We start from the raw sequence: 57,671 nt of genomic DNA, 5'->3' as shown, positions 1-57,671 counted from the left end.
GCATGATGGCTGGCAGTATCCACTATTATCTGTGCCTTACTTTGTTGGGTACTTATGACTAATAAAATTACTAAGCTGATCAGGGGAATAATTTTCACTATAATTTTTGTATTGGTATTTGTTTAATGATACTAATGTACGGCAATAAAATTACCTTCATATTATGTACCATACTCCTTATTTTAAAGCGGCCGATAATGAAGATGTATTGGCTTTTATGCAGGCACATCCCTTTATATTATTATGTGGCACAGATACATTGGGCAAACCTGTTGCCACTCATGTGCCCGTGTTAATTGAAGAACGGGATGGTGTGCTATACCTACAGGCACATATTATGCGCAAGCAACAGCATACCAGGGCGTTTGAAAATAACCCCAATGTATTGGCAGTGTTTCAGGGGGCGCATACCTATGTAAGCGCCAGTTGGTATCAGCATCCGCAAACTGCCAGCACCTGGAATTATCAGGCCGTGCATGCCAGTGGCCAGCTGCGCTTTTTAAACGAAGAGGGATTACTTACCCTATTGGCAAAACTTACCCGCCATTTTGAAAATGAAGCCAATTCCCCCGCATTGGTAGAAAAAATGGAAGATACCTACCTGCAACAAATGATGAAAGCGATTGTGGGTTTTGAAATTGAAATTACTGCCCTGGAACATGTGTTTAAACTAAGCCAGAACCGTGATGAAAAAACCTATGATAATATTATTAACCAACTGGAAACACAGGGTACCGATGCCAAAGAAATTGCTGCTAACATGCAGCAACAAAAACACCAAATATTTCCCAAATGAAAAACTTAGTTGCCTTTTGTGCCATCATAACCATTATGAGCTGCCATTCACATATTAACCCATCTTATACAGCTTTATCGGGCAGCTTTGATAAAGAAGGTCACCGGGGCTGCCGGGGATTGATGCCTGAGAATACCATAGCTGCCTACCTGCATGCTATAGACCTTGGCGTAACTACCATTGAAATGGATGCCATTATTAGTGCAGATGGGGCCGTAGTAATGAGCCATGAACCTTTTTTTAACCACGAGATTACTACAAAACCGGATGGCAGTTTTGTATCACAGGCCGAAGAGAAAAGCCTGAACCTGTACAAAATGAATTATGCGGAAATAAAAACATTTGATGTGGGTTTAAAGCCGCACCCACGATTTCCGCAACAACAAAAACTAGCAGCCATTAAGCCTTTACTTACCGCTGTAATTGATAGCGTAGAAGCTTATACTACCTCAACAGGAAAGTCGCCGGTTCAATACAATATAGAAACCAAATGCCTGCCCGAAACAGATGATATTTTTCACCCAAAACCTGCCGTATTTGTAGAAAAAATTATGACAATTGTGCTGGAGAAGCATATTGAAAGCAGGGTTATTATTCAATCTTTTGATATTCGCTCCCTGCAATACCTGCATCAGCATTATCCCACTATTAAAACAACCTTATTAATTGAGGATACTGATACAAAATCATTTGCACTTCAGCTAAAAGACCTTGGTTTTATACCCACTATTTATAGTCCGGCATACCAACTGGTAACGCCATTGCTGGTAAAGCAATGCCATGATACCGGTATACAAATAATTCCATGGACGGTGAATGATGCCACCGAAATAGCCCGTTTGCGTAATATTGGTGTAGATGGTATTATCAGCGATTATCCCAATCTATTTAATCAACCGCTTAAATAAGCAGTCATATGAATATTTCCTTATCAGGTAAAACCGCATTAATCTGTGGCAGCACACAAGGTATCGGTTTAGCTACCGCCATAGAACTGGCGGGTATGGGCGCCAACTGTATTTTAATGGCACGTAATACAGCTGCCTTGGAACAGGCCATAACATTACTGCCTGCAAGCGAAGGCCAGCAGCATGGCTACCTGGTGGCCGATTTTAGCAAGCCTGCCGAGGTAAATACTGTAATACAAGCCCTGGTGCAGCATACTACAGTGCATATCCTCATTAACAATACTGGCGGTCCTGCAGCAGGCCCAATTATAGAAGCCAGTGAAGAAGCATTTCTGCATGCCTTTAATCAGCACCTTATCTGTAATCACTTATTGGTAAAAGCTGTAACGCCCGGTATGAAACAGGATGCTTATGGCCGGGTTATCAATATCATTTCCACTTCGGTAAAAATTCCTTTAAATAACCTGGGTGTGTCAAATACCATTCGCGGTGCGGTTGCCTCCTGGGCCAAAACAATGGCCAACGAGTTGGGGCAGTACAATATCACCGTAAACAATGTATTACCCGGTTTTACCAGTACCAAAAGGTTAGATAGCCTGGTGTTAACTATTGCCGCAGCCAAACATGCTACCAAAGAAGAAGTAACCGCAGCAATGGTTGCCGAAGTGCCCATGAAACGTTTTGGTGATGCCGCAGAAATTGCTGCTGTTGCTGCATTTCTGGCTTCACCTGCCGCATCGTACGTAAATGGTGCCAGTATACCTGTAGATGGCGGCAGAACAGGAAGCATATAGCTATTTATTAGCCCGGCAAATGAATAACTATAATACATCCTTGCGTCGCACTCTTGTACTGCATAACATCATGCAGCTGTTAAATACAAATCTATTAATGTGCTGATTTAATTCTAACATATGCAATTTCAAAACAGCTTGTCTTTTGCACAATCACTCGATGCGGCAGATGCTTTGGCACCCTACCGTGGGCAGTTTTATTTTCCGCAACATAATGACCGTGATGTGATTTATTTCTGCGGTAACTCCCTGGGTTTGCAGCCAAAAAACGTAGCTGCAGCAATAGAAATTGAATTGGCCACCTGGCGTAATCTGGCTATAGAGGGTTATTTTAAAGGTCCCCATCCATGGCTGCATTACCACGAATTTTTGCGTGGCTCACTAGCACAAATTGTTGGCGCTAAACCCGAGGAAATTACGGTTATGAATGCGCTAACCGTAAACCTGCATTTGATGATGTTGAGTTTTTACCAACCAACCGCACAACGCTATAAAATCATCATGGAAGCAGGCGCCTTCCCTTCTGATCAATATGCAATAGAAACCCAGGTAAAACACCATGGATTTAGGCCTGATGACGCCATTATAGAAATTGCCCCCCGACCCGGCGAAAAACTAATAAGTCAGGAAGATATTTTAACGGCAATTGAAGCCAATAGTACCAGTCTGGCAATGGTGGTTTTTGGGGGTATTAATTATTATACCGGCCAATTATTTAATATAGAAGCCATTACCGCCGCTGCCCATAAAGCCGGCGCCATTGCTGGCTGGGATTTGGCACATGTTACCGGTAATGTACCCACCCAATTACATCAATGGAATGTTGATTTTGCGGTTTGGTGCAGCTACAAATATTTAAATGCAGGTCCGGGTGCAGCCGCAGGGGTTTTTGTACATGAGCATTATGCCCAACAAACCCAATTGCCCCGCCTGGCCGGTTGGTGGGGCAACGATGAAAGCACCCGTTTTAAAATGGAAAAGGGCTTTTTTGCCAAACCCAATGCCAGTGGCTGGAACCTGAGCACAACACCCGTTTTTAATATGGTAGCGCTAAAAGCCTCCCTTCAATTATTTGATGCGGCTGGCATGCAAAATTTGCGTAACAAAAGTATGCTGCTCACCAACTTTCTTGCTTACTTATTAGAACCTTTGCAGAAAAATATATTCAGCATTATTACCCCTGATAATGAGGCAGAAAGGGGTGCACAGCTTTGCCTGTTTTTTACTAAAAAGGGTCGAGCAGTGTATGAGGCTTTATTGGCAAATGGCATTGTAGTAGATTACCGTGAACCTGGTGTAATTCGTATTGCACCTACGCCACTCTATTGTTCTTTTACTGATGTGTATGAGTGTGTACAGATTATGCAGCAGGTTTTGCAAAATACGGGGGAGGAATAGTTGCCAGGCAGTAGCAAGCACATTTGGCTTTACTTGCGTCGCACACTTGTGCTGTAGAATGCCAATTCAACCAAATATGGACTACCTACCAGCAAATGCGGATATTTATGCCGGTAATCAGGTGGGTATTAATTTTCTAATACCTGTTTTAAGGTAGCCAACCCCTTTTCTAAATCTTTACCCAGCATTTTTTCGAATACACTTTTAAAAATAGTCATGGGGAATTTAGTTGGCCCATAAAAACGCCATTGTACGGTGGTTGATTGGCTATTGGTTGCAGTAATAAGAAAACCTGAATAAGCGGTATTTTTCATTGGTCTCAAAAACTGCAATTTATAATCAATGCTTTTACCTTCCTCCATTTTAATAATTTCCTGTTCGCCAGCGCCAACATTTTTATTGGTGGCACTATCCCATCTGTAAATAAAACCCACTTGCCCGTCAGAGCCTTCGTATTCTTTTTTCATGGAAGGGTCCAACATATTCCAGGTGCTGAAATAATCCTGGTTTTTTGTGAGCTTAAGATAGGCATATACCTGATCTGCAGGTTTTTGTATGGTAATCTCCTTTACAATATTCATTTCTTTTTTGGCAAGCAGGTGTGCTATAAACACAACTAGTATGATGGCTGCAAGTATAATTAGTATGGTCGTCATAATATGCTAATGTACAGTTTTTCAATAAAAAGCAGGTAGCGAATTCCATGGAATTGCCTTCCGGAGAACGGTTCCTCATTTTAGTATTCCAGGATGCTTTATGCTTTAATAACAATCCTTTTCCTGGCAAACACAGCATACTTAAGCTTACTTTATTAAAGCTGAAAAGCATTATGCCGTACAAGAGTGCGACGCAAGTAAAGCTTAATAGATTTAAAATGACGGGTTCATAAACAATTTTAATATAAGGCAGGTAGCAGGATTTTTTTTAGGTACTGGTTACATTCTGCATTTTGGTGGCAACAGAGTTAAGAGCCGGTTTATTTAGCGTAAATGGCTTATTAACAAACCAAAAAATGATACAAAACATGAAAAAACAATCCCTGCTGATGGCAGCCGTAGTAATGGTAGCATTACTATCCTGCAACAAAGAAGTACAAACCTTACCGGTTACTGCACCGTTACAATCTACCACTACTGCTAATGCACTGCAAGAAGTAAATGATAACGATTATGACAATGATGGCCTTGAGAACGAGGTAGCTGATGCCGATGATGATAATGATGGCATTGATGATGTAGCCGATATTGATGATGATAACGATGGCGTACAGGATTTTAGAGATGGTGATGATGACAATGATGGTTTGGATGATAACATGGATATTGACCATGACAATTCTAAAGGTGGTATTGGCGATAACGATAGTGACGACGATGGCATATTGAACAGCAAAGACAAGGATGACGACAATGATGGCGTTGGTGATGCAAATGACCTTGATGATGATAACGATGGCATTAATGACGATGTGGATAGCGATGATGATAACGACGGCATTAACGATGGCTTTGACAGCAATAACGATAATGATGAAGATAACGATGGTGTATCTAACAAAGAAGATAAGGATGATGACAATGACGGTTTATCTGACGACGTAGATACGGATGATGACAATGACGGAGTTACCGATGATTTGGATAAAGATGATGATAACGATGGTATTGGTGATAGACTTGATACTGAGAACGACAGCGATTTTGATAACGATGGTATGGAAAATGAATTAGGTGATAGCGATGATGATAATGATGGCCTAAATGATGCCAACGATATTGATGATGATAACGATGGTATTTTAGATACTGATGATGCAGATGATGACAATGATGGCATGAACGATAATTTTGACAGCGACCATAACTCTATTAATGGCGGTGATGGGGATAACGATTTGGATGATGATGGTATAAACAATAATCTGGATAAGGATGATGATGGCGATAGAATTGCTGATAAATCTGATCTGGATGATGATAATGATGGTATTAATGATGATGTAGATACCGATGATGATAATGATGGTATTTCTGATACATTAGACGACAATAGTGATAATGATTTTGATAATGACGATATGGGTAATGATGTGGATACCGATGATGATAACGATGGTGTTAGCGATGATCTTGATGCTGACGATGACAATGATGGTGTACTTGATGTTGATGATAAAGACGATGATAATGATGGTGTAGGTGATACAGCCGATGATAGTGGCCATCATGGTGGCGGTGGAAATGGTGGCGGTGGAAACGGCGGCGGCGGTAACGGTGGCGGTGGCAACGGCGGCGGTGAAATTGGTGGCTAGTCTTTTGTTTGGTTCTTATACAATGTAAGGGTTGCCCTTTCCAGGGCAACCCTATTTTACCCAAAACAATAAAATACTTGTTCAGCCATCAATTTTTCCTTTTCAGGGTATCTTAAGCAGCTTAAAAGAATTAAGGAATTACTTTTACACACCTTAAATTCAATTTTAGCACTTAAAACCTTAAAAATTATCCATAAAATTATTTGTATGAGATTATCTAATTGTTTTGCCATAATTGCATTTGCACTGGTATTTGGTGCATCCTGCAGTAAAGAAACTACCAGTCAGGAATTAAACGCTTTGGCTGCACAGGCCGCACAGCAATCTACCGGTTTGGCATTAAGTGTATGCGACCAGTTTGCTTATCCCGATTCAGTATTTTACCCCAATGATGCATTAGAAACCTATATTATCAACCCTGTAAATCCACTAACTGGTACTTTTGGTGTTTTCCCTAGCGAAATGCGTATAAATAAACGTACCGGCGCCTTTGATATCAACGAAAGTGAAACCGGACTTAGATATATGATATGGTTTGTAGCAGCAGGCACCACAGATACCTGTAAAAAATATATTACCATTTCTGGTGTAAATTATCTGGATAGCATTTACGAAACAAAGAAAACAGGCACAGCAGCACCTGTTTATAATGCCAATACTTCACTTGCCGTTGGCGATAACAATGGCACCACCGAATTTGATGATGGTCCGGATGATGATGATGGCGACGGCCTTGCTGATGAACCATTGCCAGGTTTAGAACTTGCTTCTCAAGGCGTGGCAATAGATAAAGCCACCGGTAATATAGATCTTAAGCAAACCCTTGCCAATGGTGCACTGGGTGTAAATCCTTTATCCGGCACTTTTAAAGATTTTGTTTTAAACTACCGCGTGTCTGATAAAAGCTCAAAATCCCTAAATAAAATGGCTTTGCGCTTATATTACTACCACACCAGGGCAGAAATACCAGCCAGTCTTAAAAGGCAAATGAAAATAAAGCAATCCGAAGTATTAATTAACCAGGAACTTGCCCCAACACCGGCCCCTATAATTGGAGCCGTAAATACCAGTATTACCCCTGCTACCAATAAAGCCAACGAGGTAAAATGCAGGCCTCCTTATATTATTATAGTACAATAAATAATTAATCTATTATATTTTAAAAGCAGCTCTATAGCTGCTTTTTTTATTTTGTTACCAGGCAATAGTACTGCTATTTTTCATCCGTTGCGTCGCACACTTGTGCTTTCAGGTTGGTATATCAGCAGTTAAAAAGCAATGATTACATTAATAATATTGTCAAATTTTTTATTGAGCGTGGCTTATACAATACCCAAATCAGTATCATCTGTGCTTGCTAATTCTGTGTTGCGAAGTTGTTTTAAAAGCTTTAATTTATCGCTTTTTTAGAAAGTTGCAGTTTTCTTTTCGCCACTAATTGGTTTTAACTTTATCTGCTAACTGTTTAGGTGCCACTGTGCAATAGGCTGTGGTTAGTGCATCAATAAATAGGTCATTGTGTACCTTACTTAGTTCAATAAGGGTCCAGCCTTGTTTACCCCATTTATTGTTTACCGCATAAATAATGGTGTTATCTGCCGCCGAAAAAACATTCTGGTCAATTTCGTTTAGTTTTATACAGGCTCTGTTTAATTTCTCATCATAGGTAGCAAAGATTTTCTGCTTTACCCTAAATGAAATTTTTTCAAAATGAGGTTCCTCTGTTGCTTCGGGAAAAGAAAGTGCTAATTTTCTAAATGCATTTATTGAAACCATATGCAGTAATGTTTTTTATAATTTCAAAGGTATAGAAAATGAAAATTAGCTAATTTATATGCAATTACTCCTCCTATAATTTTTGTTATATTAAGGAGTTTTATAGAAATGAACTGGCATGTTTTAGCTGCCTATAGATTTGCAGCACAAGTGTGCGACGCAAGTAAAGCTGCTATAATTGTTGTTGTCGGGCTAAAAAACTATGTAGCCAAATTGCGCTTATATTTTAAATAACCTTTTAATGGCAGGTACTATGTTACCGTGAGCGTTGATAGAAAATTATTGGCTTGCTGGTGAATTGATTTTCTTTTATTGTCATCCCATTTATCAAAGGTTTTTACCAACATACCCAGCCTTGGATTTTGAAGAAAAAAATGGCGATGTTTATCTAAGAAGCGCCAAAATAATGCATCCCAGATTGCCTGCCAGTCTCCTTTGGGGTAGTCGCTCATTTTCATTAGATAATTACTTCCGCTTATATATGGCTTGGTGGCCATAAGCCCACCATCGGCAAACTGACTCATGCCGTACACATTTGGTACCATTACCCAATCGTAGGCATCAATAAATAACTCCATAAACCAACGGTAAACTTCGTTGGGATCAAACTCGCATAATAGCATAAAGTTGCCCAACACCATTAGTCGTTCAATATGATGACAATAACCAGTTGCCAATACCTTACTAATGGTTTCGTCTATGGGTAAAATACCTGTTGTTCCTTTATAAAAGCTGGCTGGTATTTTTCGGGTAAAGCCCCAAAAATTACTGGCTCTTTCTGCGGTGCCTTTGGTAATATATACGCCTCTAATAAACTCCCGCCATCCAATAATTTGCCGTATAAAGCCTTCTAATGAATTGATGGGAATGCAATTGGTATTTGCTGTTTGCAATATAATAGTGGTTACTTGTTGCGGAGTAAGCATACCTATATTTAACAGCGGACTAAGTAAGCTATGGTGTATCAATATCTCTTTTTGCAAAATGGCATCCTCATAATCTCCAAATGCTGCCAAACGGGTTTGTACAAATGTGTACAGCCATTGTTTGCTCTCCTCAAATCCAATGGGGTATTGTATGGCATCTCCAATTATTCCAACATTATTTGGAAAGTATTGATTGGTATAGGCTATAGCTTCTAAATAATAGTTATTCGTTGCGGGCAGGTTAAATTTAATTACAGCCTTACCCTTAGGATACTTTTTTCGGTTCTCTTCATCAAAACTCCATTGCCCGCCAACCGGTTTTCCAACTGCATCAATTAATATTTTTCTGTTTATTCTTTCCTGCTTATAAAATTCAGTTTGAAAAAACTTCTTTTTATGGGGTTTAAAAAATGCCGACAATGTTTCGCGGGTATTTAAAAACATAGGAGATTCCAATATCCTTAACTGTATGTTTAATTTTTGGCAGCTTTTACTTATTCTTTTTAATAGCCAATCATCTACCGGATCAATAATAGTAATAGCACTTATACCTGTTTGTTGCAAATTTGCCAATAATAATCTTATATCAGCTAGTGCCTCGTGAGCCTGTATATATTGTACTGAGCATCCTTTGCTGCATAAATAGTTTTCATAGTATTTCATACTGGCCCGCTGAAAAGCTATTTTTTGCTTGTGAAAATTATACTGCCTGAAAAATAAAAATTCCTCCACCAGGCAGAAGTTTCCGGTCTCAGAAAAAAGCGGACTATCCTCAAATAGCTGGTGTGGGAAAATGATATTCACTTTTTGCATTTTTATTACACCCTATTTTTTTGATGATTGAATTGTTTTTGGATGGTACCTATTGGAACCTTAATACAACTCCTTTTTGCATTTTTTCCAATATGCAAAAAACGATGGATATGCACCTTTTACGTTTGTGAGCCAGGCACGGGCATCTTCATGCCCGGCGTACTTGTTTAGCGGGTGTTCCTTAAAATAAATTGCTCCTGGTACTATCGCCTTTAAATCGGCAAATTCGGCTACCCAAATTTGTATATCAGGGATATTCTCTTTTGCCAATGCCATACAAAATGCAATACTCTTTTCTGAAACGGGATATTTTTTAAAAACAGAAGGTTCGAGCAATAATATTCTGTTTGCATTATCCTCATTTCGCCAGGTTGGGTCAAGGTTATAAAAATTATAAATCAAAGTTGGCAATTCAGGTTTAATAACTGGCGCAACTGTTTGCGGCAATGGCGTAGTAAAAATGGGCGAAATGGTATTATTTAATAATTCAGGAATAGCTAACTGACCAAACTGCTCATAATCTACATCCAGTATTGTTTGGCGCTGATTGGTATAGCAGTACTTATTTATATTTTCCTGATTGGCATAGTATAATTTATTGCTGTTGGCACCGCAAACCCATTGCCAGCTAAGGGCGTTACTAGCCCAGTCGGCGTCCAGCAAATGATAGTACATCCAATGCGCCGGTATTTTCCAGTGGCACCTGGCAACATTGCAGGCCATAGAGGCAATATACATTCTAATATGGTTGTGTATATAACCGTTTGAATACAGGGCTTCAATACCATTGTCAATAGCCGTAATGCCTGTGCTGGCTTGTACAATATTCGCAGGTATACCCCATCTTTCAGATTTTGGTTGTGTATGTTTCAGATCCTCATCAATACGGTTGCCATAGCTAATCCAAAGTTGTTGCCAATAATCTCTCCATGCCAGTTCCTGTATAAATTTTTCTATAGTATTTGGTGCAAAACCAGCGCTTACAACAGTTTCCAATACCTGCCGGGTGCTAATAACACCCCTTGAAATATAAGGCGATAAATAAGTAACAGCGCCATCAATATAATTTCTGCTGCCGGCATATCGAATCACATCCGCCGCCTCAATTTTTTCTAATATCTTTTTATAGCTCGTTTCAACAATCATCTCTTGGCTATTTTATTCATGCTAATGGTTCTTTGTCTGTTGCATTTAAACCGTAACATTCCGGCAACAGCTTTATTGGCATGTTTAACGCCCACCCCCGATGAAACCCTTTTGCGCCAGCGTTTAAAACCGCTACTGGTAAGTTGTTTGCGCATAAGTTTTTCCACTTCACCCTGCGAAATGCCAAACTGTGCTTTTATGGCATCAAAAGTGGTTCTGTCTTCCCATGCCATTTCTACAATCCTATCTTTTTCTATATCACTAAATGCATTCAGGTCTACTTTTTTCATCTCATTGTTATTTTCTTATAGCGCTGTTAATCGGGTAGCAGGTGTTGCCTTACAAGAACAGTAATTGCAGTAATTTGTTTAACCGGCTGGGGGTATACAATGCAGACTTTATGTAAGTATTCAATACGAAATAAATTTTTTGGGACCCGGCAATGGAAACTATTTGGGGCTTTACTTGCGTCGCACTCTTGTACGGTTGGATACTTTGGGCGGCCGGACCAAACAGGTAATAAGGAAAGCCTGTAAAGTGGCTTGTACGGTTCTACCATCATTGCCAATTAATACTATTTTGTTTACATTAGCTATATGTGCATTTTATCTTATGGCAATTATAAAAGCATGGAACATGAAACAGTTTAATTCCAAAGTGGGGCTTGAGTTGTTGCTGCCCATATCAGTATTTTTTGGTTTTTTACTCTATGAAGCTATTGTAGATTTTAGCTGGAGTGCATTAATCATAACAACTGCAGTTATTGCTTTTTTTGGATATTTAATTCTTTCAACTAAATATATCATCAGCAAAGATGTATTGGAAATTAAATGCGGCTTTTTAGTCAACCAATTTATTAATATTCACCAGATTCAAAGTGTAAAGGAGGTAAAGGATATTTTCTCAGCACCTGCCACATCTATTTACAGACTGGAAATAAAATACAACCAAACAGATAGTATTACCATTTCTCCAAAAAATAAGCTTGCTTTTATCCAGGAATTGCTAAAGATTAATCCGGCTATTGAAATTCTAACCCAATAAAATAACTGCCAGTAAATGCTTTTCTGGTATAATAGAATTGGCAGTGCCTGATATTAATTTCACCTCACCTGCACTTTATTAAAAGCTGCATAGCATTACCCACTGTACAAGAGTGCGACGCAAGTAAAGCCGCCATTAATTGTGTTGCCGGTAACAACAGTTTTAACATAAAACAACAATGCCGGCAAATATTTAAAATGCCGGCATTGTATTAAATAAATGCGTTACTATTTTATTACAATCATTTGTTTACTGCCAATTATTTTACCATCGGCAAAGATAGAATAACTGTAAGTGCCTGATGCTAATGCAGACGCATCAATTTGTACAGATCCTTTTGCAGCACCGCTAATATTTATTTGTTTTAAAGTACTACCGTTTTTATCTGTAATAACCATTTTGGCAATTTGATATTTAGCAGGAAGTGTATAATTAATGCGGGTAACATTGGTAAATGGGTTAGGTACATTTTGGTCAATTGTTGCGTTGGTTACTGCTACCAGTGCATTTGCATTTTCAGAAATGGTGTTTACGGGTGTAGCGGCAGTAAGTTTATTGATAAGCTGTTCCAGTGCACCAATTTTTGCCTGCTGTTGTTGAATAGTCTTATCCTGTTCCTGCATTGCTTTTATAATAACAGGTATCAGTTCTGTATAATTTACTGATTTAAAATCTATTGTTTCATTGTTTACTGGCTCATTTTTGTTAATAGCTGCATTATTTGGTGCAACTGCATCACGTGTGTTAAACTGATTGTCTTTAACAAGATCAGGCAACACCTGTTCAAGCTCTTGTGCAATCAAACCATAATGTTTGCCCTGTGGCAAATTCATCTTTGCAAAATTTCCATCATTTCTAAATTCATAATGTTTGGGTTGCAGGCGGTTAATAATATCCATTGCGTTGGTAACATCTTCAATATTTTTTTTCAATTTGGCATCAGAACTTGAGTAAACACCTGTGGTATAAACATCTCCAGCAAAATATCCTGCAAACCAACCAGTGCCAGATGATACATAAATACCCCTGTAATTAGTGGAAGTAAATTTGCCGGCATAACCACCAGTTAAACTGGTGCCATTGCTAACGCCAAACACGCCCACACCCGAGGTGCTGCGCCCATACACGCCAATGGCCTGGTTATTATCATTGCCATATACACCAGCAAAACCATCTCCGGTAGTACCGGTAACACCATAACCTGTATTGCTATAGCCAGTTACGCCGTTGCCCGATGAAGCATCGTAACCGTAAACACCAGCACCATTTATCGCAGAGCCATATACTCCGGTACCTGCTTCACTGCTTGCACCTTCTACTGCCCTGGTGTTAGACTTTGACACTGCTTTTAATACAGAACCTGTTGATAGGCTATTACTGTTCTCTACATAGATGGCCGGGTTATTGCCAGTTTTTACACTGTAAAAAGCATAATTGTTAATTGGGTCTGTAACATTAATGCCATTATAGGTAGAAGAAGCATTTACATTTAATGCAAAAGTGCTGTTTATACCGCCCCTAACACCAACATTACCATTTATGGCATCGATGTTAAAAAGGCCAACCCCGGCTGTATTGCGAAACTCGAAGCGCACATTTGTTTTATTAAAAAACAAACCGGCATTCGCAGAGGAAGCTGATCGAAAAGCATATTGGTTATCTGCCACTTTGTAGCCAGCAGTGCCTGTAAAGAGAAGATTGCCCGATGCATCAAAGCTGCCATAATTAACAGTTGTTCCAAAACGCGATGCGCCTATTACCTGTAATGGGGCAGCGGGTAATAATGTACCAATACCTACATTACCTGCTGCAGGAAATGTATTTTGGGCATTTGAGTGTAATGTGCATAATGCATAAATGGCTGTGGTAAGCAAAAGTTTTGTTTTCATGGTGATTTTTTTTGAAGAAACGGTGAGTTGATTTGTTTTGTAAATGTCTAAGACATATCAGCGAGTATGATTGGTAGTTTAACAGATGCCATGTATTAATTAACGGAATGGGGTTTCTATCGGGATTTCTTTTTTTGGGCCAGATTGCAGTACTGCAATTAAGCGGTGTTGCGTCGCACACTTGTACGTTCATCAAAAAATGGGCAATGTAAGGCAGCATTTATTTTATTTAGACCTGATAATATTCATTTCCCTTTTTATGTTGCCGATAAGATTGCTACAGCATAAGTGTGCGACGCAACGGATGCCAAATTGTTACCCCCCCCTGCCGGGCCAATAAATGTATTTGAAAAATAAATTTTGCGATTTTAGAATGCTTTTTATCTTTGCATTAACCAAATGGTTAAACTAAACGGATATTAGGTTGAAAGATTTAACAGCAGAACAAAGAATTTTAGCAGCAGCCAAGAAAGTGTTTATGGAAAAAGGCCTTTCTGGTGCCCGCATGCAGGATATTGCCAATGAAGCAGGCATTAATAAAGCCCTGGTACATTATTATTTTCGCTGTAAGGAAAAGTTGTTTGAAGTTATTTTTAAAGAGGCCGCTTCAAAACTGTTCCCACGAATTGTGGCCATTGTAAACGAGGAGATACCGCTATTTGATAAGATCCGGAATTTTACCAGACAATACCTGGAAGTAGTGATTGAAAACCCCTACCTGCCTATGTTTGTGCTAAATGAGATGCATAAACAGCCCCATGCTTTTCACGCAAAAATGTTTGGTAATAACCCGCCGGATTTTAGTAAACTGGCCCGGCAAATTGACGAGGAATACCAGCAGGGTATTATCAAAGCCGTTAACCCGGCACACCTGATTATGAATATGATGTCTATGTGTGTATTTCCTTTTATTGGTAAACCCATGATACAGGAAGTAATGAAAATTGATGACCTGCAGTTTCGTTATTTAATGGAGCAACGGAAAACAGAAATTGCCAACTTTATTATTGATTCAATAAAAAAATAAATTTTTTTATGGCTGAATTAACTAAACGGTTAAATAAAATGGTTAAGCTTATTGCTCTGATTTTACTTTTTACAGGCAGCAAGGCTTTTACACAACCACTTAAGGAATTAACCCTGCAACAGGCTTATGATTTTGCCCGTGCCAATTATCCCTTACTACAACAAAAAGACCTGATTAATAAATCGGCCTTTCTTACCATTGAAAATATAAGTACCGCTTTTTTACCACAGGTTACCGTTAGTGGTCAGGCTACCTACCAATCGGAAGTAACCAAAATTCCCATTTCGCTCCCCGGCTTTAGTATCGACCCATTAAGCCGAGACCAATACAAACTAATGGCAGATATTAACCAGCTTTTATACGATGGTGGTGTTACCAAAACGCAGAAAGATATTCAACAGGTGAACAGTCTGGTCGAACAGCAAAAAACTGAAGTGGAACTTTATAAATTAAAAGACCGTATTAACCAGCTTTTCTTAGGCGTATTGCTGCTGGAAGAACAAAAAAAACAAACCCTGCTACAACGCAACGATGTGCAATTGGGACTGAATAAAGTAACTGCACAGGTAGCTAATGGCACTGCCTTTAAAACAAATAAACTGGTACTGGAAGCAGAGTTATTAAAAAACGATGCCCGGCAGATAGAACTGGATGCCAACCGCAAAGCCCTGTTGGATGTATTGCAATATTTTACCAATAAAAATTTTTGGGGTGATATTCATTTAATACTACCCACACTGGGTACAGCATATACAGATAGTGTAGAACGTCCCGAACTACAGTTATATGCCTTACAGGATAGCCTGCTTACAGTACAAAATAAACTCATTAGTGCCCGAAATAAGCCCAAAACCAGCGCATTTGTACAAGGTGGCTATGGCCGCCCCGGATTAAACCAATTGATGAATGATTTTAATTTTTACTATATCGGCGGTATTAAGCTTAGCTGGTCGCTGGGTAGTTTATATACTACAAAACGAGACCGCCAAATTATCGCCGTAAGCCACCAGACGGTTGCTGTACAAAAAGACCTGTTTACCCTAAACACCGATACACAACTGGCACAACAGGGTAATGAAGTAGAAAAACTGGAACAGCTGATAACGGTAGACAATAAAATAATTACCGTTAGGGAAGCTGTTATGCAGGCCAGTAATGGTCAGCTGGAAAACGGTGTAATTACCGCCAACGATTATTTACGCGAAGTAAATGCTGCCGACCAGGCAAGGCAAAACCTGGTAACTCATCAATTACAATTAACGCAAGCAAAATTGGGCTATTTAAATATTTTAGGAAAACTATAAACCGCTATACAATGAAAAAATGGTGCTATCTATTTATAACAGCAATTGCTTTTACCGCCTGCAATAGCAATACAGGCAAGGCAGATGCATCTGGCACATTTGAAGCAGATGAAGTGATTGTATCTTCAGAAATTGCCGGGCGAATTATACAAATGGATGTGAAAGAAGGCGATACCATGTCCAAAGGCCGCCTTGCAGCTGTAATAGATGCTGCCAACCTTAGCCTGCAAAAACAACAGGTAGAAGCCAGCATTGATGCGCTGCATAATAAAACCAGCGACGCCAGTCCGCAGGTGCAATTGCTGCAAGACCAGATAGCAGTACAAAAAGTACAAATGGCCAATTTGCAAAAAGAAAAAGCCCGTACTGAAAACCTGATAAAAGCCGATGCCGCCACCACCAAACAACTGGACGATATCAGCAACCAGATAGATATGCTAAACAGGCAAATTGCGGTAACTGAGCAGCAGATAAAAGTACAGCTAAACAATACCAGCACGCAAAATAGAAGTATATTAAGCGAGCAGCCGGCACTGGAAAAAAGAGCCGCTCAAATTGCAGATCAACTGGAAAGATCCACCGTGATTAACCCCATTAGTGGTACAGTGCTTACCAAATATGCGGAGGCCGGCGAGGTAACTGCACCTGGCAAGGCGTTGTATAAAATTGCTAACCTCAGCGAAATTAAACTAAGGGCCTATATCACCGGCGATCAGTTAAGCCAGCTTAAACTACAGCAAGCAGTAACCGTTCAGGTAGATGATGGCGCCAAAGCTTTTAAAACCTATAAGGGTACAATAAGCTGGATTTCCAGTAAGGCAGAGTTTACCCCTAAAACCATTCAAACCAAAGACGAAAGGGCCAATTTGGTATATGCCATAAAAATAAATGTACCCAACGATGGCACTTTAAAAATAGGCATGTACGGCGAGGTGCTTTTTACACAGCACAAATAGTATGGGCCTGGCATTGGTATTTCAATCAGGCAGCCCTTGCGTCGCACTCTTGTACTGCAGCAAGTATGGCAACAACGCAAAGGCACGCAGGTAAATTTTAAACAAACAGTATGGAAGCCGTTATAGTTAATAATTTAATAAAAACATACCCGGCCGAAAAGAAATCTGTGGTAAAGGCGTTAAATGATATCTCCTTCAAAGTTAATGCAGGAGAGCTTTTTGGCGTAATTGGTCCGGATGGTGCCGGCAAATCTACTTTATTCAGAATATTAACCACGCTGTTACTGGCCGATAGCGGCACTGCATTTGTGGATGGATTTGATGTAGTAAAGGACTATAAGGAAATCAGAAAAAGAGTAGGTTATATGCCCGGTAAATTTTCTTTATACCAGGATTTATCAGTAGAAGAAAACCTGGATTTTTTTGCTACCATTTTTAATACCAGCATCCGCGAAAATTATGACCTGATTAAAGATATATATGTACAGATAGCGCCTTTTAAAACAAGGCGGGCCGGCAAACTATCTGGCGGTATGAAACAAAAGCTGGCATTGTGTTGCGCGTTAATTCACCGCCCATCGGTACTGTTTTTAGATGAGCCAACTACCGGTGTGGATGCAGTTTCCCGAAAGGAGTTTTGGGAAATGCTGCAACAGTTAAAAAAGCAGGGCATTACCATATTGGTTAGCACCCCTTATATGGATGAAGCCAGCTTGTGCGATAGGGTGGCGCTGCTGCAAAATGGTGCCATACTTTCAATAGATAAGCCCACTGTCATTACAGCGCAGTTTAACAACACATTACTGGCCGTAAAAGCAGATAATATGTTTGGCCTATTGCAGGTGTTAAGGGAAAGTGGTTTGGCGGCCAACAGTTATCCGTTTGGAGAGTATCACCACGTGGTAATGAAGGATAATATAAGCATAGAGGAGTTAGGCAACTATCTTAACCAAAAAGGTTGTACAACAGTTAACATACAAAAGGCCAATGCCAATATTGAAGACTGTTTTATAGCATTAATGCGAAATGAATAAATCAATATAAATATGAGACTCACCTACAAACAATTCAGGCAGGTAATGAACCTTTCATTGAACATTCCACCAAAAAGTATTAAAAAATCGTCGTCTTTATATAATGACCTGCATATTGCCGATTGGGAGCTGGACCTGTTGGCCAATCATGTAGAAAGAGCGTTTTTAATTAGTGTAAACGATCAGGAGTGGCATAGCAACCAAACCGTAAACGATTTGGTAAAAACCATAGAAAGCCGCATGGCAAAAGCATAAAAAAAATGACAAACGGGAAAGTGATAACCGCCAATAAGCTTACCAAAAAATTTGGTGATTTTATTGCCACCAATGCCATCAGCTTTGAAGTAAGCAAGGGCGAAATTTTTGGCTTTCTGGGTGCCAATGGTGCCGGCAAAACTACAGCCATGCGTATGTTATGCGGACTAAGCCTGCCCACTTCCGGCGAAGCTACTGTTGCGGGATATGATGTGTATACTTCGCCCGATAAAATAAAGCAAAGCATTGGCTATATGAGCCAGAAATTTTCTTTGTACGAAGATCTTACCGTAAAAGAAAATATGCGGTTTTACGGCGGTATTTATGGCTTAAGCGATGAACGCATTAAACAAAAAACGCAGGATGTGTTGCAGCAACTGCATATGGAAGCATCTCAAAACAAACTGGTAAAATCATTACCACTTGGCTGGAAACAAAAACTGGCTTTTTCGGTAGCTATTTTTCACGAACCTGCCATTGTATTTTTAGATGAACCAACAGGTGGCGTAGACCCGGTTACCCGGCGGGAATTTTGGGAAATGATTTATGCCGCAGCCCAAAATGGTACCACCGTTTTTGTTACCACACACTATATGGATGAGGCCGAATATTGTAACCGCGTTTCTATAATGGTAGATGGTAAAATTGAAGCATTGGATACACCTATAAATTTAAAAAAACAGTTCAATGCAAATTCCATGGACGAAGTGTTTTTGCAGCTGGCCCGTAAAGCAGTAAGGCAGGCAGATTAATATATTTTTTTGGGCCCTGCAAGATGTTAGCTATTGATCGTTCCTTGCGTCGCACACTTGTGCTTCGGTTCTTTTTGCAGCTGGGAGAGGTGAGGATTGAGAGGTGAATGGTGAGAGGTGAATGGTGAGTAGGTAGATATGTGAGATGAAATTTGTTTGCATTTGCTTTTGCTGCCATTGTATAGGAACGCACAAGTGTGCGACGCAAGTAAAGCTGCAGCTGGTTAATATGTTCGGCTAATAATGAAATATTATAGTACCAAAACCACCCATTGGGTATACTGCTGATGAAACAATTTTTAAGTTTTGTAAAAAAGGAATGCTTTCATATATGGAGGGATAAACGCACCCTGTTTATACTGTTTGGTATGCCCATTGTACAAATTGTTTTATTTGGTTTTGCCCTTACCAACGAAGTAAAAAATTCGCAGATTGGTATATTGGATATGAGCAGGGATGAAGCCAGTATTACACTGGCCAACCGCATTAATGCCAGTCGTTATTTTGATCTGGTAACCAACCTGCAAAGCAATACCGAAATTGATGCCGCATTTAGAAAGGGCGATATAAAAATGGCCATTGTTTTTCCCGAACATTTCAGGGAATCGCTGCTGCATACCAATACGGCGCAAATACAACTCATCACCGATGCATCTGACCCAAATACCGCCACCACACTGTCTAATTATGCCAGTGCCATTATTGGCGATTATCAGGACGAAATTATGGGGCAAAATAAACTGCCCTATACCATAACCACACAGGTACGTATGCTGTATAATCCACAGCTTAAAGGTGCGTATAATTTTGTGCCCGGCGTAATGGCATTAATATTAATGCTGGTATGCACCATGATGACATCTATTGCCATTGTAAAAGAAAAAGAAATGGGCACTATGGAAGTTTTATTGGTATCGCCTTTAAAACCCATTATGGTAATTATTGCCAAAGCAGTGCCTTATTTACTGTTAAGCATTATCAATATCATTAGCATATTATTGTTAAGTGTGTACCTGCTGGATGTGCCTATTGCCGGCAGCATTGTGTTATTATTTGCAGCCAGTATTTTATTTATCATCACTTCTTTATCGCTGGGTTTATTAATATCGTCTTTTACCAATACGCAGCAAACGGCCATGCTTATTTCTTTAATGGGTTTATTTATGCCCACCATTATATTCAGTGGCTTTATGTTTCCTATAGAAAATATGCCATTGCCTATGCAGGTTATTTCTAATGCCATACCGGCCAAATGGTTTTATTATATTGTAAAATCGGTCATGATTAAAGGTTTGGGCGTTGAAGCCATATGGCACGAGCTATTAATTTTAACCAGTATGACAGTGGTATTGTTAACCATTAGTATTAAAAAATACAATATCAGGTTATCGCAATAAATTAAAATATAGCACCATGCGCACACTAAAATTTTTATTGCAAAAAGAATTCAGGCAAATATTCCGCGATCCTTCTATCATAAGGATGATTCTGGTAATGCCTGTAATACAATTAATACTATTACCACTGGCTGCTAATTTTGAGGTAAAGAATATTCACCTGGCTATTGTAGACCATGATCATAGCAGTTATACCCGGCAAATGATTAATAAAATCACTGCATCCGGCTATTTTCAATTGGTAGGGGTTAACAGCAATTATACCGATGCCATGCATCTGGTAGAAAAAGATGAAGCTGATATAATACTGGAAATACCTGCACAGTTTGAACGTACCCTTGTTAAAGAAAGTGAAGCCCCGGTATTTATGGCCGTAAATGCCATTAATGGCACCAAAGCCAATCTTGGTGCAGCATACCTGCAAAATATTATCCGCAATTATAACCAGGATGTAAGACTGCAATGGTTGCAAATGCCCCATTTAAACGATCAGCCGCGCATAGAAATTACTACCGCCTCCTGGTATAACCCGCACATGAGTTACCAGTTATTTATGGTACCCGGCATTTTGGCTGTATTGCTCACCATGGTAGGTGCATTTATGACATCGCTAAACATTGTAAAAGAAAAAGAGATTGGCACCATTGAACAAGTAAATGTAACGCCCATTAAAAAATACCATTTTATATTGGGTAAACTTATTCCTTTTTGGATACTGGGTTTGATAGTACTCACCCTGGGCATGCTGGTAGCCAGAATAGTTTATGGCATAACACCCTATGGTAATATGGTTACCATTTATGTATTTGCCATGGTGTATTTGCTGGCTGTGCTGGGTCTGGGTTTGCTGGTATCTACCTATGCCAACACACAACAGCAAAGTATGTTAATTGCCTTTTTTCTCATGATGATTTTTGTATTACTGGGTGGTTTATATACCTCTATCGATAGTATGCCCGATTGGGCAAAAACCATTACCAAATTTAATCCCGTAGCTTATTTTATTTCGGTAATACGCATGGTGGTAATTAAGGGTAGCACCCTTGCCGATATTAGCCGGCAACTGCTAACCGTTGCAGGGTTTGCCATTTTTTTAAATGGATGGGCCGTGCTTAATTATAAAAAACGCATGTAATACAATACTGTTTATTAGCCCGGCAATAAGAATGCTATTGGGCTTTACTTGCGTCGCACACTTGTACGCCAGGGAATGCGATGCAGCTTTTAAACATGACGTAGCATTGTATTTATAAATTCAAAGTTAATATACCAGCAAATTAAAGCTTAAGTGCTGCACTTGCTTTTGCTATTAAAAATGTATCAAAGCCACTTTTCTCCAAATAATTAAAATCCTCTTTTATACTTTCTTTTTCAGCAGACTGGTTATTAAGCCCTGTGGCGATAAATTCGTTATACAATAAAATTGCTTTGTCATATTCGTTTTTAAATAAATGGCAATGAGCAAGATGCTTTATTACACTGTTATCATTTGGCTCAATTGTTTTAGCTCTGTTTAAAAATAAAATCGCTGTATCATATCTTTTGGTTGCTAATAAGTGCCAGCCAAAAGCATTTAATTCTCCTTCATTGGCTTTAAGCGTGTCTATTTTTACAACTTTTGTAGCTGCCGGATATTCAGTGCCGTTTACTTTTATTGAATAGCCGGTTATATTGCCGGCACTATCCGCTATAAATGATTTTTCACTTGCGAATTCCATATTTATAAAATCCTTGTTTGAGGTAAAATACATCCTGCAGTTTTGATTATCTGCCCAATACAGTAAACCATCTTTATCCTTGGTTATTTCAGCAAGCTTGCCATCGTACAAATAAATCCCCGGGTAATTTTGGCTAATTGTTTCAGGTACCTGCATGGTGTTTATGTTTTTTATCTTGTCAAAACCTTTCCAATTGTAAACTGCAGCCACGCTATTTAATAATTCCAAAATAATATTTCCATCATCAGAATTTACAAATATTACAACCCCATTTCCACCTTCAACGCTTCCATAATATAAACCCCTGTATCCCTCATTTCCTGCATCATGAAAAAAATATTTTTCGCCATTTCTTTCGCCTATAAAAGCACCCATTGTTGCAGAATTATCTATATAGGGCGTTAATTGTAAACTTGCCATTTCCTTATTTAAAACCTTTGAAGATTTGCCCTGATAGGCTAATTGGGTTTCGATTAGATAATTAGATAGTTCGGTTGGGGTGGTCCATAAACCCAATGGAGCTTGTTCGGGGTACACACGAAATGTTGCCGCTACCTTTTCGCCCTCTTTTGTATATCCTACTGCTATTTTTTTAAGTTGTTCTTTGGTTGGTGGCGCTGTTGAATAAAAACTGTTAAGCATGCCCAATGGTTTCAACACACTGTCATACATATATTTTTCATAAGGTTGATGGGTTATATCGGTAATAATGAGTTGGGAAATGATGGTGCCCCCGCCTGAATATTGAAATGCTACACCGGGTTCAAATAAAGAACGAACGGGGGGAGTATTGGCAGGTGCTTCACCATCTAAAATTTGGGGAATGGTAGGTATCTTGTTTTTGGTATCGTAGCCAGGAAAACCACCATAAACAGATAAACCAGCAGTATGGCTTAGCAAATTGGCAATAGTAATTTTTTTACCCTGCGATAAACTGTCATATGGAAATTGCCAGGATTGTAAATATTCATTTATGTCCTTCGAAAGATCCAGTTTATTATCCTGAACCAATCTTAATACACCAGCTGCATTTAATGATTTGCTAATAGAACCTGGTTTAAATAAAGTGGCATTTGTTACCGGCCGTTTTTCTTTTTCATCAGCCCAGCCATAACCCTTAGCCCATAGCAAGGTATAGTTTTGTACAACAGCTATACTTACCCCTTTAATATTATAATGTTTCATTCTGTCCTGCAGGTTATAAGGCTTCCCGTCTATTATAATTCTTCCTGCAAGGTTATTTTCAACCTGTTTTATCTGGGCTTGTATTGCATTTGAATAAGTTGTTTGTGCACTTAATTGGGTAAGGCAATAAAGCAGACTTACTGTTAGGAATATTCTTTTCATATTTAATTGATAATTGCTGGTATAGTCCAGATGAAACATTAAAAGCTACGCAACTTTGAAAATTTGTATCTGTAGTTGAAACTGATGAATACAATAAAACTAAATTAAACCAGCTTGTAAAGGGGGTATAAAATGTAAAAAAGCGTAAAAAGATTGTAAATGCGGAGTAAACGTTGGTTATTACATTATTTTGTGCATATGAAGACGTTTTATCTGGTCGGTTTTTGCATTTTATTAGTTATTGGCTTTTCATCAGCCATAACCTCTATTAAACAGGAGAAGGCGGTTTCTGATGCGCATATTGAAATTGTACTTCGTGAAATTGGTCATAAACTATTGCTTCATGCCAAAGACTCTGTTTCAAGAGTGTTGCCGGTACAACGACTAAACGATAATACTTATCAGATATCCTTTCAAAACAACCTCGTATTTATTCCTGATACCTTAATCTGTTTGGTTCAAACAGCATTGGAGAAGTATCATTTACCGATGGAATACATGGTTAATGTAAAAGATTGCCAGCAAAAGCAAACCATTTTTGCGTATGAGATTAACAAAACAACAGGTAATTTATTACCCTGCACAGGTCGTAAACAACAGGCTGGTTGTTATCTTATTCAGATTAGTTTTTTAGAGACTGATTATTTTAATTTCTATTATTTGTTCTTGCTTATTCCATTGGGATTTTTGGCTTTTTATATAAGTGGCAGGCTAAAGCAAAAACAATTGAAAACACCATTGATACATGATTATGCATTTTTACAATTAGGCGGCTATATGTTTTATGCAGATAAGCAACTGCTAAGTTTCGATAATAAAACGATTAGTCTTTCTGTTAATGAAACAAAAGCGTTAAAAATATTTGCTGCAAATCCAAATCAAATCATTGAAAGAGAAATGCTGATGAAGGAAATCTGGGAAAATGAAGGCATTATGGTTATAAGCAGAAATGTTGATGTTTTGGTTTCTAAATTGCGTAAAAAATTAATTGATGATAATGCCATTAAAATTATAAATATTCATGGCAGGGGTTACAAATTTGTGATTGACTAGTTATCCTAACTATATTACAATAGGTAACGGAGTATAATACCTGGTGTTATAATTTCCTTATTTGCACTTCTCTGCTGCCCAAAGGTCTCAACCGTACAAGTGTGCGACGCAAGTAAGTTGCCCATAGTTGCTTTGCCGGGTCAATACAAAGGCTATTTACAAAATATCTTTTGAGGATGATATATCAGATAATCTGTTGCTGCCTTTTCATTTGTGATGCGTTATGGCTGATTAGGTTGATGCAATTAACGTTAAAGTTGGAGTTATTTTTTACAGGGATACATATTTTTTATGTAAAATATGCCATCAAATATATTGGCCCATGTGTTTTTAAAACTGTTATGGCCTAGTCCCTTTAAAAAGAATTTTTCATTTTCGGCACTGTACGTATTCCGGTAGTTGCTAAGGTTAACAAAAGCATAATTGAATTGGTTGTTTATCCAGGTTTCAAAGCCATTAGGTCTTGGTTGTTGGATAGTGTAATTTTTATATCCCAACCGGCCTGCAATTCCGCTGTAGGAGGTAAATGCAATGATATAGGTGCTGTTTAGCATGGCTGTATCCCGTGTAAAAAAACTTCCCATTGTTGTTAAACTTTTGGCTGGAATGCCAGATGCTGTGTCGGTATATTTTGCAATATGATAATTGGCTGCCCAAACAATTATTTTTTCGTTTGCATATTTATGTTGTGCCAGCCATTTTAAATTCAAAGCCATTTGGGCATCTCTGGTATTTCTTGCGAGTTTATATCCGTTTTGCGAAGCTGTAAAACTTAGATTTTCCTGTACAAGGTTGTTTATAACCATTTGCCAATAGCTATTTGATTCTAATCGTGTAGCAGCTTGTTGCTGTATATCTGCCAGGTATTTCGTGCAATTTGCATAAAGCATGTTATCTTTTGGTGGTGCAAAATACCAGTTTGGCAAAGCCTTCAACAGGGGTAAAATTTCAGTTGTATAATTTTCATTTTTGGTGATAGGAAAATTAGCCGATCTAAGCACACTATCTAATTTTGCTACCAGGTTGTTGGAAGAATAATTTAGTATCATTTGATTATCAAAACCAGTTACAATCAGCGGGCTTTTTGTGTTATAGGTATTTGGAATATAACTGCTAAAAAGGGGTTGGCAGGTATTACAACCAGTCCAAATAGGAAAAACATTTTTATGTATAAACGTATCTACAGATTGGGGTGTTTTTGTTAGGGTATCCCAGCCAAAGTTTAACCCAAAAAAATCACTTTCAAATGCCAATACATTAAAACCCAAATGCTCATGCAAATATTTTATTAGTCGGGTTTTAGCTAAAAACGTGGGGGCATCTCCATGGTCTTGTTCTCCAAGCATTACAATTCTGGCGTTACCTATGGCATTTGCAATTATGGCAAGGTCGGCATCGCTGGTAGCATTTGGGTCAATGCTATTTATTTCTGCTGTATGTAGTTGCACATAGTTTTTTATAAATTCCTGTGCAGGTGCACACAATGCACAGCAGCAAATAACTGAAAGTAGAAACAATTGTCGCATGAAAAGTAAATTACTACAATCAGGTAGTAATAAGCAATAAATGTTTACTAAAAATGTTGCGGCAAATTTACTTAAGTGAAATATTGGTTTGTTATACTATCAACTGGTAATGCTGCTGGAAGTCGATATTTTAAGCCTGCCAAATAAGTGGGAAGGAATAACAACACTAGCTTTTATGGGCCAATTTATAAAATAGTGTTTATATATAGCTCCAGGCTACTTTTAAGTAAACCTGGAACTAATGTGTATTATTGTTTTACAGGATAGTACCCTATTTTTTATCATATTCTAAAATATCGCCGGGCTGGCAATCCAATGCTTTACAAATGGCTTCCAGTGTACTAAAGCGAATGGCTTTGGCCTTACCGGTTTTTAAAATAGAAAGGTTAGACAAGGTAAGATCCACCTTTTCAGAAAGTTCGTTTAGCGAAATTTTTCGCTTGGCCATCATCACATCCAGGTTTACTATTATTGCCATAATTATATTGTTAAATCGTTTTCTTTTTGAATTTCCACACCTCTTTTAAATACCTGTGCTATTACCAGCAAGGTAATGCCCATAAATAGCCAAACATCTGCACCGCCTAAGCGTAAGGTTTGCAAATCAGGCATAGCTATACCTTTTGAAATAAGCCATTTTGTATAGTTAGCGCCCCAATAACAAAAAATACCAATGCCAATTGACAGGTAGGCCATGTTGGCAATAAAACGTTCTATTTCTTTATTAAATGGTTGGGCCAGGTTTAGCTTTTTATCGTGTAAAATTTTTACAATCAAGTAAAAAAGAAAGGCTTGCATTACAGCCACAATACTCATTAGCACGGTTTCGGTAAGAAAATAGCCTGCATCAAAAGCATGTAGGCCCGATAAATCTATTTCTTGCCAATAAATGTTTGCACTTTCCGGCTTTATAACCAGTGTAAAAATTGCGTTAAATATAATTACACCGGCTTCAATACACAGGCCAATAAAAATTATCCAGGATACCACATATAGTACCTTTAAAAAGATTGTTGATTGTTTTGTCATGATGATTTCTATTTAATTTGATAAAACAAAAATAATAAATATTTATTGATAAACAATAAATTTATATTATTAAATAATACTTAATTAAAATAGTATACAACAGGCATACCTGTTTAAAAGGCAATAATGATTGGCCCGGCCAAATAACTGTATGTGGCTTTACTTGCGTCGCACACTTGTACGGCTGGTAATGCTATTCAGCTTTTATGAAAATAAAATTGAAATGATTTTTTGGCTGTAAAATCCTATGTTCCACCAAATGGTAATGTAAATATGCCAACGGCAAGATGCATCCAGATGAACAATAGTATTATTAAAAGGATTACTACAAGAACAATTCTTTGCCAAGGCTGCCTTATATTTCTTATAATAAAATCAACTATAAGACCAGTGCTAAACAGTAAAGCACCAGCAATAGCAAAATCTAATAGATCCCATTTTACTTCATTGGTAAATAGCATGGCTATTAATGGAATTAACAATAAAGCAACTACTATAATTAAAATGACTGCGAGCCTTTTTTGCGCATTGAATGTAGAATATGGTTGTAAAACTAGAAATATACACACACTTTTGACAATTAGTATTTAAACAGCAAATTACTGTTCATTTAACAACATCCAGGAGGTGCCAAATTTGTCGCGCAGCATGGCAAAGCGGTTGGCAAAAAATGTTTTTTCCATAGGCATAAAAATTTGCCCATCGCTGGAAAGAAGCCGATAAACTTCTTCGGCTTTCTCAGGTGTATCAAATCTAAGGGTAAGGTAAGCACTGCGCATTGGTTCGGCATTTGGTACATCGGCGCCCCTAACCTGTGTACCGCCAATATCAATGATTGCATGCATAATAGGGCTATTCCATTCTTTGGGGAAATTGGCTGGCGGAGTTTGGTGTGGCATCATCATGGTAATTTTACCACCCAGTATTTGCTCGTACCACCTGAATGCGGCCTCGCAATGGCCCGGATAGTTAATATACATGTCCAACTGTATGGATGGTGCTGTTTTCATATTTGGTAGTTGTATTTCAAATATACCCGTAATACCCAATAATTTAAAAAATATAGGGCCGCTTATTTAGGGTAATGTGGCCATGTTTTGCGGCTTAACTAAAACATGGTTTCTTTGAAAACGGTGATGATTGCTTTCCTTGTATCATACAATACCTACAAAAACGGTAACCCACTTTTTTACCTGTGTTACAACAGGCTGTTTTGTTAGCTGCCCAATGTATTTAACCGTACAAGTGTGCGACGCAAGTGGGCTGCCCATGGTTGTTTTGCAGGGCCCATACACCGGATTTAGCGTAATACCATTTGCCTGTCGGCATCTAAACGTACCAGAATAAAAATTAATACTGTAAACGTTAATAAAGAAGAACCGCCGTAACTAATTAATGGCAGCGGTATACCAATAATGGGGAATAAGCCAATAGTCATGCACACATTTACTGTAATATGGAAAAACAATATGCTGGCGATGGAATAAGCATAAACGCGGCTAAAAGCACTGCGTTGCCGCTCTGCAATCATAATAATGCGCATCAGCAAAAACAGATAAATTAAAAGAAATAGAAAGCAACCCGTAAAACCAAATGCCTCGCCCAGGGAAGTAAAAATAAAATCGGTATGTTGTTCGGGTACATACTTGCCACGGGTTTGGGTACCTTTTAAAAAACCTTTACCCAATAAGCCCCCGGAGCCAATGGCAATTTTACTTTGACGTACATTATAATCATCGGGTTTTTTTGCCGGTTTGGCGCCGGCTTCCAGGTTTTGAGCGCTTTTGTTTTGGCTGCAATCGTAATCTTTGCCTACTGCACTATATATACGCTGGCTTTGGTAGCACTCAAACACATTATTAAAAATATAGGGCACCGCAAAACGCTGTATACCTACTGAAAGCGCCCAAATGGCTACAATAAATAACAAAATACGTTTACTGCGTTTTATTTGCCAACGCATAAAGTAGATAGTAATTGCAGCAATTACGGTAAGAATAATGGCCAGCAAATCAGGATCTACAATTAAGGTGGCCACTACCAGCGCACCAAAAGAAAAACCGGTTACCAGTAATTCGCCGGGTAAGCCCTCACGGTACATTACTATAAAAAAACTAAGATAGGCCAGGGCCAAACCGGTTTCGTGCTGTAATACCGAAAGTATGGCCGGCGATAATGCAATAGCTGCCGCAATAATTTGCGATTTGGTTTTGCTAAAATCGGTATCCAGGCGAGACAGGTATTTGGATAATGCGAGTGCCGTAAAAATTTTACATAATTCTGCCGGCTGCAGGTTAAAGCCACCGCCCATTGGTATCCAGCTCTTAGAGCCGTTAATATCTTTGCCCAGTACAAAAGTGGCCAGCATTAACAGTATACCAAACATGTAAAACAGGTTGGCAAATGCTGTATAGAGTTTACTATCACTTAGCAGTATAAATATGGCTACCACTACAGAAATACCAGTAAATAATAATTGTTTACTATAGTTGGTATTAAACGAAAAAAAGGAGGCGATGGTAAATTTATCGGGATTATATTCTACCATAAAAATGCACAAAATGCCAATAGCCACCAATAAGGCGTATAATATGATGATCGTGCTATCAACTCCCCTTGAAATAGAATTTTGCGAAGAATTACTAGTCATTACGTGTTACTTGATTTTTTTTAAAGGCTTTTCTTCCGGTTTCATAAATGGCGATTTCATTTTCATGCTGTCATAATCACCGCTATCATTGTCTTGTCTGTTTGGCTCTGCTTCGGGGTCGAAAGTGTGCTTTTTATTATCAGTAGTATTTTCGAAGGTGGGGGCTTTATCGGCATCCAGCTGTTTGGCCAGTTTAGCGAGTTTAATAGAATCTTTTACTATATACCAATGCTTTATAGCAGCGGGGATAAGATCGGCCTGAGAAATCCTGTCTACCTCTGGCATGCGTTTGGCAGAAATAGTATCATTCAGGTATTTTTCTATCATCAAAGAAGCAATAGGTGCCGCCCAGGTAGAACCAAAGCCTGCATTTTCTACTACCACTGCTATAGCAATTTTAGGGTTATCCTTTGGTGCAAAAGCAACAAAGAGCGAGTGGTTTTTGCCATGCGGGTTTTGAGCCGTACCGGTTTTGGCGCAAATATCAATACCATCTATTCTTGCTCCAACGGCAGTACCTGAAACAGTTACATCCAGCATAGCCAGTTGCACCGCATCAAAATCTTCGGTAGAAATATTGGTTACTTTATGTTTTACGCGGTATTTGCCCAGGTAAGTAGTATCCTCAATAGTTTCATTTTCTATACTGTCTACAAAATGGGGCACATAATAATACCCCTTATTGGCAATAAAACACATGGTATTGGCCAGTTGCAGTGGGGTGGCCAGCATCCTGTCCTGCCCAATGCCCAGGGTTAAAATATTACAGCTATTCCAGCGGCTGCCACCAAAGTCGCGGTTATATTTGGCAGTATCTGGTATATTACCTTTGTCTTCGCTGGGCAGGTCAATATTTAATTTTACACCTAGGCCAAAGGCATTCATATACTCCTTCCATTTTAAATAACCTTGCTGGGTATTGGCAAAAGCCGGGTTATCAATCGCCATCCTGAAAACATTTGAAAAATACGAATTACAGGAATGCGATAATGCCAGTCTTAATGATGCGGCATGGCCAGCATCATGGTGTTCGCATTTAACCGGGCGGCCACAGGAATTGTAAGAACCGCCACAGGGATAGCCATAAGCTGGGGTAATTAACCCCTCATCCAACGCTACTAATGCACCCAGTGGCTTAAATGTAGAGCCGGGTGGATATTGCCCTTTAATAGCGCGGTTTAACAATGGACGGGCAGTATCTAATACCAGGCGGCCATAATTTTTTCTGCGCTCAGAGCCGGTTAACTCGTTGGGGTTGTAGGTTGGACTGGTAGCCATGGCCAGGATACCACCTGTTTTGGGGTTAATGGCTACTGCACTACCAATTTTATTACCCAATAATTTTTCGGCCAGTTGCTGCAAATCAACATCCATGCTGGTATACAGGTTACGGCCGGCAACGGCGGCAGTATCAAAAGCACCATTTTCGTAAGAGCCCTGTATGCGGTTTTTGTTATCGCGGATGGAGCGCTTAACTCCGCGCTGGCCCATTAACACTTTCTCGTAGGTATTTTCTAAACCGGTAATGCCGGCATAATCCCCCATTTGATACCCATCTTCCTTATGCCTGCGTAAATAGGCGGTATCTACCTCGCCCACATAACCCAATACGTTACCGGCTGCATTATAAGGGTAACTTCTTACCGGCCGCTCCTGCAATACAAAGCCGGGAAAACGATACATATTTTCATTAAGCCGGGCATATACATCCTGAGACACCAGGGGGGCAAAAGCACTGGGTTTATAACTGGTATTTTTAATAATGGCCGTAACCATGCGCTTTTTATATTCGGCCGTATCAATACCCAAAATAGCGCACATGGTGGCAGTATCGCTGCCTTTGGTAGCGTTTGGGGTAACCATCAGGTCGTACATAATGGTGTTTTCTAAAATGGCCCTGCGCTTACGGTCAAAAATAATACCCCTGTCGGGGTAAACCACTTTTCTAAAAATGGCATTGTTTTCGGCCTGAATTTTATATTCTGATGAAAATAATTGTAAATGCAACAGCTGTCCTGTAATAACCAGAAAAATAGCTACAAAAATCAATTGAATCACCCTGCTTCTGCTCTGATTGTATACCGGCATATATGTATTATAGTAAAATAAAAATCGATGTAAAATATGTGCAAAGTTTATGATTGTTTAAAAACATATGTGCAATGTTTTCAAAATATTTCTTTAAAGATTTTTTGGGCCCCGCCAATCAAAAACTTCGCAGTGCAAGGTATTGTTTTTGTACCCGGCAAAACAGTAAAAATATAGCTGCCGTTGCGTCGCACTCTTGTACGGCAGAATGATATGGCAACAAACTATTTTTTTAGGAAGGGGCAAGCAACGTTCCCAAACTGCTGCCACAAGGGGTGAACGCTGCAGTGAGTGACACAACAGGCGATGCCATTACCACCTTAGCCGGCTACCAAACCCTATTTACAAATGAAGTTTAATTAACTGAAACAATGTTTTTGTTAATCCACAGCTTAATTTATGGCGGCCAGGTAATATGTTTATGTAAATTGCTGTATTCTATATGGTGAAATACCTACTGCCAATATCAATTTTACTATTCCTTACTATAGGCCATCACTGCATGGCCCAATCTTTTAACCCCGGAAATATTGATGGAGATAGCTGGGCCAAAGTGTTGGAGCAAAAAAAAGGTACTATATCTGTTTTATGGAATGAAATTGACCCCTTTATTTACCGCACCAACCGCGGGAAAACTATGGCAGGTGTAGAATATGAAATTATGGAATCTTTTGTGGCCTATATACGCAAAAGATACAATGTAACCCTGGCAGTAAACTGGGTAGATGCCAATAATTTTGAAAATATTTATCCCTTTATAGCCAAAACCAACAGGAAAGGCATTTTTGGCTGGTCGTATTTCTCAATCACTAATGAGCGTAAAAAAGAAGTACAGTTTACCCCCGCCTATATGCCCGATGTGAATATTATTGTAACCAATATTCAACAGCCCTTATATGCCAGTCCACAGGATTTTATTACCCATTTAGCCGGGCAGCAGGCGTTTACTACCATTTCTACAACCATGGAAAAGGATGTGCAGGATCTTAAAAATACATACTACTCCGCCTTACCCATACATTATGTGGGCAACGATTATGAAGTAATGCAACGTGTTTCAGAAACGCCACGAGCTTTTGGTTATGTGCCCTTATCTATTTATGTAAAGGCCCTGGAGAAAGGCTTTAAAGTAAAACGGCAGCTGGTGCTATCGGCCCGTAGGGAAGGGTTTGCCGGCATTTATCCCATAAACAGCGATTGGGCAGCGCCGGTGAATGAGTATTTTAATAGTAAAGAATTTGCTTTATATGCAGGGCGGGTTATAAAAAGCTACCTGGGCAGCGATATTAGCAGCCTTATTTTTAAAGCATCATTACCAGATAGTTTGCGTACAGCCCAAAGCGATAATGAATTGCTAAGTATTGAGAAAGATATTGTATCTAAAAACCTGATTGAAGCAGCACTGGATGCTGAACGACAAAATACCATTCAAAATGCAGTAATTGCCACTATTGTGGTGGCGATTATTTTTATTGTGGTTTTGTATGGCAGGTCGGCATCCAAACAACGTTCAGCGGTTTTATTGCAGCAGCGCAATAATATTATTCTGCAACAAAAAAGCGAAATTGAGTTAATGAATAAAAAACTGGAGATGAAAGTGCTGCTGGCGCAAATAAATCCCCATTTGGTATTTAATTCATTAAATGCCATACAGTATTTTGTAAGCCTGAACGATAAAAAAAATGCCACCCTGTATATCAGTAATTTTTCCAGATATTTAAGGCAGATACTGGCCAATCTAAACTCGCTTACTACCACGCTGGAAAAAGAGGTTAAACTGCTTAGCCAATACCTGGAGCTGGAACAACTAAGATTTGAAAATAAATTTGATTTTAGTATTCACCCGCTGCCAGCGGCGGCAGACAGGCTGATTGAAATACCTTCCATGCTGATTTATCCTTTTGTAGAAACTGCATTATACCAGCATGTGCTGATAAAAAAATCAGGAAGAGGGAATATTGCCATACATTTTGATAAATACACTCATGGAATTATAGTAACCATTACTGATAATGGAGAAGGCGGCAAAGCCACCGAAAGTTTTTTAGCGCAGCGCACCGGCGATGAATTTATTGCCAGTTTAAAAAATGTAATGGCACATATAGATTTGATTAATTATGAAAGTGAAGATAAAATAACCATTACCCAAAACGAGGGAGTTGATGGCTGCACTGTTATCATTAAAATTCCATTGGTGGCCCTGCAAAATGAAATGCCCATTTAAAAAGGCACTGCAAGATGTTGCCTTTAAAGTTCTATAGTACTTTGAATTGGACAGGTGATTGGTGTTGAATTTACAATAGGTATTACGTTATTTTATAGCTAATTGGTATGCAAAAGGCAAGGGAAAATAGTATTGGTACATTCTGGCAAAACATTTCGGCCATTGGCCTGGATAGAAATGTAAAGTCGGATATGCGAAAGAAGATTATTCTTTCCAACCGCTTTGCTGTGTATGGCTTTGTGTTCAATTTTATCAATAGTTTTATCTATATCAATATACCCACAGTATTTGTTATTTGCATAGTGGCCATTACCATTTATTCCAGTGCATTGCTTGCCAATTATTATCATTGGTATAATGCCTCCCGTCTTATAATTATAATAACAGCGCCCCTGCTTTGTCTTATTGTGCCGGGTTTAATATCGCAGGGCATTATTTTCAATACCAAATTTATTTTACTGGCCACCATTTTGGCACCCATATTATTATACCAGTTAACTGAATGGTATAAAATGCTTACTGGCGCTTTATGGATTGCTACCTGCTTTATTAGCTACGATTATATTACCCTGCGAATACCCCGCTTACCCGGGATAAAATTTGATAGCAATTACGATTCACCCTTCCTTGTTATTTTTAGTGGTATTGCAGCCATGGTATTTTTCTTTATGGCATTTGTTTATGTAATGAACCTGAATAATGCAAATGAAAAAAGCCTTGCCGAAAGTTTAGAAAGCAGCAAAGAACAAAACATAATAATTGAAGAAAAAAATGAGGAATTGTTGGCCCAATATAAAGCCATTGCCAACCAGCAGGAGAAAATTAAAGCCATGAACCAGGCTTTAAAGGCGCAGGCATTAAAGGCGCAGATGGACCCGCACTTTATGTTTAATGTATTAAACTCCATTCAACATTTTATACTGGAAAATAATGCCGAAGCTGCACTGGGTTATATGTCAAAATTTTCAAGGCTTACCCGGCAGGTGTTGGAAAACTCAGTAAACGAAACCGTATTAATTGCCGATGAGCTAAAAGCACTTACCTATTACATAGAACTGGAAAAACTGCGCTTTGACAATCATTTTAATTTTACCATAGAAGCAGATGAACAAATAGATATTCAAAACACAGAAATTCCTTCTATGCTGTTACAACCCTATGTAGAAAATGCTATTTTACATGGACTAAGGCATAAAGCCAGTGGTGGATTATTGCAAATAATTCTTTTATACCAGTATGGTTTTATACTTTGTATTATACAGGATAATGGGATAGGCCGGTTAGCTGCAGCAGCTTTAAAAGATAAACAGTCAAAAGCGCATATTTCCCGGGCAACCGATACCAATATAAGCCGTATAGCCTTGTTGCAAAGCGGCGCCCATATTGTTACCATCGATCTTTCAAATGAAGATGGCAGCCCTAAAGGCACCCGGGTAGAAATAAAAATTCCTATAAACGATTAAACACCACTTATGTATACAGCCATAATAGCAGAAGATGAAATGCACAGCCGCGAACTTTTAAAAAATATGGTGGCTATTTATTGCAAAGATATTACCGTTGTGGCCACTGCCGGATCAGTAGAAGAAGGGGTGCTTGCCATAAAAGAACATAAACCCGATCTTGTATTTCTGGATATTGAAATGCAAACCGGTACCGGCTTTGATTTACTGCAACAATTTAACAACCCGGCATTTGATGTAATTTTTACCACTGCCTACGATCATTACGCTGTAAAAGCCATTAAATTTAGTGCTGTAGATTATTTGTTAAAACCCATTGATGCCGAAGAACTAAAAGAAGCTACCGATAAATTTATACTCAAGCGCAAAAGCAATCTTGGCTCGCAGGCACTGCAATCGCTGCTGCAGAATTTACGCAAACCTGCACAGGTACCCCAAAGTATTACGCTCTCTACATCTGATGGATTGGAATTTATTGCCCTGCCCGATATTGTGCATATAGAAGCCAACGGTCCCTACAGTATTTTTAACCTAAAGCATGATAAAAAAATAATGGTAAGCAAAAACCTGAAAGAATATGAAGGACTGCTTTGCGATTTTCATTTTATGCGCATTCACAATTCGCATATTATAAATTTGAACGAAGTAAAAAAAATGCTAAAAACCGATGGCGGTTATGCAGTAATGAGCAATGGTGCCCAGTTAATTATTTCGCCTAAAAAGAAAGATGAATTTCTAAAACAAATGGCAGCCACCAACCTAAGCAGTTAGCATAACCAGGGCATAAAAATATAACAGTAAAACCAGTTTTATGAACCCGGCAAGGTGCAGAAAGCATCGTTCCTTGCGTCGCACACTTCAGCGGCGGTAATGCTGGCCGGGCAAAGCAGCGGGCATGCATCAAAACAGTACAATAACTGTATCAAAACCGTACACTTTTACAATAGCATTAATTATAACTAATTGCTTTTCAGTATACATATTGATTGGCATGTAATTGTAAAGTACTATAATACCCCATTTTGTATGGCTGTTTGTATTTTATCTGTTGCATAGCATTGGTACAGCACAAGAGTGCGACGCAAGAACAGATGCCAGCAGCCTTACAGCCGGGAACCAAAATAATTACTTACTAAAACAATGCTATGTTTAAAAACTATTTTACAGTAGCCCTGCGCAACCTGAAACGCAATACTACTTTCTCTGTTATAAATATAGCAGGCCTGGCTTTTGGGCTGGCAGTGTTTTTACTGATTATGGAATTTGTTGCCGGCGAATGGAGTGCCAACCGGTTTCAAAAAAATTACGATACTCTATACCGTCTGGCTACTACCGATAAAAACAATAATACCGGCTATTATATTGCTCCTGGTTTTGCACCTGCCATTACCACCAAAATACCCGGCGTACAAGCCGTGGTGCGTGTGGCCGATGGCATTGGCGATGGAGTTTTAACAGCCACAGGTGCAAATGGCAATAGCAGCACCCAAAAGAATTTTAGAGAGAATAATGTGTTGTATGTGGAGGGTAATTTTTTAGAAGTGTTTAGTTTTCCGCTGGCAGATGGCAGTACATCTTTGGCAACACCACAAACGATGGCCATCAGTGAAAATATGGCCATGAAGTTATTTGGTACTGTACAGGCAGCCGGCAGAACGGTTATTATGAGCAACCAGTTTGGTAATACCCCTTATACGGTAAAGGGGGTATTTAAAAACATGCCACAAACCTCAGATATTCAGGCGCAGGTTTTATTAAGTATTCATACACTGGAGAATGCCGCTAACCGCGATGATAATAACTGGGCCGACCCGTCCACCACCGAATCTGGTTTTACCAATATTTATGTGCAACTGGGCAGCAATGCCAATGCCGCTGCGGTTGCCGGCGGTATTACCAATACAATGCACCGCATAAATAGCAATACCGCAGAACAAAATGCTTATCTGCAACCTTTTAGCAACCTGCATCTGGGGCCGGATTTTAGTTATCCCTATCAAACCTATGGTAGTTTAAAACTAGTGGTGCTATTGCTTTCTGTAGCCGTTTTAATACTGATTATCGCCTGGGTAAACTATATTAATTTATCCACTGTACAATCATTTACACGGGCCAAAGAAACCGGCGTAAGAAAAGTTTTGGGCGCCAGCCGCTGGCAGCTAAGTTTTCAATATTTATCCGAAACGGCAATTATAACCATTGTGGCTGCATTAATGGCCATTGTGCTGGTACAGTTATTACAACCGGTATTTAATGGCTTTGCGGGTAAAGAGTTATCGCTGGCTATGTTAAATCAGGGTTGGTTTTGGCTGGCAGGTGTGGGCTTTATTATTGTTGGTGCCATATTAGCGGGTGGCTATGTATCTTTTGTGCTTAGTGGGTACAGTCCTATTACAGCAATAAGGGGTAAAATTGCCAATAGTGTAAAGGGCATTGTATTAAGAAAAGGCCTGGTGGTATTTCAGTTTAGCATTTCTATTATTTTTATTATTGCCACCCTTATTTTATACCAGCAACTGGAATACATGAAAACCAGCAACCTGGGTATAAACCTGCAGCATTTACTGGTAATAAAAGGGCCAACCGTATCCAGTGAGAATCAGGCGGCGCTTAATATGGCTTTTAAAGACAAGCTGGCGCAAACACCCTTTATTTCCAAATTTTCGGCCTCGAATAATGTACCGGGTGTGGGATATAATTTTTCTGCTGCAGGCATTACCAAACTAAACCCACAAAAAGGAGATGATAAGAAAAACTATTTCATGTTTATATCAGACGAGCATTTCTTTGATACTTATGCCATCAACTTTTCACAGGGCCATAGTTTTACAGCCAATGAAGCAGCAACCGGGTGGAGTAATGCCGGCAAAGTAATTATAAATGAAAAAGCGGCTGCCCAACTGGGTTTTGCCCACAATGAAAATATAGTTGGCAAAAAAATTCTATGGGGCAAAGAATATGAAATTGCAGGGGTGGTAAAAGATTATCATCATTTATCTATGCACCAACCCATTGAACCTGTTATTTACCTGCCTTCGGTATCGTTTGTATATTTTACTATTCAAACAGATGGGAGTAATATGCAGGCAAAAATAAGCTCGCTGGAAAGCATGTATAAGACATATTTCCCCGGTAACCCCTTTGAATATTTTTTTGCTGATGATACCTATAATGCACAGTTTAGTGCCGAGCAGCAATTAGGCAACCTGTGCATTGCTGCTGCTGTGTTGGCCATTTGCATTGCCTGTATGGGCTTATTGGGATTGGCAGCTTTTACCGCCAAACAGAGAATAAAAGAAATAGGTATACGCAAGGTACTGGGTGCAAGTGTTTTTAGCATTACCCAATTATTATCAAAAGATTTTTTACAACTGGTAGGTATTGCCGCGGTAATTGCTTTTCCTTTGGCCTGGTGGGCTATGTATACCTGGCTGCAGGATTTTGCTTACCGCATAAGTATTAGCTGGTGGGTATTTGCCATTGCAGGTGCCACCGCCCTTTGTATAGCGTTGTTAACTGTGAGTTTCCAGGCAATAAAAGCTGCTTTGGCAAACCCTGTTAATAGTTTAAGAAGTGAATAGCTGTAGCATATTTTTTCAACATTAGAAAAACAAAGTACATGATAACATTAAATCATTTGTCCAAATGGGTAACCGTGGGTGGCATAAGAACTTTTCTGCTAAAAGATATCAACCTTACCATTGGCGAGGGGGAATTTATATCCATTATGGGGCCTTCGGGTTCGGGTAAATCTACCTTGCTGAATATATTAGGTATGTTGGATGGTTTTGATGAGGGTGAATATCTTTTCTTAAATGAACAGGTGCATACACTAAAAGAAAAACACCGGTCGCAATTGTATAAGGATCATATTGGATTTGTTTTTCAGGCCTACCACCTTATTGATGAATTAACGGTGTATGAAAATATTGAAACGCCCTTACTGTACAAGAGCATAAAAACCAGTGAGCGCCAGGCCATGGTAGCTGATATGTTAGACAGGTTTCAGATGGTTGGCAAAAAGAACCTGTTTCCTTCGCAGCTTTCTGGCGGACAGCAACAGCTGGTGGGCATTGCCCGTGCTTTAATTACCAAGCCAAAATTAATTTTGGCCGATGAGCCAACCGGTAATTTAAACAGCAAGCAGGGCGAAGAAATTATGGAACTTTTTACCCAATTAAATAAAGAAGATGGCGTAAGTATTATACAGGTAACACACAATGAAAAAAATGCTGCCTATGGTAAACGTATTGTGCATTTGCTGGATGGCAGGATTGAGAAAATTGAAGGATGATGGGGAGGTGGGAATGGGCGGATGTGCGGATGTGAAGATGGGCGGATGTGAAGATGTGGGGAAGCGTTGATGTGCGGTTGAATTTTTTGTTGCCACTAGGTATGGTGCACAAGTGAGTGACACAACGGGAGCCGGGCATTGGTATTTAGCTGGCTTACCAAAGCCTCTGAAATAGATTATAAAACTGATTATTTACAATACAATTTTAGAACAGCAGAAATAAGGGCATTATGAAAAAATTTTTTGGCATTGCAGTACTGGTAGGTGGGTTGTTTATACAACAGGTTTATGCGCAGGATAGCGCCACCGGCAACCATTTATTAACCTTGCAGCAGTGTGTTGAAACAGCCATAAAAAACAATGCAGCCGTTAACCGCGCCGGCTTTCAGTCAGAAAGCAATGAAGTTAATTTACAGCAGGCAAAAGGCAACAGGTTGCCATTTGTAAATGGCGCCATTTATCATGGTATAAACCAGGGCCGTAGTATCGATCCGTTTAGTAATGGGTATATTAACCAGAATATCAGCTTTGCCAATTATGGCTTAAATGCCAGCATTAGCGTTTGGAATGGTGCCGCCATTCGCAATAGTATACAACAAAACCTGCTTACGTTTGAAGCCGGTAAAATGGATTGGCAGCAGGAGAAAGATAATATTACCATCAATGTTATACTGGCCTATTTAAGCGTATTAAATAACCAGGAATTGCTGAATGCCTCCATAAAACAGGTAGCAGTTACCCGCCAGCAGGCAGAACGTTTAGACCTGTTAAATAAAGATGGTGCCATTGCACCTGCTACTTATTACGATGTTAAGGGCCAGTTAGCCAGCGATGAAATAAATGTGGTAAATAACCGCAATACCCTGGCCTCTTCTAAACTGGATTTGGCGCAGCATATGAATATTGCCTATGATAAAAATATGGAGCTGCAGAAAATAAACGAATCGCTTACTCCCGTATTATACGATGCTACTGTTGACATGATTTACGAACAGGCATTACTGCAATTGGCATTTGTAAAAGCTGCCGATCTAAGAAAACAAAGTGCAGCTAGTGGCGTAAAAGCTGCAAAAGGATTATTAACGCCTACACTTAGCCTGAACGGCTCTTTAGGTACCAATTATTCCAGTGCCGCATCATTGCAAAAATTACTGAGTACTACCGAAGCACAAACAGATAGTTATGTGTTGAATGGGGCCAGTAAATTACCAGTTATTGCCCCGCAGGGAAATTATGAAACCCAGAAAATTACCTATGGCAATCAGTGGACCAATAACTTTAATTCTAGTATTAGTCTTTCTTTGCAAATACCTATACTTAACGGATTACAGGCTAAAAGCCGTTTAAAGCAGGCTAAGATTACCGAGAAGCAAACTACGTTTGAAGCCAATACCACCAAAATACAGCTAAGGCAAAATATAGAGCAGGCTTATTTAAATATGTCTGCGGCATTAGACAGGTATACACAATTGCAAATGCAGGTACAGGATTTTACAGAATCCTTCCGTTCGGCTGAGGTTCGTTTTAATGCAGGGGCTGCTACAGTTGTAGACTATATTATTGCCAAAAACAATATGGACCGCGCCACTATTAACTTAATTGCCGCTAAATACGATTATGTACTAAGAACCAAAGTACTTGATTTTTACCAGGGTAAATTAAGTTACTAATTTATTGCTTGGCTTTACAAACTACCATAAAAAAGCACCAGACTTTCTTGAAGTGTGGTGCTTTATTTTTTTACGATACATCCGTAAATTATTTACCGTTTGCTATTTCCAGTAACTCTTTATCCGGACTATTTTTTAACTCACAGGTAGTATCAAAAATCATGGTAGCGCCATTCTCTGGGGAATATGCCGGCCATTTGGGTAAGCCTTTAGCGTTAGGGTTACCGGTGGTAGCAAAATTAATCCATGCCTGGCTCATTTTAGCTGCCAGTGTATAAGCGTCTTTTCCGCCACCTGTCATTTGCTGGCATAGTTGAATATTATTAAACTGAAAAGGCAAATCAATACAATGCATGGCTTTATAAATGCCATCATTTACCGGAGATTGCCAGGTAAATAAGTACATATAAACAGGCGCAGTGCCGGTAGTAGCTTTTAAATTGGCTTGCCTGATGGAAGCTGGTCTGAAAGTAAGGTCTAGATCTGTGTAATCTGATGGTTTAACCGTATTAGGATATGCTTTTAATACCGCAGCCATAAAGGCATCGGCTTTATCGCCATATTTTTTTTGCAGGTTGGCTTTTGCCTGGTCCATATTAATATCCCTGGTACCGGGCATAAAAGGTGTAAACTCGTTTTTGGTAGATCCTACCAGTAAAGGAATATTCGCAGCCAAAGCTGTGGCGGCAGCATCTGTTGGGTGATAAGGCAATACCATACCATCCAAAATGGGGCCCCAGCCTAAACCAAAACCTGCCACAGGTTTACCCTGTGCCTTTAAGGCTTCCTGTACTTTTGCCAATGCTTTTTTACCGGCTGCATTTAAACGCTCGTAAGAAATTTTTTGCAGCGAATCTACCTGGTCGGGTTGCAGGTTAAGTTCCTGTAATAAAGCGGCACCTATCTGCTTTGATAAAGCTGGATCCATAAAATCGGTTATATAACTCCCGCTTTGAACAATGGCTTTATTAAACAGGCCTTTGGCCGATGGGGCATTCATTAAACAGGTTACTTTACCACCACCACCACTTTGTCCAAAAATGGTAACATTATCAGGGTCGCCGCCAAATTGGGCAATATTTTGTTTTACCCATTCCAGGGCTGCAATCAAATCCATCAGTCCGGCATTGGCAGATGATTTGTATTTATCGCCATAGGCCGAAAGGTCTAAAAAGCCCAGTATGTTTAACCGGTGGTTTACTGATACCACTACCACATCTCCTTTTTTGGTAAGACTTTCTCCATCGTAAGAAGGCAATTCAATGGAAGAGCCGGCAGTAAAGCCACCACCATGTAGCCAAACCATTACCGGGCGTTTTTTGGTGGCATTAATTTGTTGTGTCCAAACATTCAGGCTAAGGCAATTTTCGTTGGTATAACCCCAGTTATGGTTAAACGGAAACTCAAATTCATCATTGGTAGTAGTGGTAGGGTCGGTTGGGCAAACAGGTCCATAAGTCATAGAGCTGCGAATGCCCTGCCAGGGCGTGGGTTTTGCGGGCGCCATAAACCGCTGTGCCTGTGCATAGGGAATGCCCTTGTAGGTATAAATACCATCGTGAATATAGCCTTTTACCTTACCGCTTTCGGTTTGTACAATCGCTAATTCTTTACCGGCACTAATGCCACTGCCATTATTTTGTGCAACAGACAAAATGGGTAATGCAGCAAACGCCAGTAACACCATAAATGATGTAATTTTTTTCATATGTGTTCGTTGTTGTGTTAAGAAGCAGAAAGGTAAAACAAACTATGTTTAGTACAATACTTTGCGATGAAACTGAAAAAGAAAGCTACCAACTGCTAAACCTAAACCAAACTATTTCCAGTACCGGTAAGCTATTCGGTATTTTAAGTTGATAACAGATTTTTCTAACCCGCCAATAGTGCTTCTATGGGGCAGTACTTGCGTCGCACTCTTGTGCGGTTGGATACTTTATTGGGCTTTTATGAGAGCGTAGATAAAAGTAATTAACAGAGAATACCATCAAAACAAAAAATAGTTCTTAATACGTACTTTAAAATAAAGTATTAATTTACCTTACATAAACTTGTTTAATTAAAACATATTGATGCTATTAACAATACAAAATGTATAATACCAGTTGGTTGATTATCAATGGGTTTCTATTGTATAAAATATCGGTTAATAGTATAAATCCAAGAGTTAGCAGTAACCCAAACAAACACCACGATAAATTGAGCTAGTTTATAGTCAATCATAGTGCTTCAATAGATAGCTTTCTATTACTGTGTCAAAAATATTCTCTTCGACCACTACTTGTTTGAAAATATCTATCTGAATTTCTGCATCGAGTTTGGTTTCATTCATTGCCTGTGCATCGGCAATATAAAATTGCCACCCAATAAGATCAATTCTATCTTGATAATCATACAATAATTTCGCAAGTTCCAATGATGATGCTTTTAAAAGTGCAGCCCAACTGTCAAAGTTTGCGATTTTTGCAATGATATGCTGGGCATTCATAAGGCTGAAATTCTCTTCGTCGATATTAAAGTCCGAGACAATCATTTCTATATCAAAATACTTTGACTTGTATGCGTATAGATAATCTTTAATTACTGCGTCAAAAACTGGAGTTTTTGTCTTAAAATCTCTGTGTAGATTTTTTGCTTGGAGTTTGAAATAATCAATAGTGTTCATAACATAATCCTTTATTTCAAAGATTATTATCCTGGAGATTTGCGTTCGTATACTTTGGTCGGATAATAAGCTCTGAAGGTTATATTATCTTGTTATTGGTTGATAAAATCTTTGCACGAACGAGCAGGCATACCAAAAACACCTTTACAAATATAGAAGTTTTATTCAGAATGTCTGCTGCTAATTCTAATTTTTTTCACTTGTTTAAAATGAATGGGCTACTGCTGACATTGGGTTTGCTGCAAGGCTGGCTGGACATTGGAGCAATGGTCATTTTATCGCTATTGTGCTTCACCTGGGCTGGACAAACATCGCTGGGCTTTTGTTTGTAAACTTGTACTTTTATATCTTTAATCAGCAGCGGTTCCGGGCAGAACGAGCAATGTATTCCAGGCTTGCTGCAAGCCCTGCCCGTTATGCGGCATTTTATGAAGACCCGACACACTATATTAATTCTATTAGCTTTTTTATTTGCAAGCTGTAATCTCTCAGACAACAAAACTGGAGTAAAGAAGGACTTTTATAATTCTATTGCTGACTGGGACATAAAATACGTTCCAATTATTCCACCTTTTCGGGCATCAAGTACATACCCAGGACAATGGGTAATAAATGGTTCTCAGGAGATATTACATTTAGGTAAAAACAGAGGTGGTGACATACCAGTAAATTCTTTTGGTGTTTCAAAAAACTACATATATGGTAAGACTGAAAATGGACAATGGTTTCTTTTTAATATCAATTCTTTAGTTTACTCAGAGTACTCAACCGATACCGAACTTTATAAGATATTAAACCTTTTTAAGTTAGGCAAAAATCAAATTGAAAGCTGCGACAAATATTTTCAACAACTAAGTGATAACAAAAGATGTTATTGGTATCCAAAAGTTGGTGAAGAGTATCAAAAATTTGAAGATAAGCTACCTGATAAGGTGTATACAGTTTTGGTTGACGGAAAAGAAAAGGCGACAGACTTTAAAGTTAAAGAAACAATCCAAAAATCAGTAAGTAAGTTATACTATTTCACTGTTCGGTATGACAATGAAAGAAATGACCTGTTTTATGTTTCATTTGATTATTCACCGCCTCAACTAATTGACAAGAATAAAATTTACACAGCATATTGTGAAGACAATGTGTTTTTAGACATTTCAATTTATACACCTTTTCCCGTTGGACAAAGCAAAGGAATTGACGAAAAAGACAGAATAGTATTGTCAAAGCAAATTGAACTGAAATAAAAACGACCGCCTAACATTGGGTTTGCTGCAATGCTGGCAGACGAATAAATTCTCATCTTTTGTTTGCCTATCGGCTGCGGTTACGGACAGACCAAATACTATTTTGCTTTTTGGGTCATATCGTTTAATAATTACCTGCTATACTGAAACCTATTTCGTCCCAAATATTTACTATATTTGGGACGAAATAAAAGGTAATGGCACGACCAATAGTAACAAATACAGTTATTGAAGCGCTTAAAAAACTGCAAAAGGGAACTATTCTTTTTGTAGATGACTTTTTGGATTTTGGTAATCCGGAAAGTGTAAAGAAAGCATTGTACAGGATGGAAGAAAAAGGCTTGCTTATTCGTTTGGCTCATGGCATTTACTTATACCCGAAGACAGACAAAGCTTTGGGAGTATTATATCCTTCAGCAGAAGAAATAGCTATTGCAATTGCAAAAAGAGATAGGGCAAGGATTATTCCTACAGGCATTCAGGCATTAAATAAATTGGGGCTGTCAACCCAAATTCCGTTAAAGGTTGTTTTCTTAACCGATGGAGCAGCAAGAAGTATTAAAATAGGAAAGCGAACAATCACCTTTAAGAAAACAAGTCCAAAAAATTTATTGGCTAAAGGTGAAATAAGTGGGCTCGCTATTCAAGCATTAAAAAGTATAGGGCAGCATAAAATTGAAGATGAAGTCTTAATAAGGCTACTCACTATCCTTAAAAAAGAAAAAAAAGAAAATATCCTACATGATGCCAAACTTGCACCAGCCTGGATAAATAAAATACTAACGGGTGCTGCAAAATAATATGAATACAGATTGGCTAAAAATATCGAAAGAAAGACGAATTGAAATTCTCAATCAAGCCAGTAATATTACTGGACTACCTGCTATTGCAATTGAAAAAGATTGGTGGGTAACAGTAGCATTAAAGGCTTCCTTTGAATTGAAGTATTCTACAAGTATTGTTTTCAAAGGAGGCACTTCGTTAAGCAAAGGTTGGAATCTGATAGAAAGATTTTCAGAAGATATTGATTTGGCGATAGACAGGAAATTCTTTGGTTTTGAAGGCGACATCACTAAAAGCCAAATCAAAAATTTAAGAAAAATATCCTGCGAATTTATCTCCACCACTTTCTTAGACGATTTAACGAAGCTGTTTACCGAATGGAATGTAATTGATGAATGCAAATTAAATGCTCAGCCAATTACAGATTCAGATAAGGACCCACAGGTAATTGAAATTCATTACAATTCTGTCTTCGACAAATCTGATTATTTACCACAGAGAGTTTTAATAGAAGTAAGTTCCCGTTCAATGATGGAGCCAAGTGAAAACCGAGCAATAAATTCAATCCTTAGTGCTGCATTTCCTAATCAAGATTTTGCAACCGGGCCTTTTAGTATTTCGACCGTTTTGCCACAAAAAACTTTTTTAGAGAAGATATTTTTATTGCATGAAGAGTTTTTGCAGCACACTTCAAAAATCCGTATTGACAGGTTATCAAGACACCTTTATGACTTAGAAAAATTAATGGATACAGACCATGGAAAGGCTGCAATCAAAGACACGGAATTATATAATGGCATAGTGACACACAGAGAAAAATTCAATCCACTTCGAGGGCTTGACTATGCTAACCACCTTCCAGGTAAAATAAAGATTATTCCGCCAGACACAGTAATAAAAGAGTGGGAAAAAGATTATCAGGCTATGACACAGAATATGATTTACGGCGACCCATTAAATTTTAACAACCTGCTAAAGAGGATTCAGGAATTGCAAGAAAGAATAAATGCCATGATTCTTTAACCCAGCACCAAAGCAAGCACATTTGCAAGGCACACAAAGCCGACACACAAAAGCCAACCTTGCAAAAGAGCCAACAAGCCAACGCACCAAGACAAACTAAAATGGACAGACAACAACACGACAGAAAAGAAGAGCGTAGTGCTAACAGCAGTTTTGCAAAAAAAGCAGGTTCAGTGGTTAATGGAACATTCTGCCTCGCATCAAATTTTGTGATATGTTGACAGTTTGGTGCTCCGAAATCGCCAACTTCTTAAACCCCACAAAGCATTTCATATAACTTTCCCCAACAAACTTTAATATGCACTTCAACCAATCTCAAATTGATAGACTTGTTGCCTTTAAACAAAAAGATAAGTTCTCGGCAAAGGCCTGGAACGATAGAGGTTTACACCCTTCAAGGAGCGAATTATGCGAACAGCTAAACGGGTTGTTTAATTCCTGTGCCGACAATTTAATCGATGCTGTTAACGCCAACGCTACCGCCAAACAATTAAAAGCTGTTTTAAAAAAAGCACTGTCAACATGCAATAAACCAGACTACGACACAGAGGAAAAAGAATTTATTGGTGATCTGTTTCTGGAGTTGGCAGCCATTATACATATTGACTTTACATCCAATTTAAACAAGTGGTTGTATGGCCCGGTGTTAGCCACATTATTTAAAATTAAAAATGCCCTAAACCCCGAAAAAATAATTAAAACCATACAACACCCATGCACAAATTGCGGCACAACACTTGAAACCTATATAATGCGAAAGGAGTTGGGTATACCTGAATATGGTTGGTATTTGGTGAGATGTAACAATTGCAAAGAATTGAACCTGCTTGCCTGTGGGCCAGATATTAAAGAAATAAAATTTGGTAATTACGAGTATGTAGAAACACTAAACAAAACTGATTACACTTCTTACGAACAAGCAGTGGTAAGACTTGAGCAAATAAAATTTTTTAGAAAATAGATATGTATTTTAAAATTAGGGCCACCTGCAACAACTAATCCATAAAATAGCTTTGATGAAGTAGGCCAGATCAACAATTCCCTTTTCATTTTACTTTAATAAAAGCTACACAGCATTACCAACCGTACAAGTGTGCGACGCAAGCGGCGATGCCTTGTATAATCACAAGCCGGCCCAAAAAATATTTAAAATACATCCATCAACTGCAGACCCGTTCAGTGGCATAAATTTCCTGTTGGGGTTAACCGGCAATGCGCTATCAAAGGCTTAAGCCTACCTTTCGGCTAATAACCATAATCAAACAAAATGAAAAGATTTGTATCTCTTTTATCCATTACTGCAGCTATATGTTTTGGGCCAAACACAATGGCGCAAACTATTTATAGCAACACTTCAGCCAGTTTATTTTACAATCCTGCAACAGTAAATACCACCACGGGTACACCCATTATTTATCTGGATGATGTAAACATTCCAACAGCGCTAATGGGCACTACCGACTCGCTGGATGTTACTGGAATTACTTTTGCCTTTGGCAAATATGGCAGGCAAATACCGCTTTGGGTTAACTTCTATTACTCGCAGGTTAATGCCAGTGCCACCAACCTTAACAGGCTATGTACTTACCCACCAAAACCTATTGATTCTTTAAATGCATATGGCCGTGGTGTATTTGGCAATTTGTTTAAAACCTATGGCGATAGTGTACACACGTTGTTTAGGGTTAAAACAGTAAAAGATGTACTGGTACGTGGCTATAATACCTTTTTTGCCGGTATGAGTTTTTCAATTGCCAGCGATAGCCTTATTGGTGGTTATACCCATGGGCCACTTTATACCATTGGTGGTACAGCGCAAAGCAGCAATACCGCACTCACCTGGTATTATGATGGCACAAAGGGTGGTAAAGTAAACAAGGTAAATGGTCAGCCCGGTGCATTTTATTTGGTGGTATGGGGTAAGCCAACCGGCTCTGCCATGCAGCCTGTACCTGTAATGGTAAGTAACCAGACGCAATCCATTGCAGCCAATGCCAATGCTGTTAAATGGAGTGTTTATCCTAACCCGGTTAACAGCAATAGTCAGTTACAATTGCAATTGCCCGCAGCCACCAAAGTACAGGTGGAAATATATGCTGCCAATGGCAATTTGGTTAGTCGTATTAATAAAGGCATATTACCCGCAGGCAATAACCAGATTGCTTTAAATATGGGCAATGCTGCCAGTGGCGTATATCTTATTAAAATGATGGTTGGCAATACACTTTATACAAAAGCCATTTACAAATAGCTTACTAATTTTCAATTGAACCAACCAGGTTTTTGTTGTTTTGCATGCCCGTTATTGTAGCTTTGTTTTATGCGATGGATATTTTTTGCATTAGCGTACACAGCCACCATAACGGGCATGTTATTTTCAACAGCCAGCAACCGTAGAATTGAAATTGACGGGTATGCTCAAGGCACTACCTACCATATAACTTATTATGCGGCCGATAGTTTGGTAACAAGGCGGCAGATAGATAGCATATTACAACGAATTGATAGCTCATTGTCTTTATACAAACCCTATTCGCTTATTACACAGTTTAATAGGGCAGCCAGGGGCATAGCTGCCGATGAGCACCTGGTAAATGTATATAATGCATCAATGGCTACCTATAAGGCCACCAGTGGTTTGTTTGATATTACAGTTGCTCCATTGGTACAAGCCTGGGGTTTTGGCGCCCAAAAAACAAATACTTTGCCCGATAGCACTGTCATACACCAAATAATGCCCTGCATAGGAAGCAATAAATTATTATTACAGGGCCAGTTTATTGGCAAACAATTACCCTGTATACAAATGGATATGAATGGCATTGCACAGGGCTATAGTGTAGATGTGGTAGCCAATTTTTTACAGCAGCAGGGCATAACCAACTATATAGTAGAAATTGGCGGCGAACTGCGCATTAAAGGCCATAAACCCAATGGCGATAAAATGAAAATTGGTATAGAAGCACCTCCCGATAATGATACTGCCGCCGAAACCATGCAGCTAATACTGGCATTGGATAGCGGGGCCATTACTACCTCGGGCAACTACCGCAAATATTATGAGAGTGGAGGCAAAAAAATTTCGCATCTTATAGATCCCCGCACCGGTTATTCCATACAAAACGAAATGATTAGTGTTACCGTTTATGCAACCGATGCTACCACTGCTGATGCATACGACAATGCGCTAATGGTAATGGGCCGCGATAGTGCCCTGCATTTTACCGAGCAACATAAAAACCTGGCCGCCTATATTATTTACCGCAAACCCAATGGTGACGTTGCCGATACCGCCAGCACGGCTTTTTATGCCCTAATGCACCACTAAATACAGGATTTTGTACCCAGCTGTTGATACAGGAATGTAGCTTCCCTTGCGTCGCACTCTTGTACAGCAGTAATGCTACGCAGCAGATTAATACCTTGTAGATTTCACCACCAACTAAGTTGCTAATAGGTAAGGCATTATCTTTTTATAAAGGCGAAGGGGCCGTACTTTTAATGGTTGTAATCAATACCCATATTCCAAAATATAAAACTCAGCTTATCAGTAATTTCTTCAATGGTTTTAGAAGTAGGTTTACCTGCACCATGGCCCGCATTGCTTTCTATTCTAATTAGAGTGGCATTATTGCAGGATTGTGCTGCCTGTAAACCTGCCGCAAATTTAAATGAGTGTGCAGGCACCACCCGGTCATCATGATCGGCGGTGGTTACCATGGTGGCAGGGTAACAGGTACCCGGCCGCAGGTTTTGTACCGGAGAATATTTGTACAGGTAATCAAACATTTCCTTGCTATCATCTGCGGTGCCATAATCGTATGCCCAGCCTGCGCCGGCAGTAAATTTATGATAGCGCAGCATATCCATAACGCCCACCGCCGGAAGGCAAACGCGAAATAACTCGGGTCTTTGTGTCATACAGGCTCCAACCAGTAAACCTCCATTGCTCCCCCCGGAAATGGCAAGGTATGCCGGACTGGTATATTGTTCTTTAATTAAATATTCAGCAGCGGCTATAAAATCGTTAAATACATTTTGTTTTTGCATTTTGGTGCCGGCAATATGCCAGGCATCGCCATACTCGCCACCGCCACGTAAATTGGCAACGGCATACACGCCGCCATTCTCCATAAACACTAGATTAGATACACTAAATGCTGGCGTAAGGCTAACACCAAAACCGCCATAACCATATAGTTGGGTGGGGTTTTTCCCGTTTAATACCGTACCTTTTTTACAGGTGATAATCATAGGTATTTTAGTGCCATCGGCAGATGGATACATTACCTGCCGGCTTTCATAATCTGCAGCATTAAACTGCACATTGGATTTTTTATATACTACTGATGTTGCTTTGGCAATATCGTAGCTAAAAATAGTGGGCGGATATATATAGCTGGTAAAACTAAAATACAGCTGGTGCTCGGTTTTTTTACCGCTAAAACCGCTGGCAGTACCTAAGCCGGGTAATGGTATTTCTTTTTCTTTGGTACCATCCAGGTTGTATTGAATTACCAGGGAAACTGCATCTTTAAGGTATTGGGCAAATAGTTTACCCCCGCAGGTAGTCACTGATAATGGAAAGGCTGTCTCGGCTATCAGTTCTTTCCAATGGTTAGGTGTTGGTGTGGCTGCCGGTGCAATAACCAGTTTTTTATTGGGTGCATTTTCATTGGTAAGTATGTATAATAAATCCTGGTTGGCATAAACCACATAGGGTTCGGTAGCATAACCTGTTACTATGGGTACTATAGGCGCATCTTTTTTAACCAGCGATTTAATATATAACTCATTGCCATAAGTAGCTTCGGCAGCAGTAATTACCAGCCATTCCTGATTTTCGGTTACATAGGCGCCAATATAACGGCGCGGAGTAAGCGCACCCCCAAATATCAGCACATCATCCGATTGTTTGGTGCCCAGTTGATGATACATCAGTTTGTGCTGGCTGGTAAGTCCGCTAAGAATACTGCCGTCGGCAGGTTTATCGTAAGTGCTATAATAAAACCCCTGGTTACCTGCCCACGCTATACCGCTAAATTTTACTTCCAGTGTATCATCAAGCAGTTGTTTAGTGGTAGTGTTAATCACCATCAGTTTATTCCAATCGCTGCCACCAATGCTAATAGTATATGCCGCCAGCGAACCATCATGGGTAAATTCTATGCCAGATAAGGCAATGGTGCCATCTGTTGAGAAAGTGTTAGGGTCAAGAAAGACTTCAGGGGTGCCTGCTTCTGTTTGACGGTATAAAACTGCCTGGTTTTGCAGGCCATTGTTTTTGTAGAAATAGGTAAAAGCGCCCTCTGTAAACGGGGCAGAGAACCTTTCATAATTCCATAATTGGGTTAACCTGTTTTTTATTTTATCCCTAAAAGGAATTTTATTTAAATAGGCCTGTGTAACTGTATTTTGTTCTTGTACCCAGACTTTGGTATCTGCAGCAGTATCGTTTTCCAGCCAGCGGTAGGGGTCGGCGACTGTTGTACCAAAAAAGTCATCTGTTTGGTTTACTTTTTTTGTTGCAGGATAGTTGCCGGTAAATGCAGCTTGTTGTTGGGCATATGTATTCATATAAAAAAGAACCAATAGTAAAGGCAGTACCTTTTTCATGGCTGTAAATTTAGTATTTAAACAATACTGCAATATAAGCCCCGGTACCAAAAAAACCAGTTATTGTTATACGATATTATTGCGAATGGCTTTTGAAATGGCTTCTGTGGCGGAATGTACCTGCAATTTTTTGTAAATGCGTTTTATATACATGTTTACGGTGGTATAAGTCATGTCAGTAGTATCGGCAATCATTTTATAACTAAGGCCATTTACCAGATGGTTTAAAATGGTACGTTCCTGTTCGTTTAACTCAAAAACTTCTTTTACATTTTTGGGTTGCTCCTTGCATTTTGCCAGCACTTTTTTGGCTACGGTGGCTGTCATGGGGGCACCACCTTCCATTACTTCTTTAATGCCTTCGATAATTTTTGCGGTGGGTGTTGTTTTAAGAAAATACCCATCAGCGCCGGCTTCGATAGCTGCAAATATTTTATCGGTATCATCAAAAACAGTTTGCATGATTATCTTAACATCAGGATACTGTTTACGTATCATCTTCACGCCCTCAATACCACTCATGTCTGGCATGTCTATATCCATTAATATTACGTCGGGCTGGGTATTCACAATATCGTCCCACACATTAAGGCAATCTTTGAAAATGCCTGTGCATGCCATTTCTGATTGAATATTAATCAATATTTTCAGGCTTTCACGCCGGTCTTTATTATCGTCATATACAATTACTTTTATTGCCATTTTGTAAAATTATATTTTAGCTGACATTTTTTATTGTCCTAATATTAGTATTGCGTTTTTTCTGCTGAATACACTTGTTGCTGCACAAGAGTGCGACGCAACGAATGCTTCATGAAGGATTTACTGCCGGGTTAATTAGTGTTTAACCAATAAAATTTAAACGTTTTTTTATATAGGAAACTGGAGTGAAATTTCTGTTCCTTTTCCTGGTGCTGATTTTATATTGACAGCACCTTTTAGATCTTTACTTCTTCTTTTTATGTTGATCAGTCCATTGCCTTCCTTGTAATCCAACAGGTTAAAACCGATACCATCGTCTTTAAGTGTAAATAAAATATAATTGTTTAATAGGTGAACGGTGATCCATACATTGGTTGGTTGTGCATATTTCACTGCATTGTTTAAGGCCTCTTTAAAAATGAGGTAGAAATTTTTACGATCGTTCATGGAGAGTTTAAGATCGCTCAATCTTTCATCTGCCTCAAAGTGAAACTGGCGGTTTTGTGTTTCGAGTATTTCGTATGCATAAGATTTCATACGAAGTAAAATATTGTCGAAGCGGTCGTTTTTGGGGTTGATACTCCATACAATATCACTCATAGCTACCAAAGTATTACGGGAGCTGGTGCTAATTCTGCCGGCGATAAGTTTTAGTTCCTCATCCTGTTCACGTTCTTCGATGATATCGCTGTAAACAGTGATACTGCTAAGAGTTGAGCCAATCTCGTCGTGCAGATCACTTGCAATTTTGTTGCGCATGTTAAGCAGTTGCAAAGATTGGTATAACCTGAAACGATAGGTAGCATATAAAGCACCTGCAACAATCAATGCCACCAAACTTAGGAACCACCAGGTTCTGTACCATGGCGGTGTTATAATAATGGTTAACGAGGTGCCATGTTCGTTCCATACACCATCACTGTTGCTGCCTGTTACCTGAAATACATAAGTGCCCGGATCCAGGTTTGTAAAAGTAACCGTGTTACTGGTGCCATTATCAACCCATTCCTTGTTAAAACCCTGTAGTTTGTATTTATAATGTTTTTTTTCGGGGCTGGTAAATTGCAACAGGGCAAACTCAAGGCTAATTACATTCTTTGCATATGGTAATGTTATGCTTTGCGTGTACTGAATGGGTTTGTTAATTAGAGAACTGTCTTTTTTGTAGTCGATGGGCTTGTTAAAAAGATTTAGCCCCGTAATAAAAATGTTGTTGGCAGAAAGTGCTGAATTTAATAGGTCTGCGGGTTTGAACCAAACAATGCCATTAACACCACCGAAAAACATTTCGCCTGATTTTGTTTTTAGAAATTGGCCTCTCTCAAATTCATTGCCGGGCAGTCCGTCTTCAGTAGTAAAATTTCTAAAACTTTTTTGCTGTGTGTTGAAACAGCTGATGCCTTTGTTGGTACTCATCCAGAGATTGCCAAAATCATCATTCAGGATACCAAATACGGTGTTATTAGGAAGGCCATCTTTATCGCTGTATCTGATGCATTTTCCTGTTTGTTTGTCGAATCTGTTAAAGCCGCGGCCATTAGTGCCAATCCACAAATACTTGTTTGGTTGCTTTGGATCTGCACAAATAGAGAAAATATAGTCACCGCTTATGGAAGTTGTGTCGGATGTATTGTTTTTATATATTTTCCATTGCTTCCTGGGCTCATCAAACCTGAACAAACCCTGATTGGTGCCAAACCAAAAAATACCGTCAACATCTTGCCAATGGGTAAAATAAAATATATCCCTGTCAACTTGTTTTTCGGGTAGAGGCAATATATATATTGCTTTTGGTTTTCCGGTATTTGCATCTGCAACCTCAAACCTGCAATTTTTGTCGGCGCCATATATTAGTTGCCATAGATTATTGCCGGCATCTGTAAATGCAGATAGCTGATACCTGCCATTTCCAAAAACTTCGTCGGGTACAAGATCAGTGTGGTCTTCAATTTTACCGGTAAGCACATTATATTTCAACAGGTTAATCGCTTTCCAGAATATACGTTTTGAAGGGCGGGGAGTTGCTGTATCGTAATACCGGTTTAATTTTTCGAATTTTTCTCTATTTGTTGCCCTAAACCAGATGTTTCCTTTTTCATCTGCACTCAATACGGTTGGGCGTAGCCATTTCCCGGCCAGTAATTGCGGTGTAATTGCTGGTTGTTGCGTTCTGTCTTTAGGATTTATTATATAGGATTGAGTGCCATCGAAACAATACACATTGCCTACATTATCTTCATTAAAGATGGATTCATCTGCAAGGGGTTTGCCAATGCCAAATAATTCTCTCCTGCTATTGTATTTATAAAGTCCATGGCCTATATCGCCCACCCATAATATCCCATCCCTGTCTTTGTAATTTGCAAAACTGGTAAAATGACCGTTGGGGTCGGTCTTGGCTACATTGTATCTTTTAAACTGTAGGGTACGTGGATTAAAAGAAAGGCAATTAAGCTTATCAAAAAACAAAATTTCTTCATCATTCACAAAAACCGGGTAATACCAGTAAAAATTATCAGCCAACTGACTGTATTCGCCAAAGCTTTTCTGATAAATAACTTTGTTTTGGGCTTTGCTATAAACGGAAAGTGTTGATATACCTATAAATACAATGCTATCGCCATTTCCTATCGGATAAAAATGATAGATAGTTTGGTTTTTATCCATCCCAAATAAAGGCGCTTTCATATAATCCACTTTCCATTGTTTACTGCCCGCTTGTGGTTTCATTATCATTACAGAATCCTTCCAGGCCATGAAGATGCTGTTATCTGGCATCCACTTTATCCAGAATACGCCAAATTCATCAATTAGATTTTTTCCGGTAATATTGGAAAGGCTGTGAAAACTAAATTCCTGTTTGATACTGGCTTTACCAGTACTAATAACGTTTTGAATGGCTATATTACTAATGTCGTACACACAATAATCAGTACCAAACAGCATCCACATTTTATTTCCCCGGCATTCAATTGCCCTTATTTCATCTGCTGATTGTTTGGTAATTGTTCCAGGATTCACAGGATAAAAGCGCTCCTGCTTTGTATCAAATAAAAACAGTCCTTTGGTTAAGGTACCAATCCAGATATTGCCATGATCATCCTGCTCAATTTGTTGAATGTCATTGTCAGGTAATGAAAATGTATCATCAGGGTTATACCGGTAAACCTTCATGTGGTAGCCGTCATATCTGTCAAGGCCATCCTGTGTGGCAAACCACATAAAGCCTTCATTATCCTGTAAAATATCCTGCAACGTGCCTTGTGATAAACCGTATTCTGCGGTTAGTTTCTCAAAAACTGGATACACCTGTTTGGCATCAATTTGCGCAAACGAGCTGGCCGCATTTAACATGCAGCATGCTACTACAATCAATAAAGTAATTGCGTTACGCATATCGGCTAAAGTATGCTATAAGTTTTATTATTTTAAAATAAATGAGTTGCAATTATGGTGTCCCCGGCATCTGTATTTCATAGCAGCTAAGTTGCGTCGCACTCTTGTGCGCCATAACCTTTGGCAGCAGCTTACATAGTTGTCAAAAATTTACCCTATCCTTTCATCTTTCGCATGTCCTCCATATCTAACAAGCGTGAAATATAATCAGATCATTTTATTACAAGGTATAACTCCTAAAATTAGTACAAGCGCTTACTATATTTAGGAGTTGCATATACTAAGTTTAGTACAAAATCAACCCTTCTTTTTGGTGGAGATTTGTGTCACGGATAAAATCAAAAACCAAAAATCACTTTATGAAAAAGATTTCGTTTGCTCTTTTGTTTCTTGCAGTAGCTCACTTCACTGCCAATGCACAAACAAATACATTTCCAACAACAGGCAATGTAGGCATAGGTACATTGGCGCCTGCATCAGCATTGGAAGTAGTGGGCACCAGTAAACTTGGTGGCGCTGCAAATAGCATTAGTGTAGATGCTAATGGTAACCTTTTGTTTAATGGTACAGCTGCATATAAGGTAGGTGGTAACAAATACGCTTTTCAATATAGCGGCAATACCAATTATGGTTTATTTTTTAGCCAAACCAACGTTA

Annotated in this window: 48 protein-coding genes (1 of these 48 running past the window's edge); 29 read left to right on the top strand and 19 right to left on the bottom strand. The window is 39.0% G+C overall.

Translation table 11 applies throughout. The features are described from left to right. A protein-coding gene (locus GD597_RS18450; RefSeq protein WP_171609385.1) for a hypothetical protein crosses the window boundary here: on the bottom strand, positions 1–98 show its 5' portion. Its footprint begins 457 nt before the window's first position; the window shows 98 of its 555 coding nt (coding positions 1–98); it begins with the start codon at positions 96–98; its stop codon lies beyond the left edge, outside the window. 65 nt (positions 99–163) lie between these two features. On the opposite strand from GD597_RS18450, the gene GD597_RS18445 reads away from it, so the two are divergent. The 4 genes from GD597_RS18445 to kynU all read left to right on the top strand — a co-directional run bounded on the left by GD597_RS18445 (position 164) and on the right by kynU (position 3,896). Then, a complete protein-coding gene (locus tag GD597_RS18445; RefSeq protein ID WP_171609384.1) occupies positions 164–796 on the top strand; it encodes an FMN-binding negative transcriptional regulator in 633 nt (210 codons plus the stop codon). Further along, positions 793–1,704: a glycerophosphodiester phosphodiesterase gene (locus GD597_RS18440; RefSeq protein ID WP_171609383.1), complete on the top strand. Its 912-nt coding sequence runs from the start codon at positions 793–795 to the stop codon at positions 1,702–1,704. Before GD597_RS18445 ends, GD597_RS18440 begins: the two co-directional genes overlap by 4 nt. Before the next feature lie 8 nt (positions 1,705–1,712). Further along, positions 1,713–2,498, top strand: coding sequence for an SDR family oxidoreductase (locus tag GD597_RS18435; protein WP_171609382.1), 786 nt, complete (start codon positions 1,713–1,715; stop codon positions 2,496–2,498). 120 nt (positions 2,499–2,618) lie between these two features. Further along, positions 2,619–3,896 carry a kynureninase gene (gene kynU, locus GD597_RS18430; RefSeq protein ID WP_171609381.1) on the top strand — a complete coding sequence of 426 codons (1,278 nt, stop codon included), beginning with the start codon at positions 2,619–2,621 and terminating at the stop codon, positions 3,894–3,896. 128 nt (positions 3,897–4,024) lie between these two features. Here the strand turns inward: kynU and GD597_RS18425 are convergent, their stop codons facing one another. Next, positions 4,025–4,552, bottom strand: coding sequence for an SRPBCC family protein (locus GD597_RS18425; RefSeq protein WP_171609380.1), 528 nt, complete (start codon positions 4,550–4,552; stop codon positions 4,025–4,027). A 368-nt stretch (positions 4,553–4,920) separates the two neighbouring features. Between GD597_RS18425 and GD597_RS18420 the strand changes: the two genes are divergently transcribed. Beyond that, a complete protein-coding gene (locus GD597_RS18420; protein WP_171609379.1) occupies positions 4,921–6,207 on the top strand; it encodes a hypothetical protein in 1,287 nt (428 codons plus the stop codon). Positions 6,208–6,414: 207 nt separating this feature from the next. Continuing rightward, complete coding sequence (locus GD597_RS18415; RefSeq protein ID WP_171609378.1) at positions 6,415–7,347, top strand: hypothetical protein; 933 nt, start codon at positions 6,415–6,417, stop codon at positions 7,345–7,347. 294 nt (positions 7,348–7,641) lie between these two features. Here the strand turns inward: GD597_RS18415 and GD597_RS18410 are convergent, their stop codons facing one another. The 4 genes from GD597_RS18410 to GD597_RS18395 form a co-directional block, all read right to left on the bottom strand. After that, entirely contained in the window at positions 7,642–7,983 is a 342-nt protein-coding gene (locus tag GD597_RS18410; protein ID WP_171609377.1) for an MmcQ/YjbR family DNA-binding protein, read from the bottom strand. A gap of 251 nt (positions 7,984–8,234) precedes the next feature. Continuing rightward, positions 8,235–9,722, bottom strand: a complete 1,488-nt coding sequence (locus GD597_RS18405) for a cryptochrome/photolyase family protein (protein ID WP_171609376.1) — start codon at positions 9,720–9,722, stop codon at positions 8,235–8,237. A 60-nt stretch (positions 9,723–9,782) separates the two neighbouring features. Further along, a complete protein-coding gene (locus GD597_RS18400; protein WP_171609375.1) occupies positions 9,783–10,868 on the bottom strand; it encodes an FAD-binding domain-containing protein in 1,086 nt (361 codons plus the stop codon). Next, on the bottom strand, positions 10,865–11,158 hold the full coding sequence (locus GD597_RS18395; RefSeq protein ID WP_171609374.1) for a TIGR03643 family protein: 294 nt from the start codon (positions 11,156–11,158) through the stop codon (positions 10,865–10,867). Before GD597_RS18395 ends, GD597_RS18400 begins: the two co-directional genes overlap by 4 nt. Positions 11,159–11,504: 346 nt before the next feature. On the opposite strand from GD597_RS18395, the gene GD597_RS18390 reads away from it, so the two are divergent. Further along, entirely contained in the window at positions 11,505–11,912 is a 408-nt protein-coding gene (locus GD597_RS18390) for a PH domain-containing protein (RefSeq protein ID WP_171609373.1), read from the top strand. Between the two features lie 227 nt (positions 11,913–12,139). On the opposite strand, the gene GD597_RS18385 is transcribed toward GD597_RS18390, so the two are convergent. Continuing rightward, positions 12,140–13,801, bottom strand: coding sequence for a tail fiber domain-containing protein (locus tag GD597_RS18385; RefSeq protein ID WP_171609372.1), 1,662 nt, complete (start codon positions 13,799–13,801; stop codon positions 12,140–12,142). A gap of 424 nt (positions 13,802–14,225) precedes the next feature. Here GD597_RS18385 and GD597_RS18380 point away from each other — a divergent pair, with 424 nt between their 5' ends. The 8 genes from GD597_RS18380 to GD597_RS18345 all read left to right on the top strand — a co-directional run bounded on the left by GD597_RS18380 (position 14,226) and on the right by GD597_RS18345 (position 21,661). After that, a complete protein-coding gene (locus GD597_RS18380) occupies positions 14,226–14,828 on the top strand; it encodes a TetR/AcrR family transcriptional regulator (protein WP_235954354.1) in 603 nt (200 codons plus the stop codon). An 8-nt stretch (positions 14,829–14,836) separates the two neighbouring features. After that, entirely contained in the window at positions 14,837–16,132 is a 1,296-nt protein-coding gene (locus tag GD597_RS18375) for a TolC family protein (RefSeq protein ID WP_235954353.1), read from the top strand. Positions 16,133–16,143: 11 nt separating this feature from the next. Continuing rightward, positions 16,144–17,088 (top strand): HlyD family secretion protein, encoded by a 945-nt coding sequence (locus GD597_RS18370; RefSeq protein WP_171609371.1) that lies wholly within the window; start codon positions 16,144–16,146, stop codon positions 17,086–17,088. Between the two features lie 110 nt (positions 17,089–17,198). After that, a complete protein-coding gene (locus GD597_RS18365; RefSeq protein ID WP_171609370.1) occupies positions 17,199–18,122 on the top strand; it encodes an ABC transporter ATP-binding protein in 924 nt (307 codons plus the stop codon). 12 nt (positions 18,123–18,134) lie between these two features. Further along, positions 18,135–18,377: a hypothetical protein gene (locus GD597_RS18360; RefSeq protein WP_171609369.1), complete on the top strand. Its 243-nt coding sequence runs from the start codon at positions 18,135–18,137 to the stop codon at positions 18,375–18,377. 5 nt (positions 18,378–18,382) lie between these two features. Continuing rightward, a complete protein-coding gene (locus GD597_RS18355) occupies positions 18,383–19,129 on the top strand; it encodes an ABC transporter ATP-binding protein (protein ID WP_171609368.1) in 747 nt (248 codons plus the stop codon). Positions 19,130–19,416: 287 nt separating this feature from the next. Further along, on the top strand, positions 19,417–20,526 hold the full coding sequence (locus GD597_RS18350; protein ID WP_171609367.1) for an ABC transporter permease: 1,110 nt from the start codon (positions 19,417–19,419) through the stop codon (positions 20,524–20,526). Positions 20,527–20,542: 16 nt separating this feature from the next. Then, entirely contained in the window at positions 20,543–21,661 is a 1,119-nt protein-coding gene (locus tag GD597_RS18345; protein WP_171609366.1) for an ABC transporter permease, read from the top strand. 142 nt (positions 21,662–21,803) lie between these two features. Here GD597_RS18345 and GD597_RS18340 read toward each other — a convergent pair whose 3' ends face one another. Next, a complete protein-coding gene (locus tag GD597_RS18340) occupies positions 21,804–23,591 on the bottom strand; it encodes a serine hydrolase domain-containing protein (RefSeq protein ID WP_171609365.1) in 1,788 nt (595 codons plus the stop codon). Between the two features lie 198 nt (positions 23,592–23,789). On the opposite strand from GD597_RS18340, the gene GD597_RS18335 reads away from it, so the two are divergent. Further along, positions 23,790–24,644 carry a winged helix-turn-helix domain-containing protein gene (locus GD597_RS18335; RefSeq protein ID WP_171609364.1) on the top strand — a complete coding sequence of 285 codons (855 nt, stop codon included), beginning with the start codon at positions 23,790–23,792 and terminating at the stop codon, positions 24,642–24,644. A 263-nt stretch (positions 24,645–24,907) separates the two neighbouring features. Here GD597_RS18335 and GD597_RS18330 read toward each other — a convergent pair whose 3' ends face one another. The 6 genes from GD597_RS18330 to mrdA all read right to left on the bottom strand — a co-directional run bounded on the left by GD597_RS18330 (position 24,908) and on the right by mrdA (position 31,937). Beyond that, positions 24,908–26,170, bottom strand: coding sequence for an erythromycin esterase family protein (locus GD597_RS18330; protein ID WP_171609363.1), 1,263 nt, complete (start codon positions 26,168–26,170; stop codon positions 24,908–24,910). A gap of 271 nt (positions 26,171–26,441) precedes the next feature. Continuing rightward, positions 26,442–26,648, bottom strand: coding sequence for a helix-turn-helix domain-containing protein (locus GD597_RS18325; protein ID WP_171609362.1), 207 nt, complete (start codon positions 26,646–26,648; stop codon positions 26,442–26,444). A gap of 2 nt (positions 26,649–26,650) precedes the next feature. Further along, positions 26,651–27,199 carry a DUF2975 domain-containing protein gene (locus GD597_RS18320; protein WP_171609361.1) on the bottom strand — a complete coding sequence of 183 codons (549 nt, stop codon included), beginning with the start codon at positions 27,197–27,199 and terminating at the stop codon, positions 26,651–26,653. Between the two features lie 599 nt (positions 27,200–27,798). Beyond that, complete coding sequence (locus tag GD597_RS18315; RefSeq protein ID WP_171609360.1) at positions 27,799–28,209, bottom strand: VOC family protein; 411 nt, start codon at positions 28,207–28,209, stop codon at positions 27,799–27,801. Between the two features lie 290 nt (positions 28,210–28,499). After that, positions 28,500–29,849 (bottom strand): rod shape-determining protein RodA, encoded by a 1,350-nt coding sequence (gene rodA, locus GD597_RS18310; RefSeq protein WP_171609359.1) that lies wholly within the window; start codon positions 29,847–29,849, stop codon positions 28,500–28,502. 6 nt (positions 29,850–29,855) lie between these two features. Then, positions 29,856–31,937 (bottom strand): penicillin-binding protein 2, encoded by a 2,082-nt coding sequence (gene mrdA / locus GD597_RS18305; protein WP_171609358.1) that lies wholly within the window; start codon positions 31,935–31,937, stop codon positions 29,856–29,858. A 442-nt stretch (positions 31,938–32,379) separates the two neighbouring features. Between mrdA and GD597_RS18300 the strand changes: the two genes are divergently transcribed. The 6 genes from GD597_RS18300 (at position 32,380) to GD597_RS18275 (ending at position 41,588) form a co-directional block, all read left to right on the top strand. Continuing rightward, entirely contained in the window at positions 32,380–34,161 is a 1,782-nt protein-coding gene (locus GD597_RS18300) for a histidine kinase (RefSeq protein ID WP_171609357.1), read from the top strand. 107 nt (positions 34,162–34,268) lie between these two features. After that, a complete protein-coding gene (locus tag GD597_RS18295; RefSeq protein ID WP_171609356.1) occupies positions 34,269–35,624 on the top strand; it encodes a sensor histidine kinase in 1,356 nt (451 codons plus the stop codon). Positions 35,625–35,633: 9 nt separating this feature from the next. Continuing rightward, positions 35,634–36,395: a LytR/AlgR family response regulator transcription factor gene (locus GD597_RS18290; RefSeq protein ID WP_171609355.1), complete on the top strand. Its 762-nt coding sequence runs from the start codon at positions 35,634–35,636 to the stop codon at positions 36,393–36,395. 374 nt (positions 36,396–36,769) lie between these two features. Then, positions 36,770–39,205: an ABC transporter permease gene (locus GD597_RS18285; RefSeq protein WP_171609354.1), complete on the top strand. Its 2,436-nt coding sequence runs from the start codon at positions 36,770–36,772 to the stop codon at positions 39,203–39,205. A 38-nt stretch (positions 39,206–39,243) separates the two neighbouring features. Continuing rightward, a complete protein-coding gene (locus GD597_RS18280) occupies positions 39,244–39,918 on the top strand; it encodes an ABC transporter ATP-binding protein (protein ID WP_171609353.1) in 675 nt (224 codons plus the stop codon). A gap of 230 nt (positions 39,919–40,148) precedes the next feature. After that, on the top strand, positions 40,149–41,588 hold the full coding sequence (locus GD597_RS18275; protein WP_171609352.1) for a TolC family protein: 1,440 nt from the start codon (positions 40,149–40,151) through the stop codon (positions 41,586–41,588). Between the two features lie 88 nt (positions 41,589–41,676). Here GD597_RS18275 and GD597_RS18270 read toward each other — a convergent pair whose 3' ends face one another. Both GD597_RS18270 and GD597_RS18265 read right to left on the bottom strand, forming a co-directional pair. Continuing rightward, positions 41,677–43,296 carry a carboxylesterase/lipase family protein gene (locus GD597_RS18270; RefSeq protein ID WP_171609351.1) on the bottom strand — a complete coding sequence of 540 codons (1,620 nt, stop codon included), beginning with the start codon at positions 43,294–43,296 and terminating at the stop codon, positions 41,677–41,679. 507 nt (positions 43,297–43,803) lie between these two features. Beyond that, positions 43,804–44,253: a hypothetical protein gene (locus GD597_RS18265; RefSeq protein WP_171609350.1), complete on the bottom strand. Its 450-nt coding sequence runs from the start codon at positions 44,251–44,253 to the stop codon at positions 43,804–43,806. A gap of 428 nt (positions 44,254–44,681) precedes the next feature. Between GD597_RS18265 and GD597_RS18260 the strand changes: the two genes are divergently transcribed. From GD597_RS18260 to GD597_RS18235, 6 genes are all read left to right on the top strand, one after another. After that, positions 44,682–45,494 carry a hypothetical protein gene (locus GD597_RS18260; RefSeq protein ID WP_171609349.1) on the top strand — a complete coding sequence of 271 codons (813 nt, stop codon included), beginning with the start codon at positions 44,682–44,684 and terminating at the stop codon, positions 45,492–45,494. 197 nt (positions 45,495–45,691) lie between these two features. Further along, positions 45,692–46,294, top strand: a complete 603-nt coding sequence (locus tag GD597_RS18255; protein ID WP_171609348.1) for a DUF6088 family protein — start codon at positions 45,692–45,694, stop codon at positions 46,292–46,294. Between the two features lies 1 nt (position 46,295). Beyond that, positions 46,296–47,300: a nucleotidyl transferase AbiEii/AbiGii toxin family protein gene (locus GD597_RS18250; protein WP_171609347.1), complete on the top strand. Its 1,005-nt coding sequence runs from the start codon at positions 46,296–46,298 to the stop codon at positions 47,298–47,300. A gap of 298 nt (positions 47,301–47,598) precedes the next feature. Then, positions 47,599–48,261 (top strand): DUF4844 domain-containing protein, encoded by a 663-nt coding sequence (locus GD597_RS18245; RefSeq protein WP_171609346.1) that lies wholly within the window; start codon positions 47,599–47,601, stop codon positions 48,259–48,261. 306 nt (positions 48,262–48,567) lie between these two features. Next, positions 48,568–49,551, top strand: coding sequence for a T9SS type A sorting domain-containing protein (locus tag GD597_RS18240; protein WP_171609345.1), 984 nt, complete (start codon positions 48,568–48,570; stop codon positions 49,549–49,551). A gap of 69 nt (positions 49,552–49,620) precedes the next feature. After that, complete coding sequence (locus GD597_RS18235) at positions 49,621–50,628, top strand: FAD:protein FMN transferase (RefSeq protein WP_235954352.1); 1,008 nt, start codon at positions 49,621–49,623, stop codon at positions 50,626–50,628. Positions 50,629–50,798: 170 nt separating this feature from the next. Here the strand turns inward: GD597_RS18235 and GD597_RS18230 are convergent, their stop codons facing one another. From GD597_RS18230 to GD597_RS18220, 3 genes are all read right to left on the bottom strand, one after another. Then, positions 50,799–52,916, bottom strand: coding sequence for a prolyl oligopeptidase family serine peptidase (locus GD597_RS18230; RefSeq protein WP_171609344.1), 2,118 nt, complete (start codon positions 52,914–52,916; stop codon positions 50,799–50,801). A 66-nt stretch (positions 52,917–52,982) separates the two neighbouring features. Continuing rightward, positions 52,983–53,618 (bottom strand): response regulator transcription factor, encoded by a 636-nt coding sequence (locus GD597_RS18225; protein WP_171609343.1) that lies wholly within the window; start codon positions 53,616–53,618, stop codon positions 52,983–52,985. A 168-nt stretch (positions 53,619–53,786) separates the two neighbouring features. Continuing rightward, positions 53,787–57,014, bottom strand: a complete 3,228-nt coding sequence (locus GD597_RS18220; RefSeq protein ID WP_171609342.1) for a sensor histidine kinase — start codon at positions 57,012–57,014, stop codon at positions 53,787–53,789. Between the two features lie 359 nt (positions 57,015–57,373). Between GD597_RS18220 and GD597_RS18215 the strand changes: the two genes are divergently transcribed. Continuing rightward, on the top strand, positions 57,374–57,671 hold a 298-nt coding region (locus GD597_RS18215; RefSeq protein WP_216368626.1), incomplete at its 3' end, for a hypothetical protein.

Origin of the sequence: Limnovirga soli (assembly GCF_013106755.1) — a bacterium.
In the GTDB taxonomy this organism is placed as follows: Bacteria; Bacteroidota; Bacteroidia; order Chitinophagales; family Chitinophagaceae; genus Limnovirga; species Limnovirga soli.
The sequence above is the reverse complement of the archived record's forward strand: the minus strand, read 5'-3'. Positions and strand labels throughout refer to the sequence as shown.

Bases quoted from the DNA above. Each gene is read 5' to 3' on its own strand.
- GD597_RS18445 (WP_171609384.1), top strand. From the start codon at position 164: ATGTACCATACTCCTTATTTTAAAGCGGCCGATAATGAAGATGTATTG.
- GD597_RS18440 (WP_171609383.1), top strand. From the start codon at position 793: ATGAAAAACTTAGTTGCCTTTTGTGCCATCATAACCATTATGAGCTGC.
- GD597_RS18435 (WP_171609382.1), top strand. From the start codon at position 1,713: ATGAATATTTCCTTATCAGGTAAAACCGCATTAATCTGTGGCAGCACA.
- kynU (WP_171609381.1), top strand. From the start codon at position 2,619: ATGCAATTTCAAAACAGCTTGTCTTTTGCACAATCACTCGATGCGGCA.
- GD597_RS18425 (WP_171609380.1), bottom strand. From the start codon at position 4,552: ATGACGACCATACTAATTATACTTGCAGCCATCATACTAGTTGTGTTT.
- GD597_RS18420 (WP_171609379.1), top strand. From the start codon at position 4,921: ATGAAAAAACAATCCCTGCTGATGGCAGCCGTAGTAATGGTAGCATTA.
- GD597_RS18415 (WP_171609378.1), top strand. From the start codon at position 6,415: ATGAGATTATCTAATTGTTTTGCCATAATTGCATTTGCACTGGTATTT.
- GD597_RS18410 (WP_171609377.1), bottom strand. From the start codon at position 7,983: ATGGTTTCAATAAATGCATTTAGAAAATTAGCACTTTCTTTTCCCGAA.
- GD597_RS18405 (WP_171609376.1), bottom strand. From the start codon at position 9,722: ATGCAAAAAGTGAATATCATTTTCCCACACCAGCTATTTGAGGATAGT.
- GD597_RS18400 (WP_171609375.1), bottom strand. From the start codon at position 10,868: ATGATTGTTGAAACGAGCTATAAAAAGATATTAGAAAAAATTGAGGCG.
- GD597_RS18395 (WP_171609374.1), bottom strand. From the start codon at position 11,158: ATGAAAAAAGTAGACCTGAATGCATTTAGTGATATAGAAAAAGATAGG.
- GD597_RS18390 (WP_171609373.1), top strand. From the start codon at position 11,505: ATGAAACAGTTTAATTCCAAAGTGGGGCTTGAGTTGTTGCTGCCCATA.
- GD597_RS18385 (WP_171609372.1), bottom strand. From the start codon at position 13,801: ATGAAAACAAAACTTTTGCTTACCACAGCCATTTATGCATTATGCACA.
- GD597_RS18375 (WP_235954353.1), top strand. From the start codon at position 14,837: ATGGCTGAATTAACTAAACGGTTAAATAAAATGGTTAAGCTTATTGCT.
- GD597_RS18370 (WP_171609371.1), top strand. From the start codon at position 16,144: ATGAAAAAATGGTGCTATCTATTTATAACAGCAATTGCTTTTACCGCC.
- GD597_RS18365 (WP_171609370.1), top strand. From the start codon at position 17,199: ATGGAAGCCGTTATAGTTAATAATTTAATAAAAACATACCCGGCCGAA.
- GD597_RS18360 (WP_171609369.1), top strand. From the start codon at position 18,135: ATGAGACTCACCTACAAACAATTCAGGCAGGTAATGAACCTTTCATTG.
- GD597_RS18355 (WP_171609368.1), top strand. From the start codon at position 18,383: ATGACAAACGGGAAAGTGATAACCGCCAATAAGCTTACCAAAAAATTT.
- GD597_RS18350 (WP_171609367.1), top strand. From the start codon at position 19,417: ATGAAACAATTTTTAAGTTTTGTAAAAAAGGAATGCTTTCATATATGG.
- GD597_RS18345 (WP_171609366.1), top strand. From the start codon at position 20,543: ATGCGCACACTAAAATTTTTATTGCAAAAAGAATTCAGGCAAATATTC.
- GD597_RS18340 (WP_171609365.1), bottom strand. From the start codon at position 23,591: ATGAAAAGAATATTCCTAACAGTAAGTCTGCTTTATTGCCTTACCCAA.
- GD597_RS18335 (WP_171609364.1), top strand. From the start codon at position 23,790: ATGAAGACGTTTTATCTGGTCGGTTTTTGCATTTTATTAGTTATTGGC.
- GD597_RS18330 (WP_171609363.1), bottom strand. From the start codon at position 26,170: ATGCGACAATTGTTTCTACTTTCAGTTATTTGCTGCTGTGCATTGTGT.
- GD597_RS18325 (WP_171609362.1), bottom strand. From the start codon at position 26,648: ATGGCAATAATAGTAAACCTGGATGTGATGATGGCCAAGCGAAAAATT.
- GD597_RS18320 (WP_171609361.1), bottom strand. From the start codon at position 27,199: ATGACAAAACAATCAACAATCTTTTTAAAGGTACTATATGTGGTATCC.
- GD597_RS18315 (WP_171609360.1), bottom strand. From the start codon at position 28,209: ATGAAAACAGCACCATCCATACAGTTGGACATGTATATTAACTATCCG.
- rodA (WP_171609359.1), bottom strand. From the start codon at position 29,849: ATGACTAGTAATTCTTCGCAAAATTCTATTTCAAGGGGAGTTGATAGC.
- mrdA (WP_171609358.1), bottom strand. From the start codon at position 31,937: ATGCCGGTATACAATCAGAGCAGAAGCAGGGTGATTCAATTGATTTTT.
- GD597_RS18300 (WP_171609357.1), top strand. From the start codon at position 32,380: ATGGTGAAATACCTACTGCCAATATCAATTTTACTATTCCTTACTATA.
- GD597_RS18295 (WP_171609356.1), top strand. From the start codon at position 34,269: ATGCAAAAGGCAAGGGAAAATAGTATTGGTACATTCTGGCAAAACATT.
- GD597_RS18290 (WP_171609355.1), top strand. From the start codon at position 35,634: ATGTATACAGCCATAATAGCAGAAGATGAAATGCACAGCCGCGAACTT.
- GD597_RS18285 (WP_171609354.1), top strand. From the start codon at position 36,770: ATGTTTAAAAACTATTTTACAGTAGCCCTGCGCAACCTGAAACGCAAT.
- GD597_RS18280 (WP_171609353.1), top strand. From the start codon at position 39,244: ATGATAACATTAAATCATTTGTCCAAATGGGTAACCGTGGGTGGCATA.
- GD597_RS18275 (WP_171609352.1), top strand. From the start codon at position 40,149: ATGAAAAAATTTTTTGGCATTGCAGTACTGGTAGGTGGGTTGTTTATA.
- GD597_RS18270 (WP_171609351.1), bottom strand. From the start codon at position 43,296: ATGAAAAAAATTACATCATTTATGGTGTTACTGGCGTTTGCTGCATTA.
- GD597_RS18265 (WP_171609350.1), bottom strand. From the start codon at position 44,253: ATGAACACTATTGATTATTTCAAACTCCAAGCAAAAAATCTACACAGA.
- GD597_RS18260 (WP_171609349.1), top strand. From the start codon at position 44,682: ATGAAGACCCGACACACTATATTAATTCTATTAGCTTTTTTATTTGCA.
- GD597_RS18255 (WP_171609348.1), top strand. From the start codon at position 45,692: ATGGCACGACCAATAGTAACAAATACAGTTATTGAAGCGCTTAAAAAA.
- GD597_RS18250 (WP_171609347.1), top strand. From the start codon at position 46,296: ATGAATACAGATTGGCTAAAAATATCGAAAGAAAGACGAATTGAAATT.
- GD597_RS18245 (WP_171609346.1), top strand. From the start codon at position 47,599: ATGCACTTCAACCAATCTCAAATTGATAGACTTGTTGCCTTTAAACAA.
- GD597_RS18240 (WP_171609345.1), top strand. From the start codon at position 48,568: ATGAAAAGATTTGTATCTCTTTTATCCATTACTGCAGCTATATGTTTT.
- GD597_RS18235 (WP_235954352.1), top strand. From the start codon at position 49,621: ATGCGATGGATATTTTTTGCATTAGCGTACACAGCCACCATAACGGGC.
- GD597_RS18230 (WP_171609344.1), bottom strand. From the start codon at position 52,916: ATGAAAAAGGTACTGCCTTTACTATTGGTTCTTTTTTATATGAATACA.
- GD597_RS18225 (WP_171609343.1), bottom strand. From the start codon at position 53,618: ATGGCAATAAAAGTAATTGTATATGACGATAATAAAGACCGGCGTGAA.
- GD597_RS18220 (WP_171609342.1), bottom strand. From the start codon at position 57,014: ATGCGTAACGCAATTACTTTATTGATTGTAGTAGCATGCTGCATGTTA.